This is a genomic window from Flintibacter sp. P01028 (assembly GCF_041925235.1).
Classification (GTDB): Bacteria; Bacillota; Clostridia; order Oscillospirales; family Oscillospiraceae; genus Lawsonibacter; species Lawsonibacter aceti.
The window spans coordinates 397,130-453,416 of record NZ_JBHEVC010000002.1 but is presented as its reverse complement, the minus strand read 5'-3'; the positions used below and the strand labels follow the sequence as shown (position 1 = coordinate 453,416).

At 58.4% G+C, this 56,287-nt stretch carries 61 protein-coding genes (2 of these 61 cut by a window edge); 53 read left to right on the top strand and 8 right to left on the bottom strand.

Annotated elements, in window-relative coordinates:
* From ACEVJK_RS06475 to ACEVJK_RS06445, 7 genes are all read left to right on the top strand, one after another.
* A protein-coding gene (locus ACEVJK_RS06475; RefSeq protein WP_374740236.1) for a GH36-type glycosyl hydrolase domain-containing protein crosses the window boundary here: on the top strand, positions 1–4,688 show its 3' portion. It extends 2,485 nt beyond the left edge of the window; the window shows 4,688 of its 7,173 coding nt (coding positions 2,486–7,173); the start codon falls outside the window, past its left edge; its stop codon occupies positions 4,686–4,688.
* A gap of 187 nt (positions 4,689–4,875) precedes the next feature.
* The gene (yfmF, locus tag ACEVJK_RS06470; RefSeq protein WP_186853241.1) at positions 4,876–6,159 is read left to right on the top strand and encodes an EF-P 5-aminopentanol modification-associated protein YfmF; all 1,284 of its coding nucleotides are present in this window, start codon (positions 4,876–4,878) and stop codon (positions 6,157–6,159) included.
* A gap of 3 nt (positions 6,160–6,162) precedes the next feature.
* The gene (gene yfmH / locus ACEVJK_RS06465) at positions 6,163–7,446 is read left to right on the top strand and encodes an EF-P 5-aminopentanol modification-associated protein YfmH (protein WP_374740235.1); all 1,284 of its coding nucleotides are present in this window, start codon (positions 6,163–6,165) and stop codon (positions 7,444–7,446) included.
* Positions 7,443–8,480: a prolipoprotein diacylglyceryl transferase gene (gene lgt / locus ACEVJK_RS06460; RefSeq protein ID WP_186853243.1), complete on the top strand. Its 1,038-nt coding sequence runs from the start codon at positions 7,443–7,445 to the stop codon at positions 8,478–8,480. The genes yfmH and lgt overlap by 4 nt, the downstream gene beginning before the upstream one ends.
* Positions 8,481–8,483: 3 nt before the next feature.
* On the top strand, positions 8,484–9,326 hold the full coding sequence (gene folD, locus ACEVJK_RS06455; RefSeq protein ID WP_147571991.1) for a bifunctional methylenetetrahydrofolate dehydrogenase/methenyltetrahydrofolate cyclohydrolase FolD: 843 nt from the start codon (positions 8,484–8,486) through the stop codon (positions 9,324–9,326).
* 500 nt (positions 9,327–9,826) lie between these two features.
* Entirely contained in the window at positions 9,827–10,672 is an 846-nt protein-coding gene (locus tag ACEVJK_RS06450; RefSeq protein WP_147571990.1) for a transketolase, read from the top strand.
* A gap of 1 nt (position 10,673) precedes the next feature.
* Positions 10,674–11,615, top strand: a complete 942-nt coding sequence (locus ACEVJK_RS06445; RefSeq protein WP_147571989.1) for a transketolase family protein — start codon at positions 10,674–10,676, stop codon at positions 11,613–11,615.
* 217 nt (positions 11,616–11,832) lie between these two features.
* On the opposite strand, the gene ACEVJK_RS06440 is transcribed toward ACEVJK_RS06445, so the two are convergent.
* Positions 11,833–12,045, bottom strand: a complete 213-nt coding sequence (locus ACEVJK_RS06440) for a helix-turn-helix transcriptional regulator (RefSeq protein ID WP_147571988.1) — start codon at positions 12,043–12,045, stop codon at positions 11,833–11,835.
* Positions 12,042–12,395: a DUF3796 domain-containing protein gene (locus ACEVJK_RS06435; protein WP_147571987.1), complete on the bottom strand. Its 354-nt coding sequence runs from the start codon at positions 12,393–12,395 to the stop codon at positions 12,042–12,044. The genes ACEVJK_RS06440 and ACEVJK_RS06435 overlap by 4 nt, the downstream gene beginning before the upstream one ends.
* 214 nt (positions 12,396–12,609) lie before the next feature.
* On the opposite strand from ACEVJK_RS06435, the gene ACEVJK_RS06430 reads away from it, so the two are divergent.
* The 9 genes from ACEVJK_RS06430 (at position 12,610) to ACEVJK_RS06390 (ending at position 17,841) form a co-directional block, all read left to right on the top strand.
* A complete protein-coding gene (locus ACEVJK_RS06430) occupies positions 12,610–13,521 on the top strand; it encodes a stage III sporulation protein AB (RefSeq protein WP_147571986.1) in 912 nt (303 codons plus the stop codon).
* Positions 13,522–14,031 (top strand): stage III sporulation protein AB, encoded by a 510-nt coding sequence (locus tag ACEVJK_RS06425; RefSeq protein WP_147571985.1) that lies wholly within the window; start codon positions 13,522–13,524, stop codon positions 14,029–14,031. It begins immediately after the preceding gene.
* A 25-nt stretch (positions 14,032–14,056) separates the two neighbouring features.
* Positions 14,057–14,251: a stage III sporulation protein AC gene (gene spoIIIAC, locus ACEVJK_RS06420; RefSeq protein ID WP_147571984.1), complete on the top strand. Its 195-nt coding sequence runs from the start codon at positions 14,057–14,059 to the stop codon at positions 14,249–14,251.
* A gap of 1 nt (position 14,252) precedes the next feature.
* Positions 14,253–14,642 carry a SpoIIIAC/SpoIIIAD family protein gene (locus ACEVJK_RS06415; protein WP_147571983.1) on the top strand — a complete coding sequence of 130 codons (390 nt, stop codon included), beginning with the start codon at positions 14,253–14,255 and terminating at the stop codon, positions 14,640–14,642.
* Positions 14,639–15,700, top strand: coding sequence for a stage III sporulation protein AE (locus ACEVJK_RS06410; protein WP_240287507.1), 1,062 nt, complete (start codon positions 14,639–14,641; stop codon positions 15,698–15,700). The genes ACEVJK_RS06415 and ACEVJK_RS06410 overlap by 4 nt, the downstream gene beginning before the upstream one ends.
* Positions 15,697–16,194, top strand: coding sequence for a hypothetical protein (locus ACEVJK_RS06405; protein WP_374740234.1), 498 nt, complete (start codon positions 15,697–15,699; stop codon positions 16,192–16,194). The genes ACEVJK_RS06410 and ACEVJK_RS06405 overlap by 4 nt, the downstream gene beginning before the upstream one ends.
* Positions 16,191–16,703, top strand: coding sequence for a stage III sporulation protein AG (locus ACEVJK_RS06400; RefSeq protein WP_240287509.1), 513 nt, complete (start codon positions 16,191–16,193; stop codon positions 16,701–16,703). The genes ACEVJK_RS06405 and ACEVJK_RS06400 overlap by 4 nt, the downstream gene beginning before the upstream one ends.
* A 22-nt stretch (positions 16,704–16,725) precedes the next feature.
* Complete coding sequence (locus tag ACEVJK_RS06395) at positions 16,726–17,331, top strand: SpoIIIAH-like family protein (RefSeq protein ID WP_147571979.1); 606 nt, start codon at positions 16,726–16,728, stop codon at positions 17,329–17,331.
* Between the two features lie 135 nt (positions 17,332–17,466).
* Entirely contained in the window at positions 17,467–17,841 is a 375-nt protein-coding gene (locus tag ACEVJK_RS06390; RefSeq protein WP_147571978.1) for an Asp23/Gls24 family envelope stress response protein, read from the top strand.
* Positions 17,842–17,959: 118 nt separating this feature from the next.
* On the opposite strand, the gene tsf is transcribed toward ACEVJK_RS06390, so the two are convergent.
* From tsf to ACEVJK_RS06370, 4 genes are all read right to left on the bottom strand, one after another.
* Positions 17,960–18,880 (bottom strand): translation elongation factor Ts, encoded by a 921-nt coding sequence (gene tsf / locus ACEVJK_RS06385; RefSeq protein WP_147571977.1) that lies wholly within the window; start codon positions 18,878–18,880, stop codon positions 17,960–17,962.
* Between the two features lie 117 nt (positions 18,881–18,997).
* Positions 18,998–19,726: a 30S ribosomal protein S2 gene (gene rpsB / locus ACEVJK_RS06380; protein WP_147571976.1), complete on the bottom strand. Its 729-nt coding sequence runs from the start codon at positions 19,724–19,726 to the stop codon at positions 18,998–19,000.
* 178 nt (positions 19,727–19,904) lie between these two features.
* On the bottom strand, positions 19,905–21,611 hold the full coding sequence (locus ACEVJK_RS06375) for an FAD-dependent oxidoreductase (protein WP_147571975.1): 1,707 nt from the start codon (positions 21,609–21,611) through the stop codon (positions 19,905–19,907).
* Between the two features lie 15 nt (positions 21,612–21,626).
* A complete protein-coding gene (locus ACEVJK_RS06370; RefSeq protein WP_186853250.1) occupies positions 21,627–21,935 on the bottom strand; it encodes a rhodanese-like domain-containing protein in 309 nt (102 codons plus the stop codon).
* Between the two features lie 159 nt (positions 21,936–22,094).
* On the opposite strand from ACEVJK_RS06370, the gene ACEVJK_RS06365 reads away from it, so the two are divergent.
* The 11 genes from ACEVJK_RS06365 (at position 22,095) to gltA (ending at position 33,350) form a co-directional block, all read left to right on the top strand.
* Positions 22,095–22,634, top strand: coding sequence for a hypothetical protein (locus ACEVJK_RS06365; protein WP_147571973.1), 540 nt, complete (start codon positions 22,095–22,097; stop codon positions 22,632–22,634).
* Between the two features lie 56 nt (positions 22,635–22,690).
* A complete protein-coding gene (locus ACEVJK_RS06360) occupies positions 22,691–22,876 on the top strand; it encodes a spore coat protein (protein WP_147571972.1) in 186 nt (61 codons plus the stop codon).
* Between the two features lie 13 nt (positions 22,877–22,889).
* Entirely contained in the window at positions 22,890–23,147 is a 258-nt protein-coding gene (locus ACEVJK_RS06355; protein ID WP_147571971.1) for a spore coat protein, read from the top strand.
* Positions 23,148–23,653: 506 nt separating this feature from the next.
* Positions 23,654–23,785 (top strand): hypothetical protein, encoded by a 132-nt coding sequence (locus ACEVJK_RS06350; RefSeq protein ID WP_262670409.1) that lies wholly within the window; start codon positions 23,654–23,656, stop codon positions 23,783–23,785.
* 310 nt (positions 23,786–24,095) lie between these two features.
* On the top strand, positions 24,096–26,069 hold the full coding sequence (locus tag ACEVJK_RS06345) for a pyruvate carboxylase subunit B (protein ID WP_340405791.1): 1,974 nt from the start codon (positions 24,096–24,098) through the stop codon (positions 26,067–26,069).
* Positions 26,070–26,232: 163 nt separating this feature from the next.
* Entirely contained in the window at positions 26,233–27,090 is an 858-nt protein-coding gene (gene rfbA / locus ACEVJK_RS06340; protein WP_147571969.1) for a glucose-1-phosphate thymidylyltransferase RfbA, read from the top strand.
* A 39-nt stretch (positions 27,091–27,129) separates the two neighbouring features.
* Positions 27,130–27,882: a 4Fe-4S binding protein gene (locus ACEVJK_RS06335; protein ID WP_374740233.1), complete on the top strand. Its 753-nt coding sequence runs from the start codon at positions 27,130–27,132 to the stop codon at positions 27,880–27,882.
* Between the two features lie 6 nt (positions 27,883–27,888).
* Complete coding sequence (locus tag ACEVJK_RS06330; protein ID WP_374740232.1) at positions 27,889–28,890, top strand: asparaginase; 1,002 nt, start codon at positions 27,889–27,891, stop codon at positions 28,888–28,890.
* Between the two features lie 147 nt (positions 28,891–29,037).
* On the top strand, positions 29,038–31,041 hold the full coding sequence (locus ACEVJK_RS06325; protein ID WP_340405787.1) for a metallophosphatase: 2,004 nt from the start codon (positions 29,038–29,040) through the stop codon (positions 31,039–31,041).
* 82 nt (positions 31,042–31,123) lie between these two features.
* Positions 31,124–31,972 (top strand): sulfide/dihydroorotate dehydrogenase-like FAD/NAD-binding protein, encoded by an 849-nt coding sequence (locus ACEVJK_RS06320; RefSeq protein ID WP_147571965.1) that lies wholly within the window; start codon positions 31,124–31,126, stop codon positions 31,970–31,972.
* Positions 31,965–33,350 carry an NADPH-dependent glutamate synthase gene (gene gltA, locus ACEVJK_RS06315; RefSeq protein WP_374740231.1) on the top strand — a complete coding sequence of 462 codons (1,386 nt, stop codon included), beginning with the start codon at positions 31,965–31,967 and terminating at the stop codon, positions 33,348–33,350. The genes ACEVJK_RS06320 and gltA overlap by 8 nt, the downstream gene beginning before the upstream one ends.
* 93 nt (positions 33,351–33,443) lie before the next feature.
* Here gltA and ACEVJK_RS06310 read toward each other — a convergent pair whose 3' ends face one another.
* A complete protein-coding gene (locus tag ACEVJK_RS06310; RefSeq protein WP_147571964.1) occupies positions 33,444–33,656 on the bottom strand; it encodes a hypothetical protein in 213 nt (70 codons plus the stop codon).
* Between the two features lie 32 nt (positions 33,657–33,688).
* Positions 33,689–34,879, bottom strand: coding sequence for a nucleoside recognition domain-containing protein (locus tag ACEVJK_RS06305; RefSeq protein ID WP_240287523.1), 1,191 nt, complete (start codon positions 34,877–34,879; stop codon positions 33,689–33,691).
* A gap of 166 nt (positions 34,880–35,045) precedes the next feature.
* Here ACEVJK_RS06305 and ACEVJK_RS06300 point away from each other — a divergent pair, with 166 nt between their 5' ends.
* The 26 genes from ACEVJK_RS06300 to addA all read left to right on the top strand — a co-directional run.
* The gene (locus ACEVJK_RS06300; protein WP_186853256.1) at positions 35,046–35,573 is read left to right on the top strand and encodes an RNA polymerase sigma factor; all 528 of its coding nucleotides are present in this window, start codon (positions 35,046–35,048) and stop codon (positions 35,571–35,573) included.
* The gene (locus ACEVJK_RS06295; protein ID WP_186853257.1) at positions 35,554–36,156 is read left to right on the top strand and encodes a hypothetical protein; all 603 of its coding nucleotides are present in this window, start codon (positions 35,554–35,556) and stop codon (positions 36,154–36,156) included. The genes ACEVJK_RS06300 and ACEVJK_RS06295 overlap by 20 nt, the downstream gene beginning before the upstream one ends.
* 139 nt (positions 36,157–36,295) lie before the next feature.
* Positions 36,296–36,868 (top strand): M48 family metallopeptidase, encoded by a 573-nt coding sequence (locus ACEVJK_RS06290; RefSeq protein ID WP_186853258.1) that lies wholly within the window; start codon positions 36,296–36,298, stop codon positions 36,866–36,868.
* Between the two features lie 119 nt (positions 36,869–36,987).
* Positions 36,988–37,578 carry a DUF2975 domain-containing protein gene (locus ACEVJK_RS06285; protein ID WP_147571959.1) on the top strand — a complete coding sequence of 197 codons (591 nt, stop codon included), beginning with the start codon at positions 36,988–36,990 and terminating at the stop codon, positions 37,576–37,578.
* A gap of 12 nt (positions 37,579–37,590) precedes the next feature.
* Positions 37,591–37,812 (top strand): helix-turn-helix transcriptional regulator, encoded by a 222-nt coding sequence (locus tag ACEVJK_RS06280; RefSeq protein WP_186853259.1) that lies wholly within the window; start codon positions 37,591–37,593, stop codon positions 37,810–37,812.
* A complete protein-coding gene (locus ACEVJK_RS06275; protein ID WP_240287526.1) occupies positions 37,809–37,964 on the top strand; it encodes a hypothetical protein in 156 nt (51 codons plus the stop codon). The genes ACEVJK_RS06280 and ACEVJK_RS06275 overlap by 4 nt, the downstream gene beginning before the upstream one ends.
* A 37-nt stretch (positions 37,965–38,001) precedes the next feature.
* Positions 38,002–38,181: a hypothetical protein gene (locus ACEVJK_RS06270; RefSeq protein WP_240287528.1), complete on the top strand. Its 180-nt coding sequence runs from the start codon at positions 38,002–38,004 to the stop codon at positions 38,179–38,181.
* Between the two features lie 76 nt (positions 38,182–38,257).
* A complete protein-coding gene (locus tag ACEVJK_RS06265) occupies positions 38,258–38,746 on the top strand; it encodes a hypothetical protein (protein WP_240287530.1) in 489 nt (162 codons plus the stop codon).
* Between the two features lie 19 nt (positions 38,747–38,765).
* A complete protein-coding gene (locus ACEVJK_RS06260; RefSeq protein WP_240287532.1) occupies positions 38,766–39,599 on the top strand; it encodes a metallophosphoesterase in 834 nt (277 codons plus the stop codon).
* Positions 39,600–39,615: 16 nt separating this feature from the next.
* Complete coding sequence (locus tag ACEVJK_RS06255) at positions 39,616–40,008, top strand: hypothetical protein (RefSeq protein WP_340405782.1); 393 nt, start codon at positions 39,616–39,618, stop codon at positions 40,006–40,008.
* A gap of 158 nt (positions 40,009–40,166) precedes the next feature.
* A complete protein-coding gene (locus ACEVJK_RS06250; protein ID WP_340405781.1) occupies positions 40,167–40,709 on the top strand; it encodes a hypothetical protein in 543 nt (180 codons plus the stop codon).
* A 15-nt stretch (positions 40,710–40,724) separates the two neighbouring features.
* Positions 40,725–41,144: a hypothetical protein gene (locus ACEVJK_RS06245; protein ID WP_374740230.1), complete on the top strand. Its 420-nt coding sequence runs from the start codon at positions 40,725–40,727 to the stop codon at positions 41,142–41,144.
* Between the two features lie 63 nt (positions 41,145–41,207).
* The gene (locus ACEVJK_RS06240; RefSeq protein WP_147571952.1) at positions 41,208–41,489 is read left to right on the top strand and encodes a YabP/YqfC family sporulation protein; all 282 of its coding nucleotides are present in this window, start codon (positions 41,208–41,210) and stop codon (positions 41,487–41,489) included.
* A 12-nt stretch (positions 41,490–41,501) separates the two neighbouring features.
* Positions 41,502–42,746: a sporulation protein YqfD gene (locus ACEVJK_RS06235; protein ID WP_262670397.1), complete on the top strand. Its 1,245-nt coding sequence runs from the start codon at positions 41,502–41,504 to the stop codon at positions 42,744–42,746.
* Positions 42,747–42,763: 17 nt separating this feature from the next.
* Entirely contained in the window at positions 42,764–43,747 is a 984-nt protein-coding gene (locus ACEVJK_RS06230) for a PhoH family protein (RefSeq protein WP_147571950.1), read from the top strand.
* Positions 43,744–44,217 (top strand): hypothetical protein, encoded by a 474-nt coding sequence (locus ACEVJK_RS06225; RefSeq protein ID WP_186853266.1) that lies wholly within the window; start codon positions 43,744–43,746, stop codon positions 44,215–44,217. The genes ACEVJK_RS06230 and ACEVJK_RS06225 overlap by 4 nt, the downstream gene beginning before the upstream one ends.
* Before the next feature lie 51 nt (positions 44,218–44,268).
* Positions 44,269–44,823 (top strand): hypothetical protein, encoded by a 555-nt coding sequence (locus ACEVJK_RS06220; RefSeq protein ID WP_374740229.1) that lies wholly within the window; start codon positions 44,269–44,271, stop codon positions 44,821–44,823.
* A gap of 8 nt (positions 44,824–44,831) precedes the next feature.
* Positions 44,832–45,446: a hypothetical protein gene (locus tag ACEVJK_RS06215; protein ID WP_147571947.1), complete on the top strand. Its 615-nt coding sequence runs from the start codon at positions 44,832–44,834 to the stop codon at positions 45,444–45,446.
* The gene (locus ACEVJK_RS06210) at positions 45,443–46,186 is read left to right on the top strand and encodes an acyl-[acyl-carrier-protein] thioesterase (RefSeq protein WP_374740228.1); all 744 of its coding nucleotides are present in this window, start codon (positions 45,443–45,445) and stop codon (positions 46,184–46,186) included. The genes ACEVJK_RS06215 and ACEVJK_RS06210 overlap by 4 nt, the downstream gene beginning before the upstream one ends.
* A gap of 98 nt (positions 46,187–46,284) precedes the next feature.
* A complete protein-coding gene (guaB, locus tag ACEVJK_RS06205) occupies positions 46,285–47,760 on the top strand; it encodes an IMP dehydrogenase (RefSeq protein ID WP_186853267.1) in 1,476 nt (491 codons plus the stop codon).
* 59 nt (positions 47,761–47,819) lie between these two features.
* Entirely contained in the window at positions 47,820–48,074 is a 255-nt protein-coding gene (locus ACEVJK_RS06200) for a hypothetical protein (RefSeq protein WP_147571944.1), read from the top strand.
* Positions 48,075–48,221: 147 nt separating this feature from the next.
* Complete coding sequence (locus ACEVJK_RS06195) at positions 48,222–51,578, top strand: PD-(D/E)XK nuclease family protein (protein ID WP_374740227.1); 3,357 nt, start codon at positions 48,222–48,224, stop codon at positions 51,576–51,578.
* A gap of 1 nt (position 51,579) precedes the next feature.
* A complete protein-coding gene (locus tag ACEVJK_RS06190; protein WP_262670393.1) occupies positions 51,580–52,266 on the top strand; it encodes an alpha/beta fold hydrolase in 687 nt (228 codons plus the stop codon).
* A 23-nt stretch (positions 52,267–52,289) separates the two neighbouring features.
* On the top strand, positions 52,290–53,123 hold the full coding sequence (locus tag ACEVJK_RS06185; RefSeq protein ID WP_374740226.1) for a pyridoxamine kinase: 834 nt from the start codon (positions 52,290–52,292) through the stop codon (positions 53,121–53,123).
* A 29-nt stretch (positions 53,124–53,152) separates the two neighbouring features.
* Entirely contained in the window at positions 53,153–53,566 is a 414-nt protein-coding gene (locus ACEVJK_RS06180; RefSeq protein ID WP_240287544.1) for an EamA family transporter, read from the top strand.
* A 73-nt stretch (positions 53,567–53,639) separates the two neighbouring features.
* Positions 53,640–56,287: the 5' portion of a helicase-exonuclease AddAB subunit AddA gene (gene addA / locus ACEVJK_RS06175; protein WP_374740225.1), read on the top strand. Its footprint extends 976 nt past the window's final position; only the first 2,648 of its 3,624 coding nucleotides appear in the window; the start codon lies at positions 53,640–53,642; its stop codon lies off the right edge, out of view.

Sequence of the window (56,287 nt, the reverse complement as noted above, 5' to 3'; positions counted from 1 at the left end):
TGATGGCTCCAGCTCTGGCTTGGGCCATCAGCAGGCCTGGCAAAAAGGGCAAGGAGCTGCCCCCCACGGACCGGAGCTTTCTCCTCCACCAGGGGGCCCTCATCTGGGGATATTTTGACGCCTTTCTCCGGCAGGAGGACCACTTTCTCCCTCCGGACAACTGGCAGGAGCAGCCCAGCCAGGGACTGGCCCGACGGACCTCCCCCACCAACATCGGAATGGCTCTGCTGTCTGTCATGGCGGCGGCGGACCTGAAGCTGATCACGCGGGAGCGGGGGATCGACCTCATTTCCCACATTCTGGATACGATAGAGGAGCTTGAGAAGTGGCGGGGACATCTGTACAACTGGTACGACACCGCCTCCCTCCGGCCCCTCCAGCCCCGGTATGTGTCCACAGTGGACAGCGGCAATCTCCGGGGCTGCCTCATCGCTCTGCGGGAGGGACTGTACCAGTGGGGGGAGGATGTACTGGCCCGCCGGGCGGAGCGCCTGTCCGACGCTATGGACTGCGCTCCCCTCTATGACCGGGAGAGGAGGCTGTTCTCCATTGGATACGAGGCGGAGCGGGACCGGTTGACGCCGGGGTGGTATGACCTGATGGCCAGCGAGGCCCGTCAGACCAGCTTCATCTCCGTAGCCCGTGGAGAGGTCTCGCCCCGGCACTGGCGAAGGCTGGGCAGGATGATGCTGGGGGACAACGATTACAGCGGTATGGCCTCCTGGACGGGGACCATGTTCGAATACTTCATGCCCAACCTGCTGCTGCCCTGCGAGCCAAATTCCTTTATGTACGAATCCCTGTCCTTCTGCGTCTATGCCCAGAAGCGGCGGGGGAACAAGACCCATACGCCCTGGGGCATCTCGGAATCCGCCTTCTACGCCTTTGACCCCGGCATGAATTACCAGTACAAGGCCCACGGGGTCCAGGCCCTAGGGCTGAAGCGGGGGCTGGACTCCGAGCTGGTAGTCTCCCCCTACTCCTCCTTCCTGGCCCTCCTGCTGGCTCCCCGAAGCGCCCTGCGCAACCTGCGGAGACTCCGGGATATGGGACTGGAGGGGCCCTATGGTCTATATGAGGCGGTGGACTATACCCCTGCCCGGATGACGGAGGGACAGGACCATGAGGTGGTCCGTTCCTATATGTCTCACCACTTGGGGATGAGCCTGATTGCCATTGACAACGCCCTCAACGACAATGTGATGCAGCGGCGGTTTATGAAGGACTGCGACATGGCCGCCTATCGGGAGCTGCTCCAGGAGCGGGTCCCTGTGGGGGCGCCTATCATGCGCCAGACGGAGCGGGACATCCCGGAAAAACTCAGGCCCGTCCAGGGCCCCGCTTTGGTGCGGGCAGGGCGGGAGTTTGGGCGTCTGGCGCCGGAGTGCCATCTGGTGTCTAATGGTAGCTGGTCGGTCCTGGCCTGTGACAACGGCCTTACCGCCTCCCGGATGGGGGACTGCCAGATCACCCTGGCCAAGCTCGGACAATACTATGCCCCGGCCGGAATATCCTTATTTTTCCAGGGGAGAGAGGGGATCTTCGGCCTGACCCCGGCCCCTCTGTACCAGAAGGGAGAATATAGCTGGGAGTTTCACAGCGCCGGAGCCGCCTGGACTTTTACCTGGGAAGGATTGGCCACCCGGACCACCCTGGCCGTCCCCCGGCGAGAAAACGGGGAGCTGCGTAGAGTAGAGCTATCCTGGACCGGGGAGGGGCGGCTGGAGGGCGAGCTGCTCGCCTATCTGGAGCCGGTACTGTGCCCACTGGCCGATTTCCAGTCCCACCCCGCCTTCTCCCGCCTGTTTCTGGAGGGAGAGCTGGATGACCACGGCGTTCTCTTTCAGCGCCGTCCCAGGGGGGAGGAAAAGGTCCTGTCCCTGGCTGTCCTCTGGGAGGGGGAGGGGATCACAGCCTGTCTGGACCGGGCCTCTGCCCTTGGCAGGGGGGGGCTCAGGGCTCTGGGTGGCCGGAGGGCCGGTCCCCTGGAGCGGGGGGTGGGCACAGATCCCTGCCTGATGATCCGCTTCCCGGTATTACTGGAGCCAGGGGAGCGGGCGGTGTTCGCTCTGGCACTGGGAGCAGGAGATACCCCGGCCGCGGCCTCCACGGGAGCAAGGAACATCCTGAGAGGACAGGCGGGGGAGGCAGCCTCTCTGGCTCCTTTGGCGAGAAAGCTATCCCTGACAGAGCGGCAGGGGATAGAGGCGTTCCAACTGCTGTCCCGGCTGTCCGCGGCAGAGGAGCCGGGGGAACGGCCGCCAAAGAGCGCCCTGTGGCCCTATGGAATCTCGGGGGACTTGCCCTTGGCGGTGGGTCCAGTGACCGAGGGGGAGGGGCGAGAACAGGCTGTCCTCTGGTGCCGGTGGCACCAGCTCCTGACCCGTTCTGGATATCCCTTTGACCTGGTCCTGCTGGTGGAAGAGGGGGGCGACTATCGCCGCCCCCTGCGTACTGCTCTAACCGAGGAACTGAAGACGCTAGGGGCCGAATCGGCTCTGGGGGCGAAGGGGGGCATCCACCTGGCGGACAGCGGAGCGGCCCCTGCCGTTCTGGCTTGGGCCAGGGTGATCCTCCCTATGGGACCGGGAGAGCAGAGAGAGGAAAAACTCTCCCCCGCCACCCCGGTCCGCCTCTCCCTGGCCCAGCCGGAATGGAGGGCGGGGAAGGAGGGGACCGTTCTCATCCGGACAGGGAAGGCGCTCCCTCCAGTGGGCTGGAGCCAGGTGTTATGTAATTCTCAATTCGGATGGCTCACCGATGAGACAGGAAACGGGCTGCTCTGGACAGGGGGAAATTCCAGGGAAGGAAAACTGACTCCATGGAGCAATGACCCTCTGGCAATCGGTGGACCGGAAAAAATTATGGTAAGCTTAGAGGAGAAGGAGTGGTCTGTCTTTGCTGATGGCGACGGCTGTCCCTGTACGGTCACCTACGGACCGGGCTTTGCACGGTGGGAAAAGCAGATGGGGACAGGACGGCTGGTAACAGAGGCGTTTGTACCTCTCATCGGGACAAAGCGGATCCTGACCTTCACCCTGGCAGGAACAAGCGGGACACTCTCCTACCGCATGGGAGAGGGGGAGCCTATGGCCCGCCCTCTTGCCCAGGGACTGCCTTTGACTCTGGTCACAGAGCCGGGACACAGAGGGCTGGAATCCCGGTTTTCCACTAAGCGGTATTTGGATTTGAGGGGCGAGACCCTGACATGGTGGAGGGAGCGGGTGTCCTCCCTTACCTTGTCCACCCCGGACCGGGCGCTGGACCACTACCTCAACGGCTGGTGCCTGTACCAGGTGACTGCCTGCCGACTGATGGCGCGGACCTCCCAGTACCAGAACGGCGGCGCCTTCGGCTTCCGGGACCAGCTTCAGGATGTGGCTGCGCTCCTGTATACCTGGCCTCAGCGCGCCAGAGAACAGCTGCTGTTGGCCGCCTCCCGTCAGTTTGAGGAGGGGGATGTCCAGCACTGGTGGCACCCGCCGGCAGGGGCCGGTGTACGGACCCGCATCTCGGACGACTTGCTTTGGCTGCCCTGGGTGCTGTGCCGCTACTGCTCTGTCACCGGGGATTGGGAGGTACTGAAGGAGCAGGTCCCCTATCTGACATCCAGGCCCCTGGAGCCCAAAGAGATGGAGCGGTATGAGGTCCCTCATGTCAGCTCCAAGACAGATACCCTTTACCACCACGCCCTATCTGCTATCCAGTGCGTCCTGGACCGGGGAACCGGGTCCCATGGACTGGCACGGATGGGCGGCGGGGACTGGAACGACGGCATGAACCGGGTTGGGGCCGCCGGAAGGGGTGAGTCGGTGTGGCTTACCTGGTTCCTGACTATAGTGCTTCAGGATTTTGCCCCCCTCTGCCAGCGAAGCGGGGAGGAGGAGTTGGCCCAGGAGCTGCTGGCCCAGGGAGAGAAGTACCTGGCGGCGGCCCAGGCGGCCTGGGACGGGAACTGGTACCGCCGGGGCTACTATGACGATGGGACTCCCCTGGGCAGCCGGGAGAGCGATCAGTGTCAGATCGACTCCATCGCCCAGTCCTTCTCCGTACTGCCCCAGGGAGCGGACCGGGAGAGGGCGGACCGGGCGGTGTCCGCTGCGCTGACCCGGCTCTTTGACCGGGAGCGACAGGTGGTCCGTCTCTTTGATCCTCCTTTCGACGGAAAAGGACGAAAGGACCCCGGCTATATCAAAGGCTACCCGGCCGGTGTGCGGGAAAATGGCGGGCAGTATACCCACGGCGCGGTCTGGCTGGCCATGGCCTGCTTCCGTCTGGGAAGGGCAGGGGAAGGCTGGGAGGTGCTGCGGGCGCTGCTGCCTGCCTGCCACGCGACGGAGGGATACCGGGCGGAGCCCTATGTTTTGGCTGCCGACGTATCCTATGCGACCGGCCGAGAAGGACAGGGAGGCTGGAGCTGGTATACCGGGGCGGCGGGCTGGTACTGGCAGGTGGCGGTCCAGGAGCTGCTTGGACTAAAGGTCAAGGAGGGACGTCTGCGGGTACAGCCCAGGCTGCCATCCGACTGGCCGGGCTATCAGGCGGAGTGGCGGCTGGAGCGTGGTACGCTGCTGATCCGGGTTGAGCGGGGAGAGGCTGATGTGGCCCTGCTGGACGGACAGCCTGTGGACGAGGTGGCGCTGAAGGAACTGGAGGGAGAGCATCACCTGAGGGTGGTCATCCCCTGAGCTTGGAACAGCGGTTCCAGGGCGGGGCCCTCTGGAGGGAGCGTGGGAAAAACAGGCTCGATTAGCCATGGAGAGAGCTCTGAACCTGTTCACAGCTCTTTACTTTCCCTGCCAAATCGTGGTATGATATCCAAGCTGAGAAAAAAGGGTTCGTCCCTTTTTACTATCCGGAGAAAGGAACTGTTTTATGTCTGAAACGACTCGCCGGGAGCTCTTTCCCGGTGTGTGGCTGCGTACGGTCCACACCGACAAATTCAAAAGCTCCTATCTTTCTATCACTCTGCTGGCTCCCCTGGACCGGGACACGGCGGCGGCTAACGCCCTGATCCCCTATGTCCTCCGCCGTGGCACGGCCGCCCACCCGGACATGGAGACCCTGTCCGCGGCTCTGGACGAGCTGTACGGAGGCGCCATTGAGCCGCTGGTCCGCAAAAAAGGAGAGACCCAGTGTGTGGGCTTTGTGGCCAGCTTTCTGGACGACGCCTACGCCCTGGAGGGAGAAAAGATTTTGGAGTCTGCAGCCGCCCTTCTGGGGGAGATGCTGCTCTCTCCCTACACCCAGGACGGCTGCTTCTGCTCCGAGTATACGGACCAGGAGAAGAACAACCTGACCGACCGGATCCGGAGCCAGATCAATGACAAGCGGACCTATGCCACTTACCGCCTTACTCAGCTTATGTGCGGAGAGGAGGCCTTTGGGGTGGACAAGCTGGGGGATGAGGAGAGCGTAGCGGCCATCACCCCTGACTCCCTTTGGCGGCGCTATCAGGAGCTGCTGAAGGGGGCGGCCATTGAGGTCTACTACTGCGGCTCCGCCCAGCCCGAGCGGGCGGAGGGGGCCCTGCGTACCGCTCTGGCTGCCCTTCCGATAAGCGGAGAGCGCCTGGACCCGGATTGCGAGGTACGCGTCACGGCCGGACCCCAGCCCCAGGTGGTGGAGGAGGCCATGGACGTAAGCCAGGGCAAGCTGGCCCTGGGCTTCCGCACCGGAGGCGTTACCTGCTGGGAGGAGGACTACCCCGCCCTGACCATGTTCAATGCCATCTTTGGCGGGACTACTCTGTCCAAGCTCTTTATGAACGTCCGGGAGAAGCTGTCCCTGTGCTATTACGCCAGCTCTATGCTGGAGAAGATGAAGGGGCTGGTCCTGGTGTCCTCTGGTATCGAGTTTGACAAATACCAGACGGCCAAGGACGAGATCCTGTCCCAACTGGAGGCCATCCGCCGGGGCGAGATTGAGGACTGGGAGCTGGAGGGAGCCAGGCGCACCCTGATCGGCGGCCACTTGGCCACGTTGGACGACCAGGGCCGGCAGGAGGAGTTCTGGCTGGGCCAGGCCGCCGCTGGCCTGGATACCACCATCCCGGAGCTGACCGCCCAGTTTGAGGAGGTCACACGGGAGCAGGTGTCCGCCGTGGCCCGGAAGCTGGAGCTGGACACTGTATATTTCCTGAAGGGCAAGGAGGGTTGAGCCATGGAAAAGCTGGAATTTTCCCGGGTAGGGGAGCGGATGTACCACGAAAAGCTGGCCAACGGACTCAATGTGTTCATATTCCCAAAGCCGGAATTTCAGAAGGGGTATGCCTTCTTTGCCACCAACTACGGCGGCATGGACATGAAATTCTGTCTGGACGGCCAGTGGCATCAGAGCCCGGCCGGTGTGGCCCACTTCCTTGAGCATAAGATGTTCGATACCAAGGAGGGCAACGCCCTCCAGGACCTGGCGGCCAACGGGGCCTCCCCCAACGCCTTTACCAGCTCTGCCATCACGGGCTACTACTTCGAGTCCACGGAGAAATTTGAGGAGAACCTTCGCATCCTCCTCTCCTTTGTTTCTGTCCCCTGGTTTACTCAGGAGAGCGTAGACAAGGAACAAGGCATCATCGGCCAGGAGATCGGCATGATCGAGGACGACCCGGACTGGAAGGTCTTTATGAACCTGATGGCCGCCCTGTACCAGCATCACCCCATCCGAGTGAGCGTGGCGGGCAGTGTGGAGTCCATCTCCCACATCACCGCCGATACCCTGTACGCCTGCCACAAGGCCTTCTACGATCCGGCCAACATGGTGCTGTGCGTGGCGGGCCCTGTGGAGGCGGAGCATATCTGCCAGGTGGCCCGGGAGATCCTGCCCAGGCAGGCGGGCCCAATTGCTGCCAAGGACTATGGGGAGAAGGAGGCCGACCGTGTGGCCCAATCCATGGTGGAGGAGCGGATGGAGGTGTCCACTCCCATCTTCCAACTGGGCTACAAGGGCGACGCCCCCCAGAGGGGCGAGAGTGGTCTGCGTCAGGAGCTGGTGGCCGAGCTGGCCCTGGAGGGTCTGTTGGGCAACTCCACTCCGCTGTATTCCAAGCTATACCGGGAGGGGCTCATCAATCAGAATTTCTCCTACGGGTATGAGTCCTATCCTGGCTGTTCCTTCCTGTGCGCCGGGGGGGAGTCCAAGGACCCGGAGGCGGTCCGAATGGCGGTGGCTGAGGAGGCCGGTCGCATCGGCCGGGAGGGCATTGACGGCAAGCTTTGGGAGCGGTTGAAGAAGGGCGTCTACGGCAACAAGGTCCGGGGCCTCAATTCCTTCGAAAACCTGTGTGTGGGTCAGGCTCGATCCTTCTTCGCCGGGGTGGACTTCCTCCAATTTGCGGACTTGTTCAGCTCCATCACCAAGGAGGAGGCGGAGGACCTGATCGGCCGCTGGGTCACGGAGGAGCGCGCGGCCCTGTCTGTGGTCCGTCCCAGAGAGGGGGGGCAGGCTTGATTAATACGGTGACCTTTCCAGGTCTGGGACTGGAATTTACCCTGAACAGAGTGGCGCTTACGGTACTGGGCCGGCCGATCTACTGGTACGGCATCATCATTGTGTCCGGCCTGATCCTGGCAGTCATCCTGTGCTCCCGGTGGGGAAAGCGATTCGGGATCAACGAGGACCAGATCCTGGATATGATGATCTTCGCTGTCCCGGCTGCCCTGGTAGCCATTCGGGCCTACTATGTGATATTCAACCTGAGTATCTTCCAAAATGCGGACGGCTCTCTGAACTGGGGAAAGATACTCAATTATGGCGATGGCGGGCTGGCCATTTATGGGGCCATCATTTCCTCGGTTATCGTACTGCTAATCTTCTGCCATGTGCGGAAGATCAGCTTCCTGGCTTTTGCCGATTTGGGGGTGCATGGCCTGTTTATCGGCCAGCTGGTGGGCCGCTGGGGCAACTTCATGAATGTGGAGGCATTTGGCGGCGTCACCACCCTGCCCTGGCGGATGTGTGGTCCATCCATTGCCGAGGATATGCTGCGGTGGGGCTATGTGGACCAGGCCGGCTACGAGGCCATCCTCAGCGGAACGCTGGGGGTACATCCTACCTTTTTTTATGAATCTGCCTGGAACTTTGTGGGGCTGATTTTGGTCTATCTGGTAGGCAGAAAGCGGAAGTTCGACGGACAGTGCTTCCTGTTCTATGTGTTCTGGTACGGGCTTGGCCGGGCCTGGATCGAGGGCCTGCGTACCGACAGCCTCTATTTCTTCGGCCTGGAGCTGTTTGGGGTGCCGATCCGTACCTCACAGGCGCTGGCGGCTATCTCGGCTGTGGTGGCGGGAGCGGTCCTGCTGTTCCTGCTGCTGAAAAGGGGCCACAGCCCGGAAAAGCTGTATGTAAACCGTCTGGCGGCTCAACGGGTGGCCGGAGCAGCGGAACAGGAATGTCAGGGCCCAGACACCACCGAAGATGGAGACGAGGACAGCGAAGATACCACCCAGAAAGAGAAAAATGAGGAAGGCAGAGGAGAGGATTAACCGATGGCAGCGATCGTAATGGACGGAAAGGCTCTGGCCGCCAAGGTAAAGGAGCGGGTCCGCCGTCAGGTGGAACAGCTTGACATAAAGCCTGGGCTGGCTGTGGTGTTGGTTGGGGACGACCCCGCCTCCCGGGTCTATGTGAACGGAAAGAAAAAAGACTGCGGAGAGTGCGGAATTTACAGTGAGGAGTACGCCCTGCCGGGGGAGACCACCCAGAAAGAGCTGTTGGAGCTGGTGGCCGCCCTGAATGACAGAGAGGATATTGACGGGATACTGGTGCAGCTGCCTCTGCCCAGCCACCTGAATGAGAAGGAGGTGCTGCTGGCTGTCCGGCCGGATAAGGACGTGGACTGCTTCCACCCCTTCAATGTGGGACAGCTGATGATCGGGGAGGAGGGCTTCAAGCCCTGCACCCCAGCTGGTGTTATGGAACTTCTGCAGGAGTATGGGATCGACCCGGCAGGGAAGCACTGTGTCATTGTGGGCCGGTCCAATATCGTAGGGAAGCCCCAGGCCATGCTGATGGTCCAAAAGAATGCCACTGTCACCATCTGTCACACCCGGACCAGGAATCTAAAAGAGATGTGCCTCCAGGCAGATATTTTGGTAGCTGCCGCCGGACGGGTCGGCCTGATTTCCGCGGATATGGTGAAGGAGGGGGCCGTTGTCATCGACGTGGCCATGAACCGCAATGAACAGGGGAAGCTGTGCGGCGATGTGGACTATGGCTCAATAGTTGACAAGGTGTCTTACATTACACCTGTTCCGGGCGGGGTAGGCCCGATGACCAGGGCTATGCTGATGGAAAATACCCTGTATGCGGCCAAACAGCATGGAAAATAAATAGATAGGTCAATCAATATAGTAAAGAGAGGATTGGGCGCAAATCTATACAAATTTGCGCCCAATCCTTTCGCCTGATTTCTTCTGTTGAGCTCCTCTGAATGATAAAGCGGGTGTTTCAGGCATTTCTCACTGCGTCAAGGGATTGAAGAAGACACATCTTTTGGTGCCAACAGAATGACCATTGGAAAAGGAATAGTCAGCTAGAGGCTAAGACAGTCTTGCATTTTTGCCTGAAAACAAATATAATAAAACATACTTCCTGGTGCTTTTGGGGAGCCCGTGGGCGCAGGACATACTTATGAGCATCCATGAAAGAAAATTGGGAACAAATACACAAGATAGCAGATCATCGATGAGATTTTTAATGCGCGGTGAGAACCGGAATTTCGCTTCATACGGCAGTTGGATTGGATGAAATATCCGATTCGATTGGCGATTCATTGAGCAACTAAAAAGAAACATGGAAACAACACTGACAGGAGAAAGAAGGAGTAACTATGACAGCCCAGGAAAAAAAGCAGTTAGAGATGATGGCCTGTAAAGTGCGCATGGGCGTGATTGAGGGGACACACAGCGCGAAGGCGGGTCACCCCGGCGGCAGCTTGTCCGCCGCGGACCTGTTCACATTTCTCTATTTTAAAGAGTTGAGGGTAGACCCAAATAGGCCAGGCTGGGAGGATCGGGACCGATTTGTGCTCTCAAAAGGACATACGGCGCCGGGGCTGTACGCGGCTTTGGCGAACAGAGGCTTTTTCCCAGTGGAGGATCTTTTGACGCTCCGGCACATTGGCAGCTATCTTCAAGGCCATCCAAATATGAATGAAACTCCAGGTGTAGATATGTCTACTGGCTCTCTGGGGCAGGGAATATCCGCGGCCGCAGGGATGGCTCTGGCAGCGAAATATCAGGGCAAAAGCTGCCGGGTATACGCTCTGCTGGGCGACGGAGAGATCCAAGAAGGGGAAGTCTGGGAGGCTATGATGTTTGCTCATCACTATAAGCTGGACAACCTCTGTGTCATTATCGATAACAACGGATTGCAGATTGACGGAAATGTCGCGGATGTGATGAACCCCTATCCGATTGTTGATAAACTGCGCGCCTTTGGCATAGAGACCATGGAAATAGATGGACACGACTTTGAGCAGATTGAAGCGGCTTTTTATATGGCCAGAGTGACCAAAGGCAGACCTTTTGCCATTGTGATGAAAACGGTCAAAGGGAAAGGTGTCAGTTATATGGAGAATCAGGTCGGCTGGCACGGAAAAGCCCCGAATGATGAGGAATATGAGATTGCCATGAGGGAATTGTCAGCCCATCTGGCAGAAGTGGAGGCGATGTAAAATGGCGGATATCAAAAAAATCGCGACCCGCGACAGTTATGGACGTGCTTTGAAAGAATTAGCTGCCCAACATAAGGACCTGATTGTGTTTGACGCCGATTTGGCAGGGGCGACCAAAACAAATGTCTTTCAAAAAGAATATCCTGACCGTCATTTCGATTGTGGGATCGCAGAGGGAAATATGATGGCGGCCGCGGCAGGGGCTGCGGCTATGGGACTGGTGCCCTTTGCCTCCACTTTTGCCATGTTCGCCGCTGGAAGGGCTTTTGAGCAGATCCGTAACTCAATCGGCTATCCCCATTTAAATGTGAAGATCGGCGCTACCCACGGGGGGATTTCGGTAGGAGAGGACGGGGCGTCACATCAGTGCTGTGAGGATTTCGCGCTGATGCGCTCCATCCCTGGAATGGTTGTCCTCTGCCCTTCTGACGATGTGGAGGCAAGGGCCGCTGTTAAGGCTGCTTATGAGCATCAAGGGCCGGTTTACCTGCGTTTTGGCAGACTGGCTGTGCCTGTATTCCATGATGAGGATACGTTTACATTCCAGATTGGCAAGGGCGAGATGATTCAGGACGGAACTGATGTAGCGATCCTCTCGACCGGTTTGATGGTCAATGAAGCGGCTGAGGCGGGAAGAATCTTGAAAGAATCAGGGATCAGTGCCCGTGTGATCAATCTCTGCACTATCAAACCACTGGATGAAGAAATCGTCCTGGCCGCAGCCAGGGACTGCGGCAAAATAATCACCTGTGAAGAACACAGTGTGATTGGCGGATTGGGTGAGGCCGTATGCGCGCTGCTCAGTGAAAAGCATCCTACTCCAGTAAAGCGCATAGGTGTAAATGACGAATTTGGACACTCTGGCCCCGCCGCTGCTCTGCTGAAGGAGGCTGGCCTGTCCGCAGAGCATATTGTCGAGGTGGCGAAGGAATTTTGTAACTGACGCACGGCTGTCCGTGCGGCGAAAGAAGTATTTAGAATCTTTATAAAGAACTTTATACGAAAAATACCTCTGTCCAGATTTCAGTGTGGGACAGAGGTATTTTTGTTAGAGAACTTCTCTTCCTTTACACTGCTATGGGACTATGCCGGAAAGGAAGCATCCTGATACCCTCACTGTTTCATAGAAAAAGGAGAGAGAATTTTTTTCAGCATCAGTCCTAGGATGCTGATTCGTCAAAGAAGAAAAAAATATCTTCCACGGTAGTATCAAATACCTTGGCGATGTCCATGGCCAACTTTAGGGAGGGGTTATACCTGCCGTTTTCCAGATTGCCTATGGTCTCCCGGCGTACCCCCACCTTCCGGGCCAGATCTTCCTGACTAAGTCTGTCACGGGCCCGCAATTCCCGGATGCGTGTTTTCAGGCTCATTCCAATCCTCCCGCCTCTCTCCACTCCAACCAACTGTGGTACAGACAGAAGAAGATGACACCGGCGGCCCAACTGATCCCGAGGGCCTGGGGCATGGGATTTGCCTGGGGAGCCAGGAAATGGAATAGAAACAGGCAGGGCCAGATCAGCGCGAACTGAAGCAGGAAGGCGCCGGTGGCCGCTTTACGGACAGAGAGTAAGAACAACTCGTCAGGGTTGACCCACAGGTATCGAAGAAAAACCAAAAAACCGAGAAAACAGAGATAGTCGCGCTCTCCGGTGGGGAAATAGAGCAGGCTGGCTAGCGCGGGAAGGGCGGCCAATGAGAGATAGTTGAATGGATGTTTCATATACTCCTCCTGTACATCAGTGATGTATTGTTATGTGATATATTTTTATCATATGTGCGAAATATATCATATAAAAATAAAAATGTCAAGGAGAAAAATTCAGTTTCCTACTGGTATGCAGCTTGAGAGTCCCTAGGATGAGAGAGGAAAATATTTTACTGGTCATATCCCAGGGCCTGTCCTCATAGGATAAGGCAAAGGTCGGTGGAAAAGAATGGAACAAATGATACGAGAACAGGCATATCGGCAGGTCGTGGGCGTTCTGCCGCCCAGGCTGCGGCAGGAGGCATTCTCCCTCCCGCTCCAAGATCAATGCCGAGCGGAGGAACTGCGGCTCCGGGTGGGACAGCCCATGTCGGCGGTATTTCCAGAGGGAGAGAGGCCGCTAGGCGGGGAACCGGTGCGAGCGGGTGAGCTGGAGCAGCTGGTGGAGATTGCCAGCAGGGCCTCGGTTCATGCCGTACTGGACCAACTCAGACGAGGATACTTGACGGTGGAAGGGGGGCATCGGATCGGCCTGTGTGGCACCGCTGTTCTGCGGGAGGGAGAAATTCACAGCTTGCGGCAGCTTTCCTCGGCGGCCATCCGTGTGGCGCGACAGGTGAGGAATGCCTCTGACCCGGTCTTGGGCAGGCTGTGCCCAGGCGGGAAGCTAGTCAGTACGCTGATTCTGGCTCCGCCGGGGGCCGGAAAGACTACGCTCCTCCGGGACTTAGTCCGCCGGGTGTCGGACGGAGATGGTTGCCAACCGCGGCGCGTATCCTTGATGGACGAGCGTGGGGAAGTGGCAGCCCTTTACAGCGGCTGTCCTCAGCTGGATGTAGGCTCCAGAACTGATGTAATGGAGGGGTGTCCAAAGGCGCGGGGGCTTATGCTTCTGATGCGGGCGATGAATCCCCAGGTGCTGGCTGTAGATGAGATTACGGCGCCGGAGGATGTAGCCGCCCTGAGAACCGCGGCTGGCTGCGGAGTTACGTTGCTGGCCACGGCCCATGGGAACAGCCGGGAAGACCTGGAGCGGCGCCCCCTGTACCGGGCGTTGATGGAAGCAGGTATCTTTCAAAAGCTGCTCCTCATCCGACGGGAGGGCGCTGGAAGGAGCTATCAAATAGAGGAGTTGGGATGAATGATAAGACTTTTAGGTGCCACCCTGCTGGCCGCCGGATGTGCTTGGATTGGGTTTCGCGCCTCCTGGGAGATGCGGGCCAGAGGAAGGGCCATGGGAGAAGTGGCGGAGGGACTGGAACTGCTGGAACGGGAGCTGGAGCTGGGGGGAGCCCCCCTGCCCCATCTGGTGGATGACCTGTCAGGCCGGACAAGGGGACAGGCCAGACTGCTTTTTCAGGATCTCCGGCAGGCGCTGGAGCATCTGGATCAGGAGGGGCTGTCCAGGTCCTGGCCCACTCTGATAGACCGCCGAAGGGAGCTGGGAGAGAGTGGGCGAGCCTGCCTCTATCCCCTGGGCGAGCTGCTTGGGCGCTATGACAGCCAGGCCCAGATACAGGGTATCTCCGCTGCCCGCCGCCATTTGGAGGAAGAACGGGAGAAGGATGCGGAAGAGAGCCGGCGGCAGGGCAGGGTGTGTCAGGCCCTTGGGCTGACGGGTGGAGCATTTTTGGTCATCCTGCTGATCTGATCTTGACACGAAAGAGGGGTTCGCATTGGACGTAGATCTAATTTTTAAGATCGCCGCGATTGGGATCGTGGTGGCGGTACTCAACCAGGTTCTGAGCCGGGCTGGCCGGGACGAACAGGCTATGATGACCACCTTAGCCGCCCTGGTGGTGGTCCTGATGATGGTGGTCCAGGAGATCGCCAGCCTGTTCGACATGGTAAAGACCCTGTTCCGCCTCTGATATGGACCTGATGGTCAAGGTGGCGGCGGGGGCCATCACGGCCGCGGTGCTGGGAGTAGTCCTGCGGAAAAACACCCCTGAGCTGGCTCTGCTGCTGGCCCTGGCGGCCGGGCTGTGGATGGTCGCCCTGGTTGCGGACGGCTTGGGGGCAGTTGTGGCCCTGATGGAGGAGCTCACCAGTCTGGCCGGCCTGTCGGAAGAGCTGCTGGAGCCAGTGGTCAAGACAGTGGCCCTGTCTATCCTGACACGTCTGACCGCGGAGGTATGCAAGTCAGCCGGTGAGGGAGGGGTGGCCGCCTTTGTGGAGACGGCTGGAACAGTCCTGGCCCTGGTGGTGGCCCTGCCGCTCGTCCGAGCGGTGGTACTGATGATGACGGAGATGCTAAAATGAAAAAGTTTTGTATCCTGCTGCTGGCCCTCCTATTGAGTGCTCCGCTTTGTTTCGCCCAGGAGGCGGAGGTGCCGGGAATGGACGAGCTGTGGGACCAGGCGGAGAGCTACGGCGTGGAGGCGGATGGGGGATTGGACCAGGGCTTGTCCAATCTTTTTTCCGACGCTCTGGACCAAATCGGCTCCTTGCTCCGGACCAGCATTGCCACAGGGCTGAAGCTGCTGGCGGTGGTCCTGCTGTGCGCCATGGCAGAGGGGGCTGCACAGGGCAAACGCGATGGGCTCCAAGCGGTGGAGATCGCCGGGGCGCTAGCTATCACCGCACTTACCATGACAGATATGGCAGTCATGATTGGGATGGGGCGTGACACCATCGGCCGGATGGGAACCTTTTCTGAAACCCTGCTCCCGGTGATGGCTGTGCTCACCGCCGCCACCGGAGGGGTGACGGGAGGAGCAGTCAGACAGGGAGCCACCGTCCTGTTTTCCCAGCTTCTCATCACCGCCATGGACCGGCTCCTGATCCCTATGGTATATGCCTACGTGGCGGCTAGCTGTGCCCATGCGGCGGTGGGTAATCCCGGACTGAAAAAACTGGCGGGGCTGCTGAAGGGGGCCGCTTCTTTCCTGTTGACGGCCTTCCTCCTGGCCTTTGTGGGCTATCTGACCGCCAGCGGAGCCATCGCCGGAACGGTAGACGCCTCGGCGGTCAAAGCGGCCAAGCTGGCTATCTCCAGAGCTATTCCAGTGGTGGGGGGAATTCTGGCCGATGCCTCGGAAACTGTGCTGGCCGGGGCGGGTGTGCTGAAAGGGACGGTTGGGGTGGTTGGGATGTTGGTGGTGCTGGCCATCTGCCTGACTCCTTTCCTGCGGCTGGCCCTGCAATACCTGGTCTATAAGGCCACGGCGGCCCTGTGCGCCACTGTGGCACAGCCCAGGCTGAGTCAGTTGATCGACGCCATCGGCGGCGCGTTCGGCCTAGTGCTGGGGATGACCGGCGCGGCGGCTCTGGTGCTGCTGGTCAGCTTGGTGTCTGCTATTATGGCGGTGATCCCATGATGGCCGGGGTCGGGAGCTGGCTGCTGTCTATCACGGGGGCCTCTGTCCTCTGCGCCCTGGCTGACGGCCTAATGGCCGCCGGACCGGTGAGGCGGGTGGGACGGCTGGTCTGCGGCCTGATGTTGCTGGCGGTCATCCTCGCCCCTCTGGCCCAACTGGATCTGGAAGGGGGGCAGCGTTGGCTGGAGGAATATCACCTGGGCCTGGAGGATAGAACACAGGAATTGGAGCGGCAGGTGGATGAGCAGATGAAAACGATCATAGAGCAGGAATATGCCGCATATATTGTGGACAAGGCGGCAGAACTTGGACTGACCTGCACCGCCCGGGTATCCTGCCGGGCAGGGGAGGAGGGGCTGTTCCTACCGGAGCGGGCGGAAGTATCCGGCTTTCTGACAGAAGGGGAGCGGGAGCGGCTGTCCCTGGTGATCCAGGAGGACCTGGGCATCCCGGAGGAGGAGCAGGCTTATGTTGAGGAGGGGGAACTGCCGTGAAGCTGGATTGGCCGAAATTGGCTCTGAGGTGGAAGGAGGCGCTGGGAAAATATAAATATGTGCTGCTGGTTATCGGGCTTGGGGTGGTGCTGATGGCCCTGCCCACGACAGGCCAGAGAGACAAAGGCCAGGAGGGGGCCCAGGCTCCTGCTGAGGGCTTTGATCTGGAGGCCTTCGAGGAGAAGATGGAGCGGGCTCTTTCCCAAGTGGAGGGGGCTGGAGAGGTCCGGGTGGTACTGACGCTGGACAGCGACGGCCGCCAGATATTGGCCCAGGACCAGGAGCGGGATCGGGAAGGGGGAGGTTCCTCTACCACAGTTACCGTGGGGCGGGGCTCCGGACAGCAGGAAGTAGTCCCTCTCCAAACACTGGCTCCGGAGTTTCGGGGGGCGCTGGTGGTCTGTCCCGGCGGGGGAAATCCCCGAATCCAGCTGAGGCTGCTGGAGGCAGTGTCCGCTTTGACGGGACTGGGCACGGACCGGATATCCATTTGTCAGGGAAATACTTAATTTATATCAGGGAGGAATCGACATGAGAACGGGTAAGAAGGGGACCGGCTGGTCCCAGCTGTGGAAGCGCAATGCGGTGGTGGCGGCCATTGCCCTATTCGTGTGCGCGGCGGTCTATTTGAACTGGAACTATGAGCAGGAGGCCCAGGCGGGCAAGACGCTGGGCCAGTCCACCATGGTAGGCGGAGAGACAGAGGATCCTCTGCTGTCCAATGGAAGCGGGACCGCCGATGTGGGCGGGACGGCCAGTGATACAGGGACGGCGTCAGCCTCCAGCGACTACTTTGCCACAGCCCGGCTCAACCGGCAGCAGGCCAGGGACAGCGCCCTGTCCCTTCTTCAGGACGCCGCCGCCCGTGAGGATGCCGATGAAACGGTAAAAGAGCAGGTCAACGAGACTATTCAGACCATGGCCGATTACACGGTGACGGAAGCTCAAATTGAAAATCTGGTGGTGGCAAAGGGCTATACAGACTGTGTAGCCTTTATTGGAGAGAACTCTCTGTCGCTGGCTGTTTCCGCGCCGGAGGGCGGATTGGTGGAGGCAGATACCGCCAAGATCGTGGACGTGGTCAACCAGGCTGCCGGTTTTACCGCCGATCAGATCAAGATTATCGAGGTGGAGTGACAAGGCGCGGGAAAGTTTTCAGACCGCAGTTGTCAAACGGAGAGAACTGTGTTACAATAAGCACGAAGTAAGGAGGACGCTTGGGGGCGTCCGGCTTCTCTGATGAAAACTGCGATCTAAGGAGCGTGGCAAACCATGAGTGAGAATAAAGAGTACGTTTCCCGCTCGGATGAGCTGGGCAATATCCATATCTCCGAGGAGGTGCTGGCTGCCATCACCGCCGCTGCCGCTCTGGATGTGGAGGGGGTCAGCGGTCTGGCCGCCAATCTGGGCAGTGATATCGCCGAGCTACTGGGCAAAAAGAACCTGGCTAAGGGCGTGCATGTCAGGATGGAGGACGATAAAGTGGAAGTGGAGCTGTCCGTCCTGATGGGCTATGGACACACCATCCCTGAGATTGGAAGGGCCATCCAGGATGGTGTCAAGAGTGCCATTGAATCGATGACCGGCTTAGAGGTTTCAGTGGTCAATGTGTCGGTGGCTGGAATCACGTTCCCGCCGAAAGCTTGAATAAAACTGTGAAGCCTCTGGCAATGCCAGAGGCTTTTCCGTATTTATGGCAAACCGGGAAAAGAAGGGGCCCGTGGTATTTACCACGGGCCCCTATCATTTAAAGGTCACAGACTCCTTACTTGACCATGGATGCGACCTCAGCAGCAAAGTCATCCTCGGCCTTTTCGATACCCTCGCCAGTAGCGAAGCGGGTGAAAGCCTTGACAGTGATCTTGCCGCCCAGCTGCTTGGCGATCTCGGCTACATGCTTCTCCACAGAGATCTTGTTCTCCTTGACAAAGGCCTGCTGCAACAGGCAGTTTTCCTCGTAGTACTTGCCCAGCTTGCCCATCACGATGCCTTCCTTCACCTTGTCGGGCTTGGCGGCCATCTTGGGATCGTTGGCCATCAGAGCCAGCTGGATCTCCTTCTCCTTGTCCAGCACCTCCTGGGAAACGTCGGACTTGTCCAGGTAAGAGGGGTTCATAGCGCAAATCTGCATGGCGATGTCCTTGCCCAACTCAGTGACCTGCTGGGGCTCGATGCCCTCAACGGCCAGATTGACCAGCACACCGACCTTTCCGCCCATGTGGATATAGGGGACGTTGACGCCTTCAGCATAGCGGACGAAGCGGCGGATTTGGATGTTCTCGCCAATGGCCAGCACCTTGTCGGCGGTGACATCGGCCACGGTACGCTCAGTGCCGGGATAGCGGCAGGCCTTCAGAGCCTCCACATCGGCGGGAGCCTCCTCGGCTACCACCACGGCCAGGGCCATAACGAAATCCTTAAAGACGTCGTTCTTGGCCACAAAGTCGGTCTGGGAGTTGACCTCGATGATGACGCCTACACCCTTTTCCGTAACAACAGCGTAGGAAACACCCTCGGCGGCCACCTTGCCGGCCTTCTTGGTCTGGGCGGCGAGGCCCTTCTCACGCAGCCACTCGATGGCCTTGTCAAAATCGCCCTCAGACTCAGTCAGGGCCTTCTTGCAGTCCATCATGCCCACGCCGGTCATCTCGCGCAGCTTCTGTACGTCCTTTGCGGAAATAGCCATAATAAATTACCTCCATTTTATCTCAAGCCGGCCCACCGGCCCGGCTGTATGTCAAAATAAGAACAGCGCCCGCCCGCGCGGGCGGGCGCTGTGTGATGCGGATGGGATAGTTTTTGCTTACTCAGCGGTAGGAGCCTCGGCCTCAGCGGCGGGAGCCTGGTCCTGGCCCTGCTTGCCCTCCTGGATGGCGTTGGCCATGACAGAGGAGATCAGCTTGATGGCGCGGATCGCGTCGTCATTGCCGGGGATGACATAGTCAATCTCGTCGGGGTCGCAGTTTGTGTCCACGATGGCGACGATGGGGATGTTCAGCTTGCGGGCCTCGTTGATGGCGTTGCGCTCCTTGCGGGGATCGACCACGAAGAGGGCGCCGGGTAGCTTCTTCATTTCGGTGACGCCGCCCAGGTACTTCTCCAGCTTGGCGATCTCGCCCAGGTGCTTCATAACTTCCTTCTTGGGCAGCATATCGAAGGTGCCGTCCTCCTGCATCTTCTTCAGCTGGTTCAGACGCTCCACGCGGCCGCGCATAGTCTTAAAATTGGTCAGCATACCGCCCAGCCAGCGGGCGTTTACCCAATACATGCCCACACGGCCGGCCTCTTCCTTGATGGCCTCCTGGGCCTGCTTCTTGGTGCCCACGAACAGCAGAGTCTCACCCTTTTCGCCCAGAGAACGGACGAAATTGTAGGCCTCCTCCAGCTTCTTCACAGTCTTCTGCAGGTCGATGATATAGATACCGTTGCGCTCGGTATAGATGTAGGTGGCCATTTTGGGATTCCACCGGCGGGTCTGGTGGCCGAAGTGAACGCCGGCCTCCAGCAGCTGCTTCATAGATACGACTGCCATAGTTTGTTTCCTCCTGTTTTTCAGTTCAATTCTTCTGGGGGCATCATATCCTCCGCCAACCCAACTTCTGGCTGGGCACCGGGCGAAAGATCCGCACTCCCACGCATAATGCCTTGGTAGTATACCATGGTTTTCATGGTTATGCAACAAAAAAATGAAAAAATCTGTAAAAATCAGATTATTCTTCGATTGCTGCTCCGCACGGGTGGGTAGGGGCCGCCTCGTGGGTCCGATTTGTCGTCACATAGGACCAGAACCGCCAGCCGCCAGAGAGGTGGGAGCACTGGAAACCGCGCTGGCCAAGCATACGGCAGGCCAAGTAGCTGCGCAGTCCGCTGTAACAGTTGACGTATACGGGTTTAGAGGGATCCAATTCTCCCATCCGATTCCGCAGCTCATCTACGGGAATGTTGACAGCGTCCGGACGGATGAGGCCCTGGACGGCCACTTCTTGGGGAGTGCGCACATCCAGCAGAGTGACAGAGCCATCCTTTGGAATGGACTCCACGTCCGACCAGTGGAATTGGGAAATGGCTCCATTCCGGAGGTTCTCAATGACATATCCAGCCATATTGACCGGATCTTTGGCAGAGGAATAGGGCGGGGCATAGGCGAGATCGAGCTCAGTTAGCTCGGCGGCGGTCATCCTGGCCCGGATGGCGGTGGCTAGCACATCGATCCTCTTATCCACACCGCCGAAGCCTACGATTTGGGCCCCCAGGACCCGACCGCTGGATGGGTCAAACAGGGTTTTGATGGTCATGTTTTCAGCGCCGGGGTAATAGGTAGCGTGGGAGGCGGAGTAGGTGACCGCCTTATCATAGGGGATGCCAGCGGCCTGGGCGGCCTTTTCGTTCAGACCGGTGGAGGCGGCCGTCATGTGGAACAGCTTGATGATAGAGGAGCCCTGTGCCCCGGCATAGCGGCTCTCCCGGCCACAGATGTGGTCGGCGGCGATGCGGCCCTGCCTGTTGGCCGGACCGGCCAGGGCAATCAGGGCCTTGCTGCCGGATACAAAGTGAGTCAGTTCCACAGCGTCACCTACGGCATAGATATCTGGGTCAGAGGTGACCATGTGCTCATTGACCACGATGGCGCCCTTGGCTCCAAGGGTCAGACCAGCCTCTCGTGCCAGGTCGGATTCTGGAGTGACACCGATGGCCAGCAGCACCAGGTCAGAGGGGATAGGGGCGCTGTCCTTTACTAGGGTGTAGAACTGCCCATCCATCTCCTGGAAACCCTGCACTCCGGCGTTCAGCCTCAGGTCCAGCCCCTGACCGCGGAGGTAGGAGTGGACCTCCTGGGCCATGTCCCAGTCAAGAGGTGGCAGAACCTGGCCGCTCCGCTGGAGTAGAGTAGTGGCAACCCCAGCGTGGAGTAGATTCTCAGCCCCCTCTAGCCCGATGAAACCACCCCCGACCACCACAGCGGAACGGGGACGGTGCGACTCGATGTAAGACCGAATGCGCAGGGTGTCCTCCACTGTGCGCAGAGTGAATACTCGGCAGTCGTCTACGCCCGGCAGATCGGGCTTGACCGCCCGCGCGCCGGGAGAGAGGATAAGCTTGTCATAGCCTTCCACATATTGTGTGCCGCTGGCCAAATCCAGGACTGTGATGGTATGGCTCTCCTGGTGGATGGCCAGAGCCTGGTGGCCCACCCTTACATCGATGTTGAACCGGGCGCGAAAGCTCTCCGGCGTTTGAAGGGTAAGGGCGTCCTGGGCTCGGATGACACCTCCTACATAATAAGGAAGGCCACAGTTGGCATAGGATACATAGCCTGTGCGCTCCAGGATCACGATTTCCGCAGTCTCGTCCAGCCTGCGGAGCCGGGCGGCAGCGGTGGCCCCGCCGGCCACGCCGCCGATGATTACAACTTTCATAATAAAACTCCTCTCTTATTCCAAGGGGCCGCGGTAACCCGCAAGCCCGCCGAGATTAGATGCCTGGCAGCCCATGGCCCGGAGCGTGGAGCAGGCCTGGGCGCTTCTGGCCCCACTGTGGCAGTAGACAAAGACAGGCCGGCCTTTTGGAAGGGGGACGGCCCCTAACTGGTCTAAGGGCAGATTAATGGCCCCAGGCAGATGGCCGGAACGAAACTCCTCCGGAGTGCGGACGTCCACCAGAAGGGGGTCAGACAACTGGTCTAACTGGGTCAGTTGTTTGGCAAGCCGCCTGCCCGGCAGAAAAAAATCAAAGGGTCCCATGGAAACGCCTCCCTAGAACTTATTGAATATAATTTATCCCGGTGTGGGAAAAAATTCTGTGACAAGGTCACCGTATGGACAAAAATCACTGAAAAACAGGAGAAAGGGAAGAAAATCTTTCCCCTTCCGCATAGACTAAAGGGAGAGGGGGCATCGCAAGTGGAGCAGAGAATGGAAATGGTCGGCGGTGGGACGCTGCTCCTGCGTCAGGAGGGGCCTAGAGTACGGCTGGAGGCGGAGCGCCCATCTGATGGAAGGGGACTATATAAGGTATGGCTCCACGGCGACCGGGGTGGAAAGCTGCTGCTGGGAACCCTGGTTCCTGAGGGAGACCGCCTGCGATTGAGCCGTACCTTGAGCGTTGGAGAACTGGAGCGGGCAGGCTGTTGGCCCGACTTCCGGGTCGAAGCGCCGCTGGCCTTTACCTTTTCTGAGGAGAGGGGAGGGCGGTGGTACTGTGAACAGCATCCGGACCGGCTCGTGTCCGACCCGGTGCTCCGAGGGCAGCTTCGCTCCCCTATGCCATGCCGAAGGGGGCGGGAAGGATTCTGGCTGGCCGCGCCCTTCCGTACAAATGCGCCGGTGCCGATGAACGCCCTGTTTTGTCTGGCCCGCCTGGAGCGGCTGGAGGGCGGGCCTCACCTGGTCTGGGAATTTGATGGGGAGGGAAGACCAAAGAGGCCGCATAATCGGGAATGAACAGGGCAGACTAACTTCCAGTACGGGGATCTCCCCAAGAAAAAGGAGGAACATCTATGCCCAATCTGACCACAAAAGAGCTGGCGGGCCTGTCCGACCAGCTGGACTTCGAGCGGGTGCTGTACAGCAAGTACCAGACCGCCGTCCAGGAAACAACCGACCAGGAGCTGAAGACCTGCTTCCAGAACCTGGCTGGCCAGCACCAGCAGAATTACACCTGCCTGCTGAAGTATCTGCACTAAGGAGGACGAGAGCATGAACGACCAGGAACGCATTACAGATTTTCTGAATAGTGAGAAGAAAATGTCCCTGAACTACGGTATTTTTGCCTCTGAGTGCGTGAGCGTCCCCTTGCGGGATGAGTTCCTCAAGCTGATTAACCAGAGCCACCAGACCCAGACCCAGCTGTTCACCACAGCCCAGAGCAAGGGCTGGTACAGTCCCGAACAGGCGCCCCAGGATAAGATTAGCCAAGCTTACACCAAGTATTCAAACCAACAGCCCACCGTATAAGGAAGCGGAGGGAGGGACTAGGCACGGTCCCTCCCTCTTGCAGATTGACCAGAAAAATCCTGCAAAAAAGGATTGACAAACGGGCTGCCTAGGTTTACAATAATATTACCAGCGGAAGATGCTGCCGCGGGGAGAGCCTGGTGGTTCTGGCAAAAACGAAGAAATTGGATTTTATTTTGGTGCGGTATAAAGTCAATTCTATACGTTAGCCATCCCGCGGAAACGGCCGAAGCTTTGGAAATATTCAAAGTTGGTTGTCAGTCTGCGGGCATTTTCATGCTGGCGGCGATACGAATGAGAGAGGAGGCGTGCGGAATGAATCAGCGAAATCATTATGTAACTCAGGGCGGCTCCTATAGCTGCAAGCGATGGCGACATTCTGTGCGCGGATATTGGACCTGACAGTCCGTGCATCCACAACATATTGGAATGTTGGCTCCATCGTTTGCGGCGCAGGCGGTGGTATTTTTATACCTAATTTTAGAAACAAGGAAGGAGGTGTCCGCATGACGATGCCTAAGCGTGAAGTGAACAATATCTGGTCCCGTGTCCGTGCCGACGTGGACGTGGATGACTTAATCTTTGAGTATGACAGATATCACTCCTATGAGGATGGTGATTCGTGCAGTGATCGGTGACCGGGGAGTGCATCCCCATGCCGCGGGGAACAAGCGGCAGAAGGCCGCAGCAGGTTTGAAAAGACCATGCTGCGGCTTTTTCTGCTCTTTGTTAAAAAGTAAGAGGAAGCGATACATCTGGAAAGAGCGCCCCCGGATAGAGGGAGAGGGAGTGAAAAACGCAGAATAATTCTTGATTGAGGTCTTGCTTTATGGGAAAAATTATACTAAAATAGCGGTAAGCGTTTTTTAGATGGCGGCTGAAATTGTGCCGCGCGATGATTTTTTGATTTTGTACCGCGCAAAAAAAGCAATACGGAGGTCGATCAACATGAGAAAAGTAAATATTACGGAGACCGTACTGCGTGACGCCAACCAGTCCCTGATCGCCACTCGGCTGCCTTACAGCAAGTTCGAGCCCATCCTGGAGACTATGGACAAGGCTGGCTTCTACTCCGCTGAGGTCTGGGGCGGCGCTACCTTTGACGTCTGCCTGCGCTACCTGCAGGAGGACCCCTGGGAGCGGCTGCGTAAGATCCGTGCCAAGATGCCCAACACCAAGCTGCAGATGCTGCTGCGTGGTCAGAATATCCTGGGCTATAAGCATTACCCGGACGACGTAGTTCGTAAGTTTGTGGAGTACTCAGTCAAAAACGGTATCGACATCATCCGTATTTTCGACGCCCTGAACGACGTGCGTAATCTGGAGGTCGCCATCGACGAGGCCGTCAAGCAGGGGGCCCATGCCTCCGGTACCATCTCTTACACCACCAGCCCGGTCCACACCCAGGACACTTTTGTGGGCATGGTGAAGGATTTGAAGAATATGGGTGCTTCCTCCATCTGTATCAAGGATATGTCCGGTATTATGGGACCCCAGGAGGCTTATAATCTGGTGTCTGCCATCAAGGACGCCGAACCGGATATGCCTGTTGTCATCCATACCCACTGTACCACCGGCTTGGCCTTCATGACCTATATGAAGTGTGTTGAGGCGGGCGCCGATGTGTTGGACTGCGCAATCTCCCCCATGTCCGGCGGTACCTCCCAGCCTGCTACCGAGACCATGGCCTATGCTCTGCGGGAAATGGGCTTCCAGGTGGATCTGGACGACAAGGTGCTGATCAAGATGGCTGACTTTTTCAAAAATGTCCGGGCTGACTTCCTGAAGGACGGCACTCTGGACCCCATCTCGATGGCTACCGATACCCAGTGTCTGAACTATCAGATCCCCGGCGGTATGCTGTCTAACCTCATCTCTCAGCTGAAGATGATGAACGCCATTGACAAGCTGGACGAGGCTTTGGCCGAGACGCCCAAGGTCCGTAAGGATCTGGGTTATCCTCCTCTGGTTACCCCTACCAGCCAGATGGTGGGTTCTCAGGCTGTGCAGAACGTTCTGGCCGGCGAGCGCTATAAGGTGGTAGGCAAGGAGATCAAGGCATATTGCCGCGGTGAGTACGGTCGTACACCCGCCCCCATTGATCCAGAGATCCAGAAGAAGATCCTGGGCGATACCCCGTTGGTGGAAGGGCGCTATGCTGACACCCTGGAGCCCGTCTTTGAGAAGACCAAGGCGGAGCTGGGCGCCACCGCCAAGAGCGATGAGGATGTGTTGTCCTACATCGCCTTCCCTCAGGTGGCCATGGCCTTCTTCAAGGACCGGGAGGCTGGCTTCCCCAAGAAGGAGGAGCCCAAGAAGGCGGCCGCTCCCGTTGCCGCCAAGGCCCCCGAACTGCCCCCCCTGCCTGCCTGGCAGGGTCATGTGTACTACACCGGCGTGTCCGCTCCCGCGGGCCATGGCTATACTGCCCGCCCCATCGAGCCCTTCGCTGCTTCCTATCAGCCCCCCCACCTGGTAATGGGCGCTCAGGGCGGCGACTGCACCGGAACCTTTACCATCACCATCGACGGCAAGCCCTTCCAGGTGGCCGTTGAGCGAGCTGACGGGGCTGCTCCCGCCGCGCCTGTGGCGGCTGCCCCTGTGATTGCTGCTCCCGCGGCCGCCCCTGTGGCTGCTCCTGCCGCCGCTCCCGCTCCCGCCCCAGCGCCTGCTCCCGCTGCGGCTCCTGCCGCCGCCGTGGCCGCCGGTGAGACGGCAGTCAAGAGCCCCATGCCTGGCAACATTTTTAAGGTGGAGTGCTCTGTGGGCCAGTCTGTGAAGGCAGGCGATGTCCTGGTGGTTCTGGAGGCCATGAAGATGGAAATTGAGGTTTCCGCACCTGTGGATGGTACGGTCAAGGCTGTTTCTGCTGCGGTAGGCACCGCCGTCAATACGGATGACCTGCTGGTCGTCCTTGGCTGACCGGTTAAAAGAATAGGAACTGGGTGAGAAGCAAGGCTTCTCACCCAGTTTTTGCTTGCCGGCAGTTAACGGATTTCTGGCTTGAAAAAGGCGCTGTTGTCGTGGTAAAATAAGAAAAGCTGTATGGACATTTTGTCCTGCGGACAGGCAAGGAGGCACAGAAATGAAAGGTATCGTTCTAGCGGCGGGGAAGGGGACCCGCCTTTACCCCATGACTAAGCCGGTGTGCAAGCCCCTGCTGCCGGTCTATGACAAGCCTCTGATCTATTACCCAATCGCCATTTTGATGCAGGCAGGCATCTCTGACATTCTGGTTATTGTGCCTCCCGGAGAGATTGAGACCTTTGAGGCCCTGCTGGGAGATGGCAGTCAGTATGGAACCCGTATCTCCTTTGCGGAACAGCCGGTGGCCCGGGGTATCGCCGACGCGCTGCTGATTGGTCAGAGTTTTGTGGGGAACGACCGCGTCTGCCTAGTGCTGGGGGACAACATCTTCTATGCCCCCACATTGGCGGCTACTTTGAAGCGGGCGGCTGCCAACGACCGGGGCGCCACTGTCTTCGGCTATTGGGTAGAAGATCCCCGCCCGTTTGGTGTAGTGGAGTTTGACAAGGACGGCAGGGCGATTTCCATTGAGGAAAAACCTCGCTATCCTAAGAGCAACTACATTGTACCGGGGCTCTATTTCTACGACCACCAGGTTATGGAGATCGCTCGCCACCTGAAGCCGTCCGCTAGGGGAGAGCTGGAGATTACCGATGTGAATCTGGAATATCTCCACCGGGGGGAACTTCAGGTCATCCCTTTGGAAAAGAACTTTACCTGGCTGGACGCCGGTACCGCCGACAGCCTTTTGGAGGCGGGACAGACCATCCGCAATATCCAGGATACCACTGGGCGCTATGTAGGCTGTCTGGAGGAACTGGGCCTTTACGAGGGCTGGATCACAGAGGAGCAGGTCCATACTATTGGCAGCGAGCTGTCCATGACTCTGTATGGGAAATATTTACAGTGCTTGTAAGGAAAAAGCGGACTGGTTTTGGGGAGGATAGAGGATATCATGAAGGTAAAAGGCGCGTATTTCAGCCCGTCCGGAGGGACCCGGCGGACTGTGGAGCTGATTTGCGGCCTGTTTGGCCCCGCGGAGCTGCTGGACCTGGGCGGCCGGGAACGGAGCGCCGCCCACTATGGACCGGACGAGCTGCTGGTGCTCGGCCTGCCGGTGTATGCCGGGCAGATGCCTGCTATCCCCGGACTGCTGGATGGACTTAGGGGAGAAAACACTCCCTGTGTCATAGTAGCCGCCTACGGGAACCGACACTATGACGATACGCTGGCCCAGATGAAGCGGCGGATGGGGGCACAGGGGTTCCGATGTGTAGGCGGGGCGGCTGTCGTCACGCCCCACATCTTTGCCCCTACCCTTGGAGCGGGCCGGCCTGATGAAGAAGATATGGCTGTTTTGACGGAGTTTGCCAGGGGAGTTAGGGAGAAGCTGGATCAACTGAGCTGGGCAGAGGCTGACGTTCCAGGAGATTCAGAGCCCGTACCCAGGCCCGCCGTTCCAGTGAAGAAGGACCGGGATTGGGATATCTGTCTGGGCTGCGGTTTTTGCGCCCAGGTCTGCCCAACAGGGGCCATGGACCAGCAGACACTGCTATGGGATATGTCCAAATGTATCAGTTGTATGGCCTGCGCGGCCCAGTGTCCCGTGGGGGCGCTTGGGTATAACAGTTCGGCCCTGGCCAGCCGACTGACGGAGAAATTTTCTCAGCGGCGTCCGGTGGAGATATTTCTGGATGGGGAGGGCTGAGAGCCGATGAAGCATATCCTCATGCTGGCCACCGGCGGCACCATCGCGTCCAAGGAGAGCGGGCGGGGGTTGAGTCCTGCCATTACCTCAGAGGAGATATTGAGCTATGTCCCCAGTCTGGGCAGCCTGTGCCGGGTGGAGGCTGTCCAACTCATGAACCTGGACAGCACGAATGTTGGTCCTGCCCATTGGCTGGAGATGGCCGGTGTCATCCGGGAGAGATACGACCGGTATGACGGTTTTGTGATCACACATGGCACCGATACCATGGCCTACACTGCCGCCGCGCTATCCTATCTGATCCAGGCTTCCCCCAAGCCTATCGTTATCACAGGCTCCCAAAAATCCATTTGTCTGCACGACACTGATGCCCGGATGAACCTGTATAACAGCTTCCTCTATGCGGCGGATGATGATTCCCACGATGTCAGTCTGGTCTTTGATGGAAAAGTCATCCTAGGCACTCGGGCCCGGAAGGAGCGGACCAAGAGCTATAACGCCTTTTCCAGCGTGGATTATCCGGAGATTGGCGTTATCCGAGATGGCAAGCTGATCCGCTACCTGGCGCCAAGACAGTATATGGATGGGGCGAAGCCCACCTTCTATGACAAGCTGGAGGAGCGGGTGTTGCTGCTTACCTTGATCCCCGGCATGGGGGCGGAGGGGCTGCGGCGGCTGAAGGACAGCTACCAGGCGGTCATCCTCCAGTCCTTTGGGGTGGGCGGCCTGCCGGGCGGGGAGAGCGGCCCACTGGCCCAGGCTATTGGAGAGTGGCTCGACGCTGGGAGGACCATCGTGATGATGACCCAGGTGCCCTATGAGGGCAGCGATATGGCCATCTATCAGGTGGGCCAGCAGGTCAAGGAGAAGTTCCAACTGCTGGAGGCATATAACATGACGTTAGAGGGGGCCACCGCCAAGCTCATGTGGGTGCTGGGCCAAACCCAGAGTCCGGAGGGGGTCAGAGCCCTGTTTTACCGGCCGGTGTGCCATGACCTGATTTGTTAAATAAATATCAAATTTTGACGGAAATCTTGCGCATTTTTCGTTAAAAATTGCAAAAAATGTGATTATTCGACAAGAAAATAGCAAGATATGAGAATCCAAAAATCAGCTAGATATGGCAAAATATCTGTATCAGTTGGAGGTGCCGGCTTGGGCTTTTTCCGCCGTTTCTCGACTTTGGTGCTGATCCTGCTGCTCATCCTTCCGCTGGCGCCGGTCCAGGCGGGGGCGGAGGATGCGTCCCAGGTCAATACTACCACAGTTCTGTTTACCCACGATCTCCACTCCCATTTTCTGCCCCAGGCGGATGGAACGGGAGGGGAATCGGGGGGCTATGCCCGGCTGAAGACTGCCCTGGACCGGGAGCGGGAGAACTATCCTAATGCTCTGGTACTGGACGGAGGGGATTTCTCCATCGGGTCCCTGATCCAGACGATGTACACCACTCAGGGAGCGGAATTACGGACCATGGGTGCCCTGGGTTATGATGCCGCTACCGCCGGCAACCACGAGTTTGACCACGAGGGGATGGGCTTTGCTCAGATGCTTAACGCGGTGGTCCTCAGTGGGGAACCCTCGCCGGCGCTGCTCATGTCAAATTACAAGCCGTCTCCTGAAAATCCGGATCAGCTCAATATCCAGCGCGCCATGGCGGCATACGGAGTTCAGGATTATATGCTGCTGGAGCGGGGTGGCGTGACCTATGGTATTTTCGGATTGATGGGAGAAAATTCCGCCGCATGTGCCCCCGCCTCTGGCTTTGTTCTGGGCGATGTGGAGGAAAATGCCCGGCGGTGCGTGGATGCCTTGAAGAGCCAGGGGGCGGAGTTCATTATTTGCCTGTCCCACAGTGGGACCAACGAAAAAAAGAAGCTGTCTGAGGATGAGCGGCTGGCCGAAGAGGTGGAGGGTATTGACCTTATCATCTCCGGCCATACCCATACCACTTTGAAAGAGCCGCTGGTGGTTGGGGACACCTATATCGTATCCTCCGGTCCTTATTGTGAGAATTTGGGCTCCATCACTCTGAATTGGTCAGCACAAGGGAAGGAACTGGCCGATTACCGGCTGATCCCCATCGACGAGACGATGCCAGAGGACGGGGAGATATCGGCTCTAGTGGAGGAGTGGAAGGGGCTGGTGGAGGGCGGCTATCTGTCCCGGTATGGTTTGTCTTATGACCAGGTGCTTACCACTCTAGACTTTGACCTCACGGCCCCAGAGCCCGGCATACAAACTGGAAACGCCCTAGGTGAGTTGGTAGCGGATTCCTTCCTGTGGGCGGTGGAGAATTTAGAGGCCGACGCACCGGATGGGCCTGTAGTGACTGTTACGGCCGACGGGGTCCTCCGTGCCCCACTGTACGCCGGAGAGGTCACCACCTCTATGGCTTTTGATGTGCTGTCCATGGGTGTGGGAGCGGACGGGACCTCAGGTTATCCCCTGGTGTCCTGTTATCTTACCGGAAAAGAGCTGAAAGCGGTCACGGAGGTGGACGCTTCCGTCACCCCCATCATGCCGGTTGCCCAGCTCTATATGGCTGGAATGGAATATTCCTTCAACACACACCGGATGTTCTTCAACCGGGTGACTGAGGCGCGCATATACCAGGATAAAAGCCGGACTGAGAAAGCACCGGTCCTGGGAGGCGGGACTTCGGCGGAAGACGTGGGCTTCTCCGTGACACGGCAGGAGCGTGAATACACAGAGATAGACGACGACCAACTCTACCGGGTAGTCACCGGGATGTACTCGGCCCAGATGCTGGGTACCATCCAGGAACGATCTTTTGGGTTGCTATCGATTGAGCCCAAGGACGAGAACGGCCAGCCTGTCACCGACTTCACCCAGCGTATCATTTACGACCAGTATGGGAATGAGGTAAAGGAGTGGTACGCTCTGGCGGCCTATCTACAGTCCTTCGCAGAGGATGGATTGCCTGAACGCTATTCAGGCCCGGATGGGCGGAAGGATGTCAGCCAAAGCTGGAATCCGGTCGAGCTGCTGAAACGTCCTAACTGGATCACACTGGTGGCGCTGCTGGTGCTGATCCTGGTCGCTGCCCTGGTGGTCGTTTTGGTCCGCTGGGCAGCGCGGCGCCAGAGAAACCGACGCTATGGTGGGCGTGGGCACCGTTGGAGAAGAATGATGTGATCCCCGCGGCAGGGGCCGCGTAAAATAAGGAGTTTGGGCGCCGGGGGGATCCCGGTAAACAATTCAACAAGGAGGATCCGCAGTGAAGAAGTATGAGATCGCAAAGAAAAAGACGCTGACACCAGAGATCGGCCAGATCTCGGTGTACGCGCCGCTGGTAGCCGCAAAAGCAAAGGCTGGTCAGTTCATTATCCTGCGCGTGGATGAGGAGGGGGAGCGTATTCCTCTGACCATCTCCAGTGCGGTGGATGGGCTCATCACCGTCATTTACCAGAAGATCGGCGGCACGACTTTGGCTTTGGACGAGCTGAACGAGGGCGACTGCCTCCACGACTTTGTGGGCCCTCTGGGACAGCCTACTGAGGTAGAGGACCTGGGCCGTGTAGCCGTTCTGGGCGGCGGACTGGGCTGTGCCATCGCACTGCCTGTGGCCCGAGCGCTCCATGAGGCCGGGAACCAGGTGGACCTGATCGGCGGCTTTAAGACTAAGGATATCGTCATTCTAGAGGAGGAGATGAGCCAGGCCTGTACTGACCTGCACATCTGCACCGACGACGGCACCTACGGCTACCACGGTTTCGTCACCGGAAAGCTGGAGGAGCTGATCAACAGCGGGGTCAAATTTGACCATGTATTCGCCATTGGCCCCCTGATGATGATGAAATTTGCCTGCAAGCTGACAGAAAAGTACGGCATCCCTACTACCGTCAGCATGAACCCCATCATGATCGATGGTACCGGGATGTGCGGCGGCTGCCGGCTCACTGTGGGCGGCGAAGTGAAATTCGCCTGTGTGGATGGCCCCGACTTTGATGGCCATAAGGTTGATTTTGATGAAGTTATCGCCCGCAACGCCACTTATAAGGAACATGAGGCCAAGGCGAAGGAGAAGCATCTCTGCCGCCTGGGAGGAGGTGCCATGAATGGCTAATATGCAGATGAACAAGACTCCGATGCCGGAGCAGGAACCCAATGTCCGCAACGCCAATTTCCAGGAGGTGGCTCTGGGCTACACCATGGAGCAGGCTCAGAACGAGGCACAGCGGTGCCTGAACTGTAAGAATAAGCCCTGTGTCAGTGGCTGCCCGGTGGGCATTCCCATTCCTGACTTTATCGCTAAGGTGGCCGAGGGAGACCTGGCAGCCGCCTATCAGCTTCTGTCCGACGCCAATGCCCTGCCTGCCATCTCCGGCCGGGTGTGCCCCCAGGAGACCCAGTGCGAAGGCAAGTGTATCCGTGGCATCAAGGGTGAGCCCGTGTCTATCGGCCGCATCGAGCGGTTTGTGGCCGACTGGGCTGCCGCCAATGGCATCGCCAATGTGGCCACCGCACCCAAGAATGGACACAAGGTGGCGGTCATTGGTTCCGGCCCTGCCGGCCTGACCTGTGCTGGTGAGCTGGCCCGCATGGGCTATGACGTGTCCGTGTTCGAGGCCTTCCACACCCCTGGAGGCGTTCTCAGCTACGGCATCCCCGAGTTCCGTCTGCCCAAGGCCATCGTGAAGCGTGAGGTGGAGAACCTCCAGAAGATGGGGGTAGACATCGAGCTAAATATGGTGATCGGCAAGGTATTGACCATTACGGAACTGTTCGACACGGGCTATGAGGCTGTTTTTATCGGCTCCGGCGCCGGATTGCCTATGTTTATGAAGATCCCTGGAGAGTCCCTGGTGGGTGTGTACTCCGCCAATGAGTACCTGACCCGTATCAACCTGATGAAGGCATATAAGCCCGATGCCGAGACACCCATCCTCCACAGCAAGAAGGTGGCTGTGGTGGGCGGCGGCAACGTGGCCATGGATGCCGCCCGGTGCGCCAAGCGCCTGGGAGCCGATGTCCATATCGTATACCGTCGCTCTGAGGCGGAGCTCCCAGCCCGTGCCGAAGAGGTCCACCACGCTAAGGAGGAGGGCATCGTATTTGACCTGCTCACCAACCCTGTGTCCATTGAGGGAGATGAGAAGGGCCATGTCCAGTCCATCACCTGTGTCAAGATGGAGCTGGGCGAGCCTGACGCCTCCGGCCGCCGCCGCCCTGTGGTCATCGAGGGCAGCGAGTTCAAGATGGAAGTGGACGCGGTCATTATGGCCCTGGGCACCCAGGCCAACCAGATGAGCTATGGGGATACTCCCGGTCTGGAAAAAACCAGAAAGGGCTGTGTGGCGGCGGACGAGAACGGCTGTACCTCCTGCACCGGCATCTTTGCCGGCGGTGACGCCGCTACTGGCGCCGCAACGGTCATCCTTGCGATGGGGGCGGGCAAGAGTGCCGCCAAGTCCATCGACCAGTACATCAAGAGCAAGGGCTGATCGGGCCCAGCAGACAGAAAAAAGGACCCGGCGCTGTCATTCGACAGCGCCGGGTCCTTTTCTTGTTTGGAACAGACGGGAGAGAAAGGGCGCTTACAACTTAAAATCCTCATCCGTGAGTACCGAGGTGGCCAGTTTGGTGGGGCGGGGAGGAACCCGACGAAGGGGGTCATACTGAAATGAACGGCAGTGTGAGCTGGGGGACATAATGCCCCGCTTGGGACAGGCCACCTGGTCCTCGTTCAGCGTGCGGCCGTGGGCGCAGTAGGCGCATCTGGGCTCGATTTTCTTTTGAAACAAATTCATGGCGGGCCGCTCCTTTTTTCATCTTGCCCATATTATAATACAGATCTTCCCCTTTTTCCACTGCTTTTTTTTAGCACATACAGAGCCAGGGCAAAAAAGACCAGCCACATCCCCCAGGCCCAGGCGGCCGAAATGGTGAGAGCACGGTGGAAGTCCAGGGTAGCAATGGCCTCGGTCTGTTCCACTAGGTAGGAGGCGACGGATATTTCCTGGGGAAAGAACCAGAGCAGCCCGCCTATGAGGGCGGCGGACAGAGCGCCGTGGAGCAGCTTCCCGGCCACATAGGTGCGCAGGGACAGGCCGCTGTCCCCCAGAAAGGCCATGACCTGGCAGTGGACAGACACTCCTGCCCAGCCCAGCATGAAGGCGGCCATGGATAGCCGGCCGGTCAGGGCCCCCTCCGTGAGGGAGGACACACCGGAGGACATCTCCAGCAGTCCAGTGAGCAGCTTCTGGGCCCACTGTTGGGACAGGCCAAAGGGGGAGAGAAGGGTGGACAGAAGAGCGGATGAGGTAGACATAAGACCGGAAAAGGTGAAGATACGAATGGCAACCGTAAAGAAAAGGATGAAAGCGCAGATGTTGAGGGTGGACTGAAGTGCCCCGGTGACAGAACGGGTAAAGGCGGCGGGAAAACTGGTGGCCTGAAATTGTGGCCCAGCCTGCCTCCAACGGCGGGGACCTTCCTCCGGCCGGTAGAACCGGAAGAGTAACCCAATGAGAAGGGAGGCGGCCAGATGCGCGAAATAGAGCATGAGTCCCGCTCGGCCGCTGCCAAAGATCCCAGTGCCCACCACTCCCAGAATAAAGGCCGGACCGCAGTTGTTGCAGAAGGCCAGCATCCGTTCCGCCTCCGTTTTGGAGCACTGGCCATTCTCATACAGGCTGATGGCTGTTCTGGCCCCCACAGGGTAGCCGCCCACAAACCCCAGGGCTAGGGCGGTAGCGCAACTGCCATTGACCCGAAACAGAGGTGCCATGACCGGCTCCAGAAGCCTGCCAAGATAGCGGGACATTCCAAGTTCTACTACTAAGGAGGACAAAACGAAGAATGGAAACAAGGAGGGGACGATGACATTGGCGCACAGCTTCAGTCCATCCTTCATGGCCCCCATGGACTGCTGTGGCCATACCACAAGGGCGGCGGCGGAAAGGAGCAGCCCCAGACCGAGCAGAATGTCCCTGTACCTTTGCTTGCCCAAAATCCGACCCAAAACTATCACCTCCCGGAACAAAGCATATGGCTGAAAGGGGAGAAGGATGCCTGTCCTGAAAAAAATGTTTCAAATCGAGGGGTGGAGATGAAACCAAACCAGACCCTGCGGTGTTATGATAGTTGAAGCGCGTTTCAACAGAAAGGAGGGGGGAAATATTCTGGAGGAAGAGATCGTGCTCAGACTGAACCGGGGAGACCCAGCCGCGCTGGAGGCCCTGATAGACTGCTATGCTCCCTATGTCTGTGGGGTGGCGGCCCGTATTCTACCCGGCCGCCCAGAGGAATGGGAGGAACTGGCGGGCGACGTGTTTCTGGCCGCCTGGGACAACCGGAAAAAGCTCCGGCCAGGGCAGGTGAAGGGGTGGCTGTCCACAGTAGCACGAAACCGGGCGTTCAACCGCCGGCGAGGTCATCGAGAGGACCTGCCCCTAGAGGAGGATATCCTACTACTGCAGTCGGACCTCCCCCAGAGTGAAGCGGAGTACAGGGAGCTGCGGTCAACACTATCCCTGGCTCTTGGCAGCTTGGACCAGCAGGACCGGGAACTATTTGTGCGTCACTACTACTATGGCCAGACGGTGGCAAGAGCGGCGGAAGAGATGGAACTCAACTTGTCTACCGCCAAGACGAGGCTGCGTCGGGGCAGAGAGAGGTTGAAGAGATTTTTACAGGAGGTTGGTTATGAACCAATGGAAAATTGAGATTTCTGAGCTTATGGAGCAATACACGGATACGGAGTTTATACCGGAGGAGGAACACGAAGTGGATGTGGATCTGATTAAGAAAAGAGTGATAACTGCTGTACAGGGAAAACGCCATACAGCGCGGCGGACCGGGTTGGTTGCCGCGGCACTTGCGGCCTGTTTGGCGCTGGTAGGCTGGGCCTACGGAGAGCAGATCTATACCCTGATGTCCGGCGGCCAGTTAAGTATTGGAGAAAACTATGCGAGTATCTCGCTATCCACAGGGTATGACGAGGCGGGTACCCCTCTTGTGGTGTCTTGGGAGGCTGGCAGGCTGTGGTTTGTAGCTGATGGCCAGCATATAGACATTACAGACCGGATCAACGAGAGCACTCCATATATTTATAGCTCAGAGGACGACGAGGGAAACCGTACTGTCGTCGTAGTGGGAGGTGAGCCTGAGCGTTGCGGCTGGATGGAACGGTGGGAGGCCGCCGATGGCATGAGTGCTGCTGAGGTGTATGACAGCATGACTGGCAGTGGTGAGAAAGAACCGGCTTGGCTGGTCAACGCCAGAGCTCAACTGGGTATTACCGAGTAAAGAAACGGGCAGAACAGCGTATGAGCTGGCCGCCTTGCTTTTTCTTCCAGGCCCTGATAGAATAAAAATAGGCCCTTCACCACAGGTGCTGGGCCTATTCTGATTCTATGCCAGTGCAAGTGAAAAGGGAGGGAACTCAATGGAGCGATACCGGGTGGTGGACACGCCTTTGGGTCCAATTACATACCTTCTGGTGAAGAAGCGGGTAAAAAACTTGAATCTTCACATTCGGCGAGATGGCACGGTAGTTTTATCCATCCCCACACACTGTCCTCTGGAGCAGGCTGACCACCTGATTGCTCAAAAGGGCGGCTGGATTATGGATGTGCGAGCTCGTATGGCGGATCGAACTGTTCCTTTGCTCCCTGGCCCTGATAGAGAAGAGTGCCTCCGTTTGCTGGAAGATGCTGTTGGCCGGGTTTATCCTCTGGTAGAGGGACTTGGAGTGGCACGCCCTCTGTTGAAGCTGCGGAAGATGAGAAGCCAGTGGGGCAACTGCCACTGGAGCCAGGGGTATATCACCCTGAATGTGGCTCTGGCCCGGTGCCCAGAAGGGCTGAGGGACTATGTGGCGCTTCATGAGCTGGTCCACTTTCTTCACCACGATCACGGCCCCGGCTTTTATGCCCGGATGGATACACTCATGCCGGACTGGCGACGGCGGCGGCAGGAACTGAAAAAATACAGCGGTGCACTTGAAACCGCGGGATGAGGGTCCGGCACGGTACTGTGCCGGACATTTAAACTTTAAAATTTATCGAAAAACAATAAAAATATATTGACAATCGGTTTTTGGCGTGCTAGGCTAGGGTAGCAAAGGGGGAATCTTCCATGGAAAAGACAGGGGTACAGAAGCTGGCAGGCGTTCTGAAAATGCTGGTCGTTGGCATGATGGTGCTGAATGTAATTGCGCTGTTGTTCGTACCTTGGCTGGTGACTTCAGCGGACGAGCTGCATCTGTTTCTGGAAGAGCGGGTGCTCCATCTGCTTCGGATTCAGCCGTATGGCGAGGACGACATAGTGATTCCCATAATTTTTGTGGCTCTGGCCGGCTGGGGAGAGGTCTGGCAGGATACGGTCTGCGCCCTGTACACCCTTTTTTTGCTGATTTGCGGTGTGTGCTGCTTTGTGATTCTCAAGCAAGCCAAAGGGATACTCAATACCGTTCTGGAGGGAATGCCGTTCCAGATGGCCAACGCCCGCAGTATGAGGCGGGCGGCGGTCTGCTGCTGGATTATCACCGGGATGGCGGCGGTGCGGCTGATCGGGGAGCTGATATGGTTGAAAAACACGGCTCCTATTTATACCTATAACACCCTGTTCATCCCCATCTTCCTGATGGGCGGGCTGCTGTTCCTGGTTATGTCCGCCCTGTTTCGCCAGGCGGCGGAGCTGAAGGAGGACCAGGACCTGACAATTTGAGGGGGCGGGTCTGTGAAGATTGTAGTCAATTTAGATGTGATGATGGCCAGAAGAAAGATGTCCCTGGGGGAGCTGGCCCAGCGGGTGGATATCACGATGGCGAACCTGTCCATTTTAAAGAACAACAAGGCGAGGGCCATCCGTTTTTCTACGCTGGAGGCCATCTGTGCCGCCCTGGACTGCCAGCCGGGGGACATTCTGGAGTTTGTCCCTGACGGGGAGGGGGAGCCATGAGCTGGATCAAAAGGCACAAAAAGCTGGCGCTATTTCTGGCGCTGGCCCTGATATTTCTGGGTTGGTGGTGGCAGCGGAGTCAATTTACTCCAGAGCGATGGGCAGCCCAGCCCGGTGAGCGCCACCACATTGTAGACGACCTGCTGACTTAGTACGGCGGCTTGAAGGGGATGTCCCAGGAAAGAGGTGGTGTCCCTGCTGGGACCGGACACCGATGGGGACCAGCGGGAGGAGAGGTTGACACCCGACGGTCGAGAAGTGCGAGAGCTTTTGGCCTATCCCATCGGGAGCTACGGGTTGGGATGGGGCTACCTGTTTGTCTATCTGGAGGACGGGGCCGTAACGGAGAGCAGGACCTATGGGGACTGAGGCCTGAAAAAGCACGGCTGGACCTATGGGGAAAGGAGGGCTTCAAGACCGGATGGAAGGAAAATTTGGAGGCAATATGAAACGGCTTTTAATCATTTTATCGCTGGCGGTGCTGCTGTGCGGCGTTCTTCTGGGGGAGCTGGGGCTGGGCGGCTCCGGAATGGAGAGACATCTGGAAAAACAACTGGGGATCGACCTGCCTGCAGGAGCGGCAATTACCTATGAAGACAGCCACGGAGGATTCCACGGCGACGGGGTGCTCACAGTTGTGGTGGAGTGTTCAGATCCCGATAAGGCGGAGGGGCTGATTGACGATATCTCCCAGCGCTGGAGGGAGAGCCCCATAGAGCCGGAGCTGTGGGAGCAGTTTCGGGCGGCATGGCGGCAAAACGGCGAACAGATACCCCCTCTGCCGGAGGAGCCACGGGGCTTCTGGTTTTACCGGGACAGGTTTCAGGAGCAATATGGAAAAAAGTGTGAGTTTAACCCGGTGCTGCAAAACTGCACCTTTGCTCTGATGGATACGGAACAGGGAAGGCTGTATGTACTGGAAACAGACTTCTAGGATTTTGGAGGAAAAAGCGTTGAAGACAAGGGAAGGGCGCTGGAAACAGATGGTTGCGATTGGGGCTGCTTTGGCGCTTTTGGCGGCCTTTTTCTGGTGGCAGAACAACGGCCTGACGGTGAGCCGGTACGAGTTTACGTCCACGAAGGTCCCGCGGGAGTTGGACGGATATACCATCGTCCAGCTCTCCGATCTGCACAACCACCGCTTTGGGGATGGCCAGCGCCGGCTGCTGAAGTTAGTGGAGGAGCTGGAGCCGGACCTGGTCCTGATGACAGGAGATCTGGTGGATCGGAACCGAACGGACCTGATCCCAGCTCTGGAGCTGGCAAAGGGGACGTCAGAGCTGGCGCCTACCTACTATATCACCGGTAACCACGAGTGGTCGATTGCAGACAGAGAGCGGACGGAGCTGCTGGAGGGGATGACCGAGGCCGGAGTCGTGGTGCTGGAGGACCGATGCGCCGTTCTTCCGGTGGGGGAGAGCTGCCTGGTGCTGGCTGGGCTGTCAGACGAAAGCCTGCGGGATGGAACGGTAGATTGGCTGATGGAGGATGTTCCGGATGGATTATCCATCCTGCTGGCCCACGAGCCCCAATTTATTTCCGACTACGCCAGGGCCGGAGCGGACCTTGTATTTTCCGGCCACGCCCACGGCGGCCAGATACGGCTGCCTTTTGTGGGCGGCCTCTATGCGCCGGGGCAGGGATTCCTGCCCAAACTGACCAAAGGGCTCTATGAAGTGGAGGACACCACTTTGGTGGTGTCCCGGGGACTGGGCAACAGCACCTTTCCATTCAGGTTCTTAAACAGGCCGGAGGTGGTGGTGTTGACACTGAGGACAGAGGACTGAACAGAGGAGAAAAGAAATGAGAAAACAGATAATGACCGCACTCCTGACTCTATCCCTTGTGGGGACTCTCTCCAGCTGCTCCCTGGTCGGCTTCTGGCTGTCCGGCTGCGGCGGAGAGAAGGCCGACCTTGTAGTGGTAAATGAAAGCTCCGCAGTGATCGATGGGATCTCTGTGACGGAAGGCAGCCAGACACAGTCGGTTTCCAGTGAGGATGGGAGCGGGCTGCTAGAGTGTGGAGAGAGTTACGGCCTGGAGCTGGCTGGGACGGGGGAATGCGTTGTTGTTCTCTTTGACTGCTGGCAGCGGGAGTTGGCCCGCAGCTATTTGGAGTTTCAGGGGGAGCGGCTTTTCCTTACCCTGAAGGACTGGGGGACCATGACCTGTACCACGGAGAATACTATGAAGTGAATGAATAGGGAAAGGATGGAGAAGAGATGAAAGAGAATATCGGCCGTGTGCTGCTTGGACTGTTGTTGACTTTCTGTCTGGTGACCGTTGTGGGGATCCCCCTCTATATTCACTTTGTCTGGCCCTTTCTGCCGTAAAAGTCTGATAGAGGCGAAGAGATGGACGAGCTGCTTATGATGGGCACTGCCTATATAGCCTTTCCAATAGCTCTGCTGGCAGCGGCAGTCTATGGTGTGAACAGTATCCGCCGCAAGGACCGGCGCTATTGGGTGCTGTCGGGAATTGCTCTGGGGAGCTTCCTTCTCCTGTGGGGCGGAAATAAGCTGTTGGGGTTGGCCTGGAGAAACCGTCCTGCTCTGATCCTCTGTCTGACGGCAATAGTGAGCTTTCTGGCCTGTATTTGGTATGTGGCCGTCAGGGGTTGGAAGCAACGTGTTCCTCAGGCGGTCCTGGTGCTGTGTGCTATGGTCCTGTCCAGTGTCGGCCTGTTCTGGGGCCTGTGGGGGATCTTTGTCACTTATGGCGGAGGGGAGAGAATACTAGCCCATGAGGGCTGCTTGCTGGTAGAGGTTGACCGCTCTTTTCTGGACCCCATGTACGACTACTACGAATACCGCGGGCCGATTTTCCGGGGAAGTCGAGAGATATACAGCACAGTGGGCGGAGATCCGCCCCGGCTGGAGGATGACGGAACAGCCTAAAAGGTGGGTTGATCTATGGAATTGATAGTTACCCTGGCGGCGTGGACGGTTCAAGCGGGAGCTGCTGCCCTGCTGGCTGCCCTCCTGGCCCTGGCCGCCAGTCTGATTCCTTTGGTCAGAAGAGTGAAATGGAGGAAACGCTGGGCCGCCGCCGGTGGTGCGGTCATTTTAATGCTTGCCCTTCTGTGCGGTCACCCCCTCCTGCGGTACCATAAGGGAGTTGAGCCCCTGCCACCCGACCTTCAGGCGGCGGTGATAAAGTACAGCCGGGGACTATACTCCGACAGACTCCCGCTGGTTCCCGTCTGGGTCCAGGTGGAGAGACGGCCACCTGGGTCCATAGCCTCCTGGACCATTCAATATTTCTGCTGGGGTACGGTGTCCATGGAGCTGGAGGAGGGGGGATGGCCCAGCGTCACAAAGCCGTTGGGATAAAGAAAAGGTTTCCCACAAGTTTCACCTCTTTCCCTCATACAAATAGGGGAGAGGTGATTTTTTATGGATAGAAAGCCACGGCGACCCGGTCTGCTGGAGCGGACAGCGGAGGCCCTGGACCTGCCCGCTGACGCCCTGGCAGGACTGCCCCGACTGGAGTTGGTGGGGGACGGGGAACTGAGAATGGAGAATCACAGGGGTATCCTGGCCTATGGTAAGGAGGAGATCCACGTCAGCGGCGGCGTGTTTATTGTAAAAATAGCGGGCGAGGGGCTGGAGCTGCGGGCCATGACTGGGCTGGAACTGCTCATCACCGGGAAGATACGCCAGATAGAGCTGGACTAGGAGGGGATCGGGATGAAGCGGCTGATGAATTTTCTGCGGGGAATGGCCGACCTGAGGGTTACCGGCCTGTTCCCCGAACGGTTGATAAACCTCTGTGCCCAGAACGGAGTGGAATTCTGGGGCGTAGAATGGCTGGATGAGCATACTCTGCGCCTCACAGTCCGCCGCCGACACTTGAGACAGCTCCGGGAGCTTGCCCAGAGAGTAGGCTGCGACGTCAGTCAGGAGGGCAGCCGGGGGCTGCCGGACTTTCTCATCCGCTTCCGGACCCGGTATGCCTTCCTAACGGGCCTCGCCCTGTCCCTGTGCGCCGTAGCCTTCCTGTCCCAATTCATATTGACGGTGGAGGTCAAGGGAAACGAGAGAGTACCTACCGCCGTTATCCTAAGCCAGCTGAGACAGCTGGGCGTCCGGCCCGGCGTCTATGGCCCCGGCCTGGACCGGCAGCAGCTGGCTCAGGAGACCCTGCGGGAAATGGAGGAGCTGTCCTGGGTGGGGATCAACCTCCACGGTACCCGCTTGGAGGTCATCGTGCGGGAGGCGGTCGCCTCCCCGGAGCGGATAGACGAGAAAGGATATTTTGACATCGTAGCCGAAGCGGATGGCATTGTCACCCACATCGAGCCGGAGCAAGGGGATGCGGCAGTTCAGGAGGGGGATACCGTGTTGGCCGGAGAGGTGCTTATCTCCGGCACTGTGACCATGGAGCCTCCCAAGTACAGCGACCTGCCCACCCGCTACTATCAGACCCATGCCAGGGGACGGGTGTGGGCCCGGACTTGGCGAACGCTGACGGCACAGATCCCCTTGGAGGCGAACACCAAAGTATATACGGGGGAGGATCGGAAGGTCTGGTCCCTGAAATTTTTAGACCGCCGCATCGAAATTTTTGGAAACAGTAGCATTTCCTGGCCATTCTATGATAAAATAACCACAGTGCGCCAACTCACCCTGCCGGGGGAGCGGGCTCTTCCTATCTCATTGATCCAGGAGAGTTATCGCGCCTACGAGCTGGAGAGCAGGGAGCTAGACCGGGAAGCGGCCCAGCGATTGCTGGAGGAACAGCTGAAAGACCGTCTGGAGCGGTTGATCGGGGAGGACGGACAGATAGATTCTATCCGATTTTCCGCCAAGGTGGAGGATGGGCAGCTGAAGGTGACCGCCCAGGCTGAGTGCCAGGAGGAGATCGGGAAAGAGGTCCCAGGTTCCGCCCCGCCAGAGGAGCACGGCGAATCAGAGGAGCAGGCCTCCTCATAAACAGGAGATAAGTAGGAATGACAGAACAGAGCATCAGCCTGGAGCGAATGGAGGAGACCATCAGCGTTTTTGGCTCCTTTGACGAGAATATCCGCCTCATCGAACGGGAGCTGGGGGTGACCGTAGTCAGCCGTGACTCGGCGCTGAAGATATCCGGTGAGGACCCGGAGGGTGTCATGCGTGCCGTCCGAACGGTGGAAAGCCTGATGACCCTGGCCGCTAGAGGGGAAGCCATCAATGAGCAGAACGTGCGCTATGTGATCCAACTGGTCCGGGAGGGCAGTGAGGCCCAGATTCACCAGTTGGCCAGCGATGTGCTGTGCGTCACTGCCAAGGGCAAGCCTATCAAGGCCAAGACCCTGGGGCAGAAAAAGTATGTGGAGGCTATCCGGGACAATGTGGTAACTCTTGGTATTGGTCCCGCGGGCACCGGTAAGACCTATCTGGCGGTGGCCGCCGCGGTGGCGGCCTTCCGGGCCAAGGAGGTCAACCGCATCATCCTCACCCGCCCGGCGGTGGAGGCGGGGGAGCGGCTGGGCTTCCTCCCCGGCGATCTGCAATCCAAGGTAGACCCCTACCTCCGGCCCTTGTATGACGCTCTCTTTGAGATGCTGGGGCCCGACACCTATCAGAAGTATCTGGAGCGGGGCAACATCGAGGTGGCCCCCCTGGCCTATATGCGGGGCCGCACGCTGGACGACTCCTTCATCATCCTGGACGAGGCCCAGAACACCAGCCGGGAACAGATGAAAATGTTTTTGACCCGCCTGGGCTTCGGATCGAAAATCGTCATCACCGGCGACATCACCCAGATCGACCTGCCGAAGGATGTGGTGTCCGGCCTGCGGGAGGCCATGCGGGTGCTGAAGGGCGTGGATGATATCGCCATCATGCGGCTGGGAGAGGCCGACGTGGTCCGCCATGCTCTGGTCCAGAAGATCATCAAGGCCTACGAGGTGGATGAGGAGAGGCGGTCCACCAAGAAGGAGTTTAAGAAATGACCCGTTTTTCCTGGCATGGCTATGAGGTGGAGGTGGACAAAACAGCCACCTCCGCTTGGTATGCCGAGGCGGAGGATTGGGGCTGCGCCTGCGGCCGCTGCCGGAATTTCCTGACCCTGGCACGGGAGAGAAGGCTGCCGGGCGAGATTCTGGAAATTCTGGACAGGCTGTCTGTCCCGCCTGCCAGGGCAACCTATGTGTGCGAGCTCTACCACGATAAGAACTGGAAAGAAAAGGGACTGCTCTACCAGTTCAGCTGGCGGATTGGCGGGGCGGTCCTGGCTGTGCCGCCGGGAGAAAATGGCCCGGGGTGGGGGCCGCTGATAGAGCGGCCCTGGGGCGGCCTGGTGCTGGGGCATGAGGACTATCCCTATGGCGCTCCGGATTTTCCAAAACCAAATTTTGACCTGGAGTGCCAGATCTGGCTGCCCTGGGTGCTGGACGAGCCTGTGGCTGGGGCGGCAGAGTAGAAGGGGCTGTCATGGCGGAGCGTTGAAGTAGAAAGAGAGAAGGTGCCGTTTATGTGGATGATATTCTGGGGCCTGCTGTTGTTTGTGTTTTTTGACTTTCGTATCAATGGCATCGTGTTTACACCGGATTTTGTCGGCTTTTTCCTGGTGTGGCTGGGGATCATTCGCTGTCGCGGAATCCAGACCTTTGCCCGGTACCACTGGACGGCACTTGTGGCCTGCGTGTTTTCAGGGGGGGGATATGTGTTCACCGGATTCACTGAGTATACCAGCTATTTGGGGGAACTGGAGTTGTCATTCACCCTGGTACGCACAGTGCTTCAGGCGGTGGTTACCTATGTAATCGTCAAAGGAATGGTGGAGCTTGAGACAAATACAGGACAAAACTTGAAGAGCAGGGGGCTGTTTTACGCTTGGCTGCTTATGGAAGTGGTCAGCGCCTGCGGTACCGTGCTGACATATTTGTTGGATTCTCTTCTCGTTTCCATAATCACTATAATCGTTTCCGTGATAGGCGTGGTCTGGTATCTGGTGAAATTTTACCAGTGCTTGAAAATGATAAGCCGGGATGGAATCAGCGTACAGCCCCGGAGCAGTAAGGAGTAATTATAATTATGGTAGAGGATACCAAGCGATATTTAGCCTATATCTGTCCCCGCTGCCGCCAGTCGGTCATCGTGGAGCGGGACCTGTTCTCTCTGGCTGCCTCCAAGGCCCACATCAAGTGCCCCTGCGGCAAGTCGGAGATGACGGTGGAGTTTCTGCCCAGCCGGGTCCAACTCACGGTGCCCTGCCTGTTCTGCGGTCGAGAGCACGCTGTGTCCTGCTCCTCCCACGCCTTCCTGCGGGAGAAGGCCCTGGCCTTCTCCTGTGCCGCCTCTGGCCTGGATTGCTGCTATGTGGGGGAGGAAGGGCCGGTCTACGCGGCCACCGCCCGTTTGGAACAGGCAGTGGACAAGCTGGGCGAGGACGAGGTGAGCCAGGGTGCGTTCCTGGATGAGATCGTCATGGAGGAGGTGCTGTCTGAGATCCGGGACATCGCGGCCCGCGGGGGCATCTCCTGTGCCTGCGGCAGTAAAAACTGGACCTTTCAGGTCAATTACAGCTCCGTAGACCTCATCTGCGCCGACTGCGGGGCCCAGATGCGGGTGCCGGCCGCTACCGCAGATGACATCGATGACATCTGCTGCAAAGATACCATTCTGATCCGGGGAAAGGAAAAAAGATGAGCCTATTTTATGAACACCATTTTCGATTGAACGGTCTGGATATCGACGGACATGGAATGTGCAAGGCCTCGGCCCTGCTCAACCACCTCCAGGACGCCGCTACCTTGGCGGCGGAGGCAGGTGGCTTCCACCGGGAGATGCTGATGGAGCGGTACGGGGCCTTCTGGATGCTGGCCCGGTCCTGGTACCGGCTGGACCGGCCCCTGCGGTTCGAGGACCAGCTGACTGTCCGCACCTGGCACCGGGGGGATAGGGGGGCCATGATGTATCGGGATTACGACATTTATGCCGATGGACAGCTGGTGGGTGAGTCCGTGTCCGGTTGGGTGCTGGCCAGCTTAGAGGGACATAAGCTGATGCGCCTGTCTTCGGTCACGGAGCTGGCTGGTACCGGAGGGGGAGAACTGTGTAAGACTATGACGCTCTCCAAGCTCCACTGCCCGGAGGAGCTGGTCCAGGTGGAGCGTCGGCCCATGCGGTACAGTGACAGCGATTTGAACGGCCATGTGAATAATACTCGGTACGCTGACTTCGCCTGCGACGCGGTAGAAATGGACAGGCTGGAGGAGGACCGGTTCCTGGCCTCGATGCAGATTGGCTATTTGGCCGAGTGCAGGCCGGGAGAACAGCTTGATATCCAATCCGGAGGGCAGGAGGACCAACGCTATGTCCGTGGATTGGACGAGAGCGGCAAATCCCGCTTTGAAGCGGCCCTGTTTTTTGGCAAAGCGGTTCCTTGACAAGAGACGCGGCAGAGCGTTACAATAACTTAACTATACACACTGGAAAGAAAAGATATGGCCCGGCCCGCCGGGCAGAAGAAAAAGGAGTTGTAGATATGGTCAATCAGGACGCCGCACAGAAGTTTGTCAAGCAGGGCCTTACCTTTGACGACGTGCTTCTGATCCCCGCCGCCAGCGATGTACTCCCCGCGGACATCGACCTGCGTACCCGTCTGACCCGAAAGGTCCATCTGAATATCCCCCTCATCAGCGCCGCCATGGACACCGTGACTGAGTACCGGATGGCCATCGCCATCGCCCGCGAGGGCGGCATCGGCATCATCCACAAGAATATGTCCATCAGCCAGCAGGCGGAACAGGTAGACATGGTCAAGCGCAGTGAGAACGGCGTTATCACAAACCCCTTCTGGCTGGGGCCCGGCCATACACTGGCTGAGGCGGATGAGCTGATGGCCAAGTACCGCATCTCCGGTGTGCCCATCTGTGACAATGGAAAGCTGATTGGCATTATTACCAACCGGGATATGAAGTTCGAAACAGACATGAACCAGCTCATCGACAATGTAATGACCAGAGAGAACTTGGTCACCGCCCCAGAGGGGACCACTCTGGCTGAGGCCAAGGAGATTCTCCGCCGGCATAAGATTGAGAAGCTGCCCATTGTGGACAACGAGTTCCGGCTGAAGGGCCTGATTACCATCAAGGATATCGAGAAGGCGACGGTGTATCCCAATTCCGCCCGTGACGAAAAGGGCCGCCTGCTGGTGGGTGCCGCCATCGGCGTTACCGCCGATGTGCTGGACCGGGTGGCAGCCCTGGTGGAGGCGGGGGCCGACGTGCTGGCTCTGGACTCGGCCCACGGCCACTCCCAGAATATTCTCAACTGTGTCAAGCGTATTAAGGCCCTCTATCCCGACGTACAGCTCATCGCCGGTAACGTAGCTACTGCCGAGGGGACACGGGCCCTCATTGAGGCAGGGGCCGACTGTGTGAAGATCGGCATTGGTCCCGGCTCCATCTGTACCACCCGTGTGGTGGCCGGCATCGGCGTACCCCAGATCACCGCGGTGTATGACGCCGCCTGTGTGGCCGCTGAGTATGATATCCCCATCATCGCCGATGGCGGCGTCAAATATTCTGGTGATATCGCAAAGGCTCTGGCCGCCGGCGCCAGCGTGGTCATGTTGGGCTCTCTGCTGGCTGGCTGCGAGGAGTCACCAGGCGACACCGAGGTGTTCCAGGGCCGCCAGTTCAAGGTCTACCGGGGTATGGGTTCCCTGGCGGCCATGAACCAGGGCTCCAAGGACCGCTATTTCCAGCAGAACAACAAGAAGCTGGTTCCCGAAGGGGTAGAGGGCCGAGTTCCTTACAAGGGACTGGCGGGCGAGACCATCTACCAGCTGATGGGCGGCTTGAAGGCCGGTATGGGCTACACTGGCTGTCACACCGTAGAGGAGCTGCACAGCAAGGCCCAGTTTATGCAGATTACCGCCGCTGGCCTCCGGGAGTCCCACCCCCACGATATCTATATCACCAAGGAAGCTCCCAACTATACCGTCAACCCCAGCTGACATATCAGGTACAGAGCCGCGCATGAGCGCGGCTCTGTTTTTGAAGGGAGGAAGATGACATGGAGCGATATACAAGGACTGTAGACGGAAAAGTTACAGTGGCCCCGGAGGAAATGGCAGCGGCTCTGGAGCGTCTCTCCGCCTTTGAGGATATGGCCTGCGGAGTGGAGCGGGAGCGGGAAGAAATCTCTGCCCGCCTGGAAGAGCTGCGAAATAGAGGAAGGGAGAAGACCGTCCAATTCCGGGAACTGCTGGCACAAAAGCTGGTCAACAACAATATGAAGCTGCTTCTGGAGCGGTATCGGATACACTGAGAGAGGGCCTCTGAAAAGGAGGCCCTCTTTCCTTATGATGAAAAGAGTGTCAAGGACTTTTTTTGACTGGAATAACGTGATACAATATCAGAAACGACTGAAGAACAGATCTCCTGGGATGCCGGGAAGAGAGAGGGGACAAAAAAGATGCTGAAGCTGATCCTTGGCCGCGCGGGAGCGGGAAAGACCACTGCGGTACTGAAGCGTCTGTGTCAGGCCGGGCAAATGCGCCAGCAGGTCCTGATGGTCCCTGAGCAGCAGTCCCATGAGGCCGAGCGTGCTCTGTGCCAGATGGGGGGGAACGGGGCCTCTCTCTGGGCTGAGGTCTTGTCCTTTAGCCGACTATGCGGCCGTGTCTTTCAGGCCGCTGGCGGCTTGGGGGAGCGGGAGCTGGACGGGGGCGGGCGTCTTCTGCTTATGTACCGGGCCCTCAAGGAGACATCAGAGGTCCTGACGGTGTATGCCCGCGCATCGCAGCGCCCTGCTTTCCTCACCGCTCTGTTGGCCACTGTGGATGAGCTGAAGAGCTGCTGTATCCCCCCTGAGGCGCTGATTACCGCGGGGCAGGAAGCAGGAGGCCCAGAAGGGAATAAACTCAGGGACCTGGGGTTGATTTGTGGGACTTATGACGCGCTCACGGCAAACGTGGCACTGGACCCTAGGGATCGCCTGACCAGAGCGGCTGAAAAGCTGAAGGAGTGCCGCTGGGCTGTGGGCAAGGATCTGTGGTTGGATGGATTTACAGACTTTACGCCCCAGCAGGAGGAGGTCCTGGGCCAGCTTCTGGTCCAGGCGGAGCATATGACTGTCACTCTGACCTGTGACCACCTGGAGGAGGATGAGGATGGGACAGGCATCTTTTCCCCAGCACGGAGAACGGCGGCCCGACTGATTAGACTGGCTCAACGGGAGAGAATAGGCTATAAAGTAGAATGCCTTGTCGGGGATTTTGCGGCAAAAGAGCGGCCGCTCCAATTTTTGGAGGGGCATCTCTTCGGTGGGGGCCTGGAGAGCCCCATTTCCTGTGAAGGGGCCGTCACTCTGTTTCGGGCCAATACCATGCGGTCCGAGGTGGAGTGGGTGTCATCGCGCATTTTGAGCCTGGTACGAGAGGAGGGCTACCGCTTTCGGGACATTGGTCTGGTGGCCCGCGATTATGGCGCCTACCAGGATTTGATAGAATCGGTGCTGCCCAGATATGGGATACCCGTATTTTCCTCCGCTATGGCGGATATTTTGGAGAAGCCCGTGCTCACCCTGGTCACCGCGGCCCTGGATACTGTGGCGGGGGGCTATGCCTACGAAGATATATTCCGCTATCTCAAGACCGGACTGACGGACCTGGGGGAAGAAGACCGAGATCTGCTGGAAAACTATGTTTTGAAGTGGGATATCAAGGGGAGCCGCTGGACGCAGACAAAGGAATGGACTTGGCATCCTAGAGGATATGGCATCCCCTGGGAGGAAGAGGACCGTGCCCTTCTGGAGCGATTGGACCGCGCCAGAAGGCAGGTGACCGCTCCTTTGGAGGAACTGAGAAAGGCCCAAGACAAGACGGGAAGAGGACAGGCGATTTCCCTTTACAGATTTTTGGAGCGCATTGGCTTGCCAGATCAGCTGGAGGCACGGGTAGAGGCGCTGAAGAAGCGGGGAGAGCTCGCTCTGGCGGAGGAGTACCGGCAGCTCTGGGAGATCCTCTGTGGCGGACTAGAGCAGTGCGCTGCTTTGCTGGGGGAGAGAGGAATGGACCTGGAGGAGTTTGCCGGCCTGTTTCGGCTGGTCCTGTCCCAATATGATGTAGGAACGATCCCGGTTTCCCTGGATCGGGTGACCGCCGGTGAAACCACCCGTCAGACAGGGCACAGGGTGAAGGCTCTCTTTCTATTGGGGGCGGATGACGGCTCCATCCCCAGGGTTGGGGCGGCTCCTGGCCTGCTGTCAGATGATGACCGCTCTCTGCTGGCGGTATACGGTCTGGAGCTGGACCAGTCCCAGCGGGAACTGCTCTTCCGGGAGATGACTACGGTCTATCAGATCTGTGCCCGCCCCAGCCACCGCCTAGTGGTATCTTGGGCTGTCCAGGGGCCGGGAGGTGAGGAGCGAAGGCCCTGTTTCCTGGCCCAACGGCTGCAGCTGCTCTATACTGATTTGGACATATGCCATGAGGAGGAGCTAGAGGGGCGCTTCCGGCTGTCCGCCCCTCTGCCCGCCCTGGAGCAGGCGGGGAGAAATACGAGGCTGCGGGAGCTGTTGGGCAGCCTGTCTGGCTTGGAGAGCCAAGTGGACAAGCTGGAGCGGGTGGCTGGCTGGGAGAGAGGGCAACTCACTAGGCAGACGGTGGACCAGCTGTATGGGAGACGGGTGGCCATGTCCGCCTCACGGATGGACAAGTATAAATCCTGCCACTTCTCCTATTTTATGCGGTATGGCCTGCGGGCAGAGCCTAGAAAGCCGGCAGGCTTTACAGCACCAGAGTATGGCACATTTGTCCACTATGTGCTGGAGCATGTCCTTCAGGACGATATGTTCCGCCAGACAAGACTGCCTGGGATGGAGCCGGAAAAATTAGATGAGGATACGCGCGGCCGGCTGCGACAGCTCACCCGCCAGGCGGTGGACCGCTATGTGGCCGAGGAGCTGGGAGGGCTGGAAGGCCAGAGTGACCGCTTCCGCTACCTGTTCCACCGACTGCTCAGATCGGTCCAGGCGGTGGTGGACAACGTGGCGGAGGAGCTTCTTCACTCCAGCTTCCGACCTATCTCCTTTGAGCTGGGTTTTGGAAAGGGGGAGGACCTGCCGCCAGTCGAACTGACCGTGGATGGAGTTACTATCAGCGTTTCTGGGTTCGTAGACCGGGTGGATGGATGGGTCCACGACGGGCGACTCTATCTGAGGGTGGTGGACTATAAGACGGGACGGAAGTCCTTTGATCTCACCGAGGTTTGGAACGGCCTGGGCTTGCAGATGCTTCTCTATCTCTTTACTCTGGAAGAGCGGGGGGAGTCCCTCTATGGGATGCCAGTAGAGGGCGCCGGGGTGCTGTATCTCCCGGCTCGGGACGCGGTGGTTCGAGGAAGCCGGACGATGAGTGAACAGGCATGGCGCAAGGCGTTAGACAGGGAATTGGTCCGAAGCGGACTGGTCCTGGATGACTCCGCCGTGCTGGAGGCTATGGAGCACGTCTCTGAAGAAGGGTACCGTTTCCTTCCCCTGAAGGTGTCCAAGTCTACTGGAGCTATCACTGGAGACGCCTTGGCCAGCGCGGAGCGCCTGGGCCGCCTGGGCCGCCACATCCAAAGGGTGCTGGGGGAGATCTGCGGAGAGCTGGCCCAGGGCAACATCGCCGCGGATCCTTTCTGGCGGGGACCGGAAAAAAATGCCTGCCGCTTCTGTGACTATGCCGCCGCCTGCCACTTTGAAGAAGGGCGGGGTGGGGACCGTAGGCGCTGGCTACCCAGTATGAGCGCCCAGGAGTTCTGGGAAAATATGGGAGAGGAACTATGAAATGGAGATCAGATTACACTATATAGAGCAGGGAGAGGGCTTTCCACTGATACTGCTCCACGGAAATGGGGAGGATCATACCTACTTCAAAAGGCAAATGGAACCATTTGCCGACCATTTTCGGGTGATTGCTGTGGATACTCGTGGACATGGAGAGAGTCCACGGGGCACTGGACCGTTTACACTGTCCCAATTCGCGGAGGACTTGAAATCGTTTTTCGATCAGCATGGTATCTCCAAATGTCATCTCTTGGGGTTTTCCGATGGAGGAAATGTGGCCCTATTGTTTGCGCTGAAGTATCCGGACCGTGTAGAGCGGCTCATACTAAACGGGGCAAACTTGGACCCGTGTGGCGTAAAGCTGAAGACACAGATTCCCATAGTGCTGGGATGGGGGCTGTGCCGCCTGTGTGCCCTGTTCAGCCAACAGGCAAAACAAAATTGGGAGATGCTGAATTTGATGGTAACCCAGCCGCATATACACAGGGCGGAGCTGGCGGGACTGGACATGCCGGTTCTGGTAGTGGCGGGGGAACAGGATATGATCCGAGAGAGCCACACTCAGTCAATCGCGGCCAATATCCCAAACAGCCGGTTGGTCATCCTTCCTGGTGACCACTTTATAGCCAGGCGGAATTGGCAGGGCTTCAATGATACGGTGCTGGAGTTTCTATTGGACCGGAGCTGAACAACAAAAAGAGGAGAAATCAAATGGAGAACAGTAAAAATATCCTGATTATTAATGATATGCCGGGCTACGGCAAGGTGGCTCTGGCAGCCATGCTGCCCATCCTGTCCAATATGGGCCATAGTGTCTACAACCTGCCCACCGCCCTGGTGTCCAATACTCTGGACTACGGGAAATTTACCATATTAGATACCACTGACTACATGGTAAAAGCCATCGAGGTGTGGAAGCAACTGGGATTTCAGTTTGACTGTATCACCACCGGCTTTCTGGCTTCGGCGGCCCAGGTGGGCATTATCCGGGACTTTATCGCCAGCCAGAAGAAGGAGGGCCTGCTGGTCATGACTGACCCTATCATGGGGGACGACGGTAAGCTCTATAACGGTGTCACGGAGGAGACGGTCGGGAATATGCGCCGCCTCATTGGGGTAGCCGACGTAATCGTCCCTAATCTGACGGAGGCAGAATTTCTGTCCGGCATTTACCAGGGGGAGGAGGCTCTGTCCCAGTCACAGGCCAAGGAGATAGTGGACCGGCTGCGGGGGCTGGGCCCACGATCTGTCGTGGTCACCAGCGGTGTATCGAAGGAGAGTGGGAGTCATGTAGTCTGGGGCTATGACCACAGAAGCGGGGAATATTTTACGATCCCCTACCGGTTTATCCGGGTGCATTTCCCAGGGACAGGGGATATGTTTTCCGCCGTCCTGGTGGGGGAACTCCTGGCTGGAAGCCCCCTGCGCCCTGCTGTGAAGCGGGCCATGGACGTACTGGAAAAGCTCATCTTTCTGGAACAGGATGAGATTGAAAAGAACAAGGGTATCCGCATAGAAAAGTTTTTGAGCGTGCTCAAAGAGTGAAGAAAGTGGAGAGAGGAAGGAAACCACTTATGTGGGCTGTTTTTGCGCTGTTGTCAGCACTATTTGCCGCCCTGACCGGAATTCTGGCCAAGCTGGGGATGGAGGGAATCAATTCCAATCTGGCCACAGCCTTGCGTACCATAGTGGTACTGGTTATGGCTTGGGGGATCGTCTTTGCCACCGGAAAGCATACAGGCATCGGTGACATCACCGCCAGGAGCTGGATGTTCCTGTTCCTGTCCGGTCTGGCTACCGGGCTGTCCTGGATCTGTTACTTCCACGCCCTTCAGATTGGTGAGGCCAGCAAGGTCGTGCCCATTGACAAGTTCAGCGTGGTCATTTCCATGGTACTGGCCTTCCTCGTCCTGGGAGAAAAGGTGACAGTGCTGAAGGTGCTGGGCGGGCTGCTGATTACGGCTGGGACCTTTGTGCTAATCTTGTGAGGAACTGCCGGAGACGGCTGACAAACAGCGGGGGAACGACTGGATCCCCTGGAAAGAGAGGGGCGGTGGCATTATGGCCTTTGCGCTGACAGAGGAACAACAGAAGATCGTAGACGACCAGGGCGGAGAGCTGCTGGTATCCGCCGCCGCCGGGTCTGGTAAGACCCGGGTGCTGGTAGAGCGGCTGCTGGACCGCGTGGACCGGGATGGAGTTGATATCGACCGCTTTTTGGTCATAACCTATACCAAGGCTGCGGCCGCGGAGCTTCGAGGGCGTATCGCCCAGGAACTGGCTGACCGTCTGGCCCTGCGCCCGAACGACCGGCACCTGCGCCGTCAAACCACACTGGTGTATCAGGCCCAGATTTCCACCATCCACGCATTTTGTTCTGTTCTCCTGCGGGAGAGCGGCCATCTGCTGGATCTGGACCCTGACTTCCGCCTATGCGATGAGGGGGAGAGCCAGGACATTATGGCACGAGTTCTGGAGGAGGTACTGGACTGCCGTTATGAGGGGTTGGAGGAGGAGAGTCCCTTTGCTCAACTGGCAGACACCCTCGCTGCCGGGCGGGACGACAGCCGTCTGGCCCAGATCGTGCTGGACATCTACGGCCGAGTGCAGAGCCATCCAGACCCCGCCCGCTGGCTGGAGATGCAGAAGGGGCTGTGGGAGCTGGACGGGGTATCCGATCTAAGCCAGACGGCCTGGGGAGAGCTGCTGCTGAACGAGGCCAGACGTCAGGGCCAATGGTGTCTGGAGCGGCTGTCCCAGGCTCTGACGATGATTGGGAAGGACGAGCTGTTGGAAACCAACTATGGGGCCTCCATCATGACCACCATAGAGGGGTTGGAGAGGTTTTTGTCAGAGCGGAGCTGGGACGGAGCGGTATCCGCCCTTCCAATCCCCTTCCCACCGGCTGGACGGAAGAAAAAGCGGGAGCGGGAGATCAGCCCCATGGAGGAGTCGGCCGCTGTCCAGTCGGGTGAGCGGGTCAAACAGATCCGGAACCGCTGCAAAAAGCTGCTTGGAAGGATAGAGGAGCGGCTGACAGGGGACAGCCAGACCCTTTTGGATGAGCTGTCTCTGTCACGCCCCGCTGTTCAGGCTTTAATGGACCTGGTCCTTGATTTTCAGGCCGCCTATGCCAAGGAGAAGGACCGGCGGGGACTGCTGGACTTCTCCGATTTGGAGCACTTCGCGGTGAAGCTGCTTGCCGATGGTGCCGGGGAGCCGACGGAGCTGGCCCGCTATTGGAGCACCCGTTTTGATGAGATATTGGTGGATGAGTATCAGGACACCAACCAGGTCCAGAACGCCATTTTCTATGCCCTCTCCAACGGGGGACGAAAGCTGTTCCAGGTGGGGGATGTAAAGCAGTCCATCTACCGTTTCCGGCTGGCCGACCCCACGATCTTCCTGAATAAGTATGAGCGATTCGCCCAGGGGGACGAGGCGGAGGAGGGACAGCCCCGCAAGCGGGTGATGAGCCGGAATTTCCGCTCCCGGTCCCAGGTCCTGGAGGGGTGTAACGACCTTTTTCGAGCCATTATGTCCGTGGAATTCGGTGAGTTGGACTACACGGAGGACCAGGCCCTGGTGCCTGGAGGGACGTTTTCGGAGCCAGAGGAGCAGACAGATGAGACTGGACCTTACGCTCTGGAGCTGGATGGGCTGGACCTGTCCTTCTTGGGGGACCAGGAGGGAGAGAAGGCAAATAAGGACCTGCTGGAGGCCCGGTTTGCCGCCCAGCGTATCAGAGAACTGTTGTCCAGGCCTCTTATGGTGACGGAGGGAGAGAAGACACGCCCACTGAGACCCTCGGATGTAATGCTTCTGCTCCGTAGTCCGGGGGCGGTGCTGCACCACTACATACAAGCGCTTGGGGAGGAGGGGATCCCCTGGTCCGCCGACGGCGGACAGGACTTTTTCCAAACCACCGAGGTCAACGTGGCGCTGTCCATCCTCCAGATCGTGGATAACCCCCGGCAGGATGTGGCCCTGCTGGCCGCCCTTCGCTCCCCGGTCTATGGATTTTCCAGCGACCGGCTGGCTCAACTGAGGTCCAGATCCAGGGGGGACTTCTACACCGCGTTGTCCCAAGGGGCGCTGGAGGGAGAGGAGGACTGCCGGGAATTTCTGGATCAGCTGTCCCAACTCCGCTTTGGGGCGGGAGATAAGACCTGCCGGCAGCTGATCTGGCACATCTATGAGCAGACCAATATCCTGGGCCTGTTCGGTACCATGGAGCGGGGGGAGGAGCGGCGGAGCAATCTGCTGGCCCTGTATGATCTGGCCGGTCAGCTAGAGAACAGCGGCTGCCGCACTCTGTTCCAATTTTTACTTCGGCTGGAGCGGTTAAGAGAGTCTGGCGGGAAGCTCGCTTCTACGGCTCCCGGTCATGAGGGGGAGGGCGTGTCCATCCTGTCGATCCACCGGTCCAAAGGCTTGGAAAGGCCTGTGGTGTTCGTATGTGGCCTGACCAGGCGGCTGAACAGGGACGACCTGATGCGTCCGGTGCTGTTCCACCCTGTCCTGGGCGTAGGGCCCAAGGGACTGGAGCGAGAGCGCATGGTGGAGTATCCCACTGTGGCCCGTCTGGCGGTAGCCCGGCAGTTGGAGCGGGAGATGATGTCGGAGGAGCTCCGGCTGCTCTATGTGGCCATGACCAGGGCAAAGGAGAAATTGATCCTGACCCTGGCGCTCACCGAGGGGGCCAGAGC

Coding starts and splice junctions, on each gene's coding strand:
- ACEVJK_RS06195 (WP_374740227.1), top strand. CDS start 48,222: ATGCTGAAGCTGATCCTTGGCCGCGCGGGAGCGGGAAAGACCACTGCG.
- rfbA (WP_147571969.1), top strand. CDS start 26,233: ATGAAAGGTATCGTTCTAGCGGCGGGGAAGGGGACCCGCCTTTACCCC.
- ACEVJK_RS06445 (WP_147571989.1), top strand. CDS start 10,674: ATGGCGGATATCAAAAAAATCGCGACCCGCGACAGTTATGGACGTGCT.
- tsf (WP_147571977.1), bottom strand. CDS start 18,880: ATGGCTATTTCCGCAAAGGACGTACAGAAGCTGCGCGAGATGACCGGC.
- ACEVJK_RS06250 (WP_340405781.1), top strand. CDS start 40,167: ATGGACGAGCTGCTTATGATGGGCACTGCCTATATAGCCTTTCCAATA.
- ACEVJK_RS06310 (WP_147571964.1), bottom strand. CDS start 33,656: ATGAATTTGTTTCAAAAGAAAATCGAGCCCAGATGCGCCTACTGCGCC.
- ACEVJK_RS06255 (WP_340405782.1), top strand. CDS start 39,616: ATGAGAAAACAGATAATGACCGCACTCCTGACTCTATCCCTTGTGGGG.
- ACEVJK_RS06295 (WP_186853257.1), top strand. CDS start 35,554: ATGAACCAATGGAAAATTGAGATTTCTGAGCTTATGGAGCAATACACG.
- ACEVJK_RS06360 (WP_147571972.1), top strand. CDS start 22,691: ATGCCCAATCTGACCACAAAAGAGCTGGCGGGCCTGTCCGACCAGCTG.
- ACEVJK_RS06415 (WP_147571983.1), top strand. CDS start 14,253: ATGGACCTGATGGTCAAGGTGGCGGCGGGGGCCATCACGGCCGCGGTG.
- ACEVJK_RS06180 (WP_240287544.1), top strand. CDS start 53,153: ATGTGGGCTGTTTTTGCGCTGTTGTCAGCACTATTTGCCGCCCTGACC.
- ACEVJK_RS06450 (WP_147571990.1), top strand. CDS start 9,827: ATGACAGCCCAGGAAAAAAAGCAGTTAGAGATGATGGCCTGTAAAGTG.
- ACEVJK_RS06395 (WP_147571979.1), top strand. CDS start 16,726: ATGAGAACGGGTAAGAAGGGGACCGGCTGGTCCCAGCTGTGGAAGCGC.
- ACEVJK_RS06350 (WP_262670409.1), top strand. CDS start 23,654: ATGACGATGCCTAAGCGTGAAGTGAACAATATCTGGTCCCGTGTCCGT.
- ACEVJK_RS06235 (WP_262670397.1), top strand. CDS start 41,502: ATGAAGCGGCTGATGAATTTTCTGCGGGGAATGGCCGACCTGAGGGTT.
- ACEVJK_RS06405 (WP_374740234.1), top strand. CDS start 15,697: ATGATGGCCGGGGTCGGGAGCTGGCTGCTGTCTATCACGGGGGCCTCT.
- ACEVJK_RS06410 (WP_240287507.1), top strand. CDS start 14,639: ATGAAAAAGTTTTGTATCCTGCTGCTGGCCCTCCTATTGAGTGCTCCG.
- ACEVJK_RS06335 (WP_374740233.1), top strand. CDS start 27,130: ATGAAGGTAAAAGGCGCGTATTTCAGCCCGTCCGGAGGGACCCGGCGG.
- ACEVJK_RS06345 (WP_340405791.1), top strand. CDS start 24,096: ATGAGAAAAGTAAATATTACGGAGACCGTACTGCGTGACGCCAACCAG.
- ACEVJK_RS06225 (WP_186853266.1), top strand. CDS start 43,744: ATGACCCGTTTTTCCTGGCATGGCTATGAGGTGGAGGTGGACAAAACA.
- yfmF (WP_186853241.1), top strand. CDS start 4,876: ATGTCTGAAACGACTCGCCGGGAGCTCTTTCCCGGTGTGTGGCTGCGT.
- gltA (WP_374740231.1), top strand. CDS start 31,965: ATGGCTAATATGCAGATGAACAAGACTCCGATGCCGGAGCAGGAACCC.
- guaB (WP_186853267.1), top strand. CDS start 46,285: ATGGTCAATCAGGACGCCGCACAGAAGTTTGTCAAGCAGGGCCTTACC.
- ACEVJK_RS06240 (WP_147571952.1), top strand. CDS start 41,208: ATGGATAGAAAGCCACGGCGACCCGGTCTGCTGGAGCGGACAGCGGAG.
- ACEVJK_RS06215 (WP_147571947.1), top strand. CDS start 44,832: ATGGTAGAGGATACCAAGCGATATTTAGCCTATATCTGTCCCCGCTGC.
- yfmH (WP_374740235.1), top strand. CDS start 6,163: ATGGAAAAGCTGGAATTTTCCCGGGTAGGGGAGCGGATGTACCACGAA.
- folD (WP_147571991.1), top strand. CDS start 8,484: ATGGCAGCGATCGTAATGGACGGAAAGGCTCTGGCCGCCAAGGTAAAG.
- ACEVJK_RS06220 (WP_374740229.1), top strand. CDS start 44,269: ATGTGGATGATATTCTGGGGCCTGCTGTTGTTTGTGTTTTTTGACTTT.
- ACEVJK_RS06330 (WP_374740232.1), top strand. CDS start 27,889: ATGAAGCATATCCTCATGCTGGCCACCGGCGGCACCATCGCGTCCAAG.
- ACEVJK_RS06375 (WP_147571975.1), bottom strand. CDS start 21,611: ATGAAAGTTGTAATCATCGGCGGCGTGGCCGGCGGGGCCACCGCTGCC.
- ACEVJK_RS06230 (WP_147571950.1), top strand. CDS start 42,764: ATGACAGAACAGAGCATCAGCCTGGAGCGAATGGAGGAGACCATCAGC.
- ACEVJK_RS06185 (WP_374740226.1), top strand. CDS start 52,290: ATGGAGAACAGTAAAAATATCCTGATTATTAATGATATGCCGGGCTAC.
- ACEVJK_RS06435 (WP_147571987.1), bottom strand. CDS start 12,395: ATGAAACATCCATTCAACTATCTCTCATTGGCCGCCCTTCCCGCGCTA.
- ACEVJK_RS06275 (WP_240287526.1), top strand. CDS start 37,809: ATGAGCTGGATCAAAAGGCACAAAAAGCTGGCGCTATTTCTGGCGCTG.
- ACEVJK_RS06285 (WP_147571959.1), top strand. CDS start 36,988: ATGGAAAAGACAGGGGTACAGAAGCTGGCAGGCGTTCTGAAAATGCTG.
- rpsB (WP_147571976.1), bottom strand. CDS start 19,726: ATGGCAGTCGTATCTATGAAGCAGCTGCTGGAGGCCGGCGTTCACTTC.
- ACEVJK_RS06390 (WP_147571978.1), top strand. CDS start 17,467: ATGAGTGAGAATAAAGAGTACGTTTCCCGCTCGGATGAGCTGGGCAAT.
- ACEVJK_RS06440 (WP_147571988.1), bottom strand. CDS start 12,045: ATGAGCCTGAAAACACGCATCCGGGAATTGCGGGCCCGTGACAGACTT.
- ACEVJK_RS06425 (WP_147571985.1), top strand. CDS start 13,522: ATGATAAGACTTTTAGGTGCCACCCTGCTGGCCGCCGGATGTGCTTGG.
- ACEVJK_RS06190 (WP_262670393.1), top strand. CDS start 51,580: ATGGAGATCAGATTACACTATATAGAGCAGGGAGAGGGCTTTCCACTG.
- ACEVJK_RS06355 (WP_147571971.1), top strand. CDS start 22,890: ATGAACGACCAGGAACGCATTACAGATTTTCTGAATAGTGAGAAGAAA.
- ACEVJK_RS06370 (WP_186853250.1), bottom strand. CDS start 21,935: ATGGGACCCTTTGATTTTTTTCTGCCGGGCAGGCGGCTTGCCAAACAA.
- ACEVJK_RS06200 (WP_147571944.1), top strand. CDS start 47,820: ATGGAGCGATATACAAGGACTGTAGACGGAAAAGTTACAGTGGCCCCG.
- ACEVJK_RS06430 (WP_147571986.1), top strand. CDS start 12,610: ATGGAACAAATGATACGAGAACAGGCATATCGGCAGGTCGTGGGCGTT.
- ACEVJK_RS06210 (WP_374740228.1), top strand. CDS start 45,443: ATGAGCCTATTTTATGAACACCATTTTCGATTGAACGGTCTGGATATC.
- ACEVJK_RS06290 (WP_186853258.1), top strand. CDS start 36,296: ATGGAGCGATACCGGGTGGTGGACACGCCTTTGGGTCCAATTACATAC.
- ACEVJK_RS06265 (WP_240287530.1), top strand. CDS start 38,258: ATGAAACGGCTTTTAATCATTTTATCGCTGGCGGTGCTGCTGTGCGGC.
- ACEVJK_RS06245 (WP_374740230.1), top strand. CDS start 40,725: ATGGAATTGATAGTTACCCTGGCGGCGTGGACGGTTCAAGCGGGAGCT.